This window comes from Buttiauxella noackiae ATCC 51607, assembly GCF_001654865.1.
In the GTDB taxonomy this organism is placed as follows: Bacteria; Pseudomonadota; Gammaproteobacteria; order Enterobacterales; family Enterobacteriaceae; genus Buttiauxella; species Buttiauxella noackiae.
In genome coordinates, this window is sequence record NZ_LXEO01000046.1 from 1 (window position 1) to 57,671 (window position 57,671).

General features: G+C 50.5%; 54 protein-coding genes, 1 pseudogene and 1 other annotated feature (1 of these 56 running past the window's edge). Of the genes and pseudogenes, 19 read left to right on the plus strand and 36 right to left on the minus strand.

The genetic code is table 11. From position 1 onward, the window contains the following. Positions 1-24: 24 nt before the first annotated feature. On the minus strand, positions 25-504 hold the full coding sequence (folA, locus tag M979_RS14200; protein ID WP_034459339.1) for a type 3 dihydrofolate reductase: 480 nt from the start codon (positions 502-504) through the stop codon (positions 25-27). 271 nt (positions 505-775) lie between these two features. Here folA and M979_RS14205 point away from each other — a divergent pair, with 271 nt between their 5' ends. Next, complete coding sequence (locus M979_RS14205) at positions 776-1,390, plus strand: LysE family translocator (RefSeq protein WP_034459342.1); 615 nt, start codon at positions 776-778, stop codon at positions 1,388-1,390. Positions 1,391-1,485: 95 nt separating this feature from the next. Here the strand turns inward: M979_RS14205 and kefC are convergent, their stop codons facing one another. The 8 genes from kefC to M979_RS14245 form a co-directional block, all read right to left on the minus strand. Further along, positions 1,486-3,342, minus strand: a complete 1,857-nt coding sequence (gene kefC, locus M979_RS14210) for a glutathione-regulated potassium-efflux system protein KefC (protein WP_034459344.1) — start codon at positions 3,340-3,342, stop codon at positions 1,486-1,488. Further along, positions 3,335-3,865 carry a glutathione-regulated potassium-efflux system oxidoreductase KefF gene (gene kefF / locus M979_RS14215; RefSeq protein WP_064555323.1) on the minus strand — a complete coding sequence of 177 codons (531 nt, stop codon included), beginning with the start codon at positions 3,863-3,865 and terminating at the stop codon, positions 3,335-3,337. Before kefF ends, kefC begins: the two co-directional genes overlap by 8 nt. Positions 3,866-3,969: 104 nt before the next feature. Further along, positions 3,970-4,203 (minus strand): YgdI/YgdR family lipoprotein, encoded by a 234-nt coding sequence (locus tag M979_RS14220; protein ID WP_064513757.1) that lies wholly within the window; start codon positions 4,201-4,203, stop codon positions 3,970-3,972. Positions 4,204-4,326: 123 nt separating this feature from the next. Next, on the minus strand, positions 4,327-4,815 hold the full coding sequence (locus tag M979_RS14225) for a toxin-antitoxin system YwqK family antitoxin (RefSeq protein ID WP_245164755.1): 489 nt from the start codon (positions 4,813-4,815) through the stop codon (positions 4,327-4,329). Between the two features lie 124 nt (positions 4,816-4,939). After that, positions 4,940-8,164 carry a carbamoyl-phosphate synthase large subunit gene (gene carB, locus M979_RS14230; RefSeq protein ID WP_034459350.1) on the minus strand — a complete coding sequence of 1,075 codons (3,225 nt, stop codon included), beginning with the start codon at positions 8,162-8,164 and terminating at the stop codon, positions 4,940-4,942. Between the two features lie 15 nt (positions 8,165-8,179). Beyond that, positions 8,180-9,328, minus strand: coding sequence for a glutamine-hydrolyzing carbamoyl-phosphate synthase small subunit (gene carA / locus M979_RS14235; RefSeq protein ID WP_034459352.1), 1,149 nt, complete (start codon positions 9,326-9,328; stop codon positions 8,180-8,182). 466 nt (positions 9,329-9,794) lie between these two features. Beyond that, entirely contained in the window at positions 9,795-10,616 is an 822-nt protein-coding gene (gene dapB, locus M979_RS14240) for a 4-hydroxy-tetrahydrodipicolinate reductase (RefSeq protein WP_034459353.1), read from the minus strand. Between the two features lie 169 nt (positions 10,617-10,785). Then, positions 10,786-11,793, minus strand: coding sequence for a LacI family DNA-binding transcriptional regulator (locus M979_RS14245; protein WP_064555324.1), 1,008 nt, complete (start codon positions 11,791-11,793; stop codon positions 10,786-10,788). A 198-nt stretch (positions 11,794-11,991) separates the two neighbouring features. On the opposite strand from M979_RS14245, the gene M979_RS14250 reads away from it, so the two are divergent. From M979_RS14250 to M979_RS14270, 5 genes are read left to right on the plus strand one after another with little or no spacing between them, the layout of a single operon-like run. Then, positions 11,992-13,737: a class I mannose-6-phosphate isomerase gene (locus tag M979_RS14250; protein WP_064555325.1), complete on the plus strand. Its 1,746-nt coding sequence runs from the start codon at positions 11,992-11,994 to the stop codon at positions 13,735-13,737. Positions 13,738-13,741: 4 nt separating this feature from the next. After that, entirely contained in the window at positions 13,742-14,170 is a 429-nt protein-coding gene (locus tag M979_RS14255; protein ID WP_064555326.1) for a PTS sugar transporter subunit IIA, read from the plus strand. A gap of 9 nt (positions 14,171-14,179) precedes the next feature. Beyond that, positions 14,180-14,674, plus strand: a complete 495-nt coding sequence (locus tag M979_RS14260) for a PTS sugar transporter subunit IIB (protein WP_064555327.1) — start codon at positions 14,180-14,182, stop codon at positions 14,672-14,674. A gap of 11 nt (positions 14,675-14,685) precedes the next feature. After that, on the plus strand, positions 14,686-15,483 hold the full coding sequence (locus M979_RS14265; RefSeq protein WP_034459362.1) for a PTS mannose/fructose/sorbose/N-acetylgalactosamine transporter subunit IIC: 798 nt from the start codon (positions 14,686-14,688) through the stop codon (positions 15,481-15,483). Continuing rightward, on the plus strand, positions 15,483-16,298 hold the full coding sequence (locus tag M979_RS14270) for a PTS system mannose/fructose/sorbose family transporter subunit IID (protein ID WP_034459364.1): 816 nt from the start codon (positions 15,483-15,485) through the stop codon (positions 16,296-16,298). Before M979_RS14265 ends, M979_RS14270 begins: the two co-directional genes overlap by 1 nt. A gap of 77 nt (positions 16,299-16,375) precedes the next feature. On the opposite strand, the gene M979_RS14275 is transcribed toward M979_RS14270, so the two are convergent. From M979_RS14275 to rihC, 3 genes are all read right to left on the minus strand, one after another. Next, on the minus strand, positions 16,376-17,158 hold the full coding sequence (locus tag M979_RS14275; RefSeq protein WP_064555328.1) for a glucose-6-phosphate isomerase family protein: 783 nt from the start codon (positions 17,156-17,158) through the stop codon (positions 16,376-16,378). After that, positions 17,151-17,714: a glucose-6-phosphate isomerase family protein gene (locus M979_RS14280; protein WP_064555329.1), complete on the minus strand. Its 564-nt coding sequence runs from the start codon at positions 17,712-17,714 to the stop codon at positions 17,151-17,153. The genes M979_RS14275 and M979_RS14280 overlap by 8 nt, the downstream gene beginning before the upstream one ends. Before the next feature lie 103 nt (positions 17,715-17,817). Next, complete coding sequence (gene rihC, locus M979_RS14285) at positions 17,818-18,735, minus strand: ribonucleoside hydrolase RihC (RefSeq protein ID WP_064555330.1); 918 nt, start codon at positions 18,733-18,735, stop codon at positions 17,818-17,820. Positions 18,736-18,835: 100 nt separating this feature from the next. On the opposite strand from rihC, the gene M979_RS14290 reads away from it, so the two are divergent. The 6 genes from M979_RS14290 (at position 18,836) to M979_RS14315 (ending at position 25,300) form a co-directional block, all read left to right on the plus strand. Next, positions 18,836-19,567, plus strand: coding sequence for a FadR/GntR family transcriptional regulator (locus tag M979_RS14290; protein ID WP_064555331.1), 732 nt, complete (start codon positions 18,836-18,838; stop codon positions 19,565-19,567). 97 nt (positions 19,568-19,664) lie between these two features. After that, entirely contained in the window at positions 19,665-20,567 is a 903-nt protein-coding gene (locus M979_RS14295; protein ID WP_064555332.1) for a 2-dehydro-3-deoxygalactonokinase, read from the plus strand. Further along, entirely contained in the window at positions 20,564-21,205 is a 642-nt protein-coding gene (locus M979_RS14300; protein WP_064555333.1) for a 2-dehydro-3-deoxy-6-phosphogalactonate aldolase, read from the plus strand. The genes M979_RS14295 and M979_RS14300 overlap by 4 nt, the downstream gene beginning before the upstream one ends. Positions 21,206-21,266: 61 nt before the next feature. After that, positions 21,267-22,667: an MFS transporter gene (locus M979_RS14305; protein WP_064555334.1), complete on the plus strand. Its 1,401-nt coding sequence runs from the start codon at positions 21,267-21,269 to the stop codon at positions 22,665-22,667. 21 nt (positions 22,668-22,688) lie between these two features. Next, positions 22,689-24,395, plus strand: a complete 1,707-nt coding sequence (gene ilvD, locus M979_RS14310; RefSeq protein ID WP_064555335.1) for a dihydroxy-acid dehydratase — start codon at positions 22,689-22,691, stop codon at positions 24,393-24,395. Next, positions 24,395-25,300: a dihydrodipicolinate synthase family protein gene (locus M979_RS14315; RefSeq protein ID WP_064555336.1), complete on the plus strand. Its 906-nt coding sequence runs from the start codon at positions 24,395-24,397 to the stop codon at positions 25,298-25,300. The genes ilvD and M979_RS14315 overlap by 1 nt, the downstream gene beginning before the upstream one ends. 71 nt (positions 25,301-25,371) lie before the next feature. Here the strand turns inward: M979_RS14315 and ispH are convergent, their stop codons facing one another. From ispH to ribF, 5 genes are read right to left on the minus strand one after another with little or no spacing between them, the layout of a single operon-like run. Continuing rightward, the gene (ispH, locus tag M979_RS14320; protein WP_034459385.1) at positions 25,372-26,322 is read right to left on the minus strand and encodes a 4-hydroxy-3-methylbut-2-enyl diphosphate reductase; all 951 of its coding nucleotides are present in this window, start codon (positions 26,320-26,322) and stop codon (positions 25,372-25,374) included. Then, positions 26,303-26,773, minus strand: coding sequence for an FKBP-type peptidyl-prolyl cis-trans isomerase (gene fkpB / locus M979_RS14325; RefSeq protein ID WP_034459386.1), 471 nt, complete (start codon positions 26,771-26,773; stop codon positions 26,303-26,305). Before fkpB ends, ispH begins: the two co-directional genes overlap by 20 nt. Positions 26,774-26,776: 3 nt before the next feature. Continuing rightward, entirely contained in the window at positions 26,777-27,283 is a 507-nt protein-coding gene (lspA, locus tag M979_RS14330; protein WP_064555337.1) for a signal peptidase II, read from the minus strand. Next, positions 27,283-30,099 (minus strand): isoleucine--tRNA ligase, encoded by a 2,817-nt coding sequence (gene ileS, locus M979_RS14335; RefSeq protein ID WP_064555338.1) that lies wholly within the window; start codon positions 30,097-30,099, stop codon positions 27,283-27,285. The genes lspA and ileS overlap by 1 nt, the downstream gene beginning before the upstream one ends. A 28-nt stretch (positions 30,100-30,127) precedes the next feature. Continuing rightward, positions 30,128-31,060, minus strand: a complete 933-nt coding sequence (gene ribF, locus M979_RS14340) for a bifunctional riboflavin kinase/FAD synthetase (RefSeq protein ID WP_034459389.1) — start codon at positions 31,058-31,060, stop codon at positions 30,128-30,130. A gap of 326 nt (positions 31,061-31,386) precedes the next feature. On the opposite strand from ribF, the gene rpsT reads away from it, so the two are divergent. Then, on the plus strand, positions 31,387-31,650 hold the full coding sequence (gene rpsT / locus M979_RS14345) for a 30S ribosomal protein S20 (RefSeq protein WP_034459390.1): 264 nt from the start codon (positions 31,387-31,389) through the stop codon (positions 31,648-31,650). A 73-nt stretch (positions 31,651-31,723) separates the two neighbouring features. Here rpsT and nhaR read toward each other — a convergent pair whose 3' ends face one another. From nhaR to M979_RS23370, 5 genes are all read right to left on the minus strand, one after another. Beyond that, the gene (gene nhaR / locus M979_RS14350; RefSeq protein WP_034459392.1) at positions 31,724-32,617 is read right to left on the minus strand and encodes a transcriptional activator NhaR; all 894 of its coding nucleotides are present in this window, start codon (positions 32,615-32,617) and stop codon (positions 31,724-31,726) included. A 67-nt stretch (positions 32,618-32,684) separates the two neighbouring features. Next, the gene (nhaA, locus tag M979_RS14355) at positions 32,685-33,863 is read right to left on the minus strand and encodes a Na+/H+ antiporter NhaA (protein ID WP_064555339.1); all 1,179 of its coding nucleotides are present in this window, start codon (positions 33,861-33,863) and stop codon (positions 32,685-32,687) included. A 221-nt stretch (positions 33,864-34,084) separates the two neighbouring features. Continuing rightward, complete coding sequence (dnaJ, locus tag M979_RS14360) at positions 34,085-35,224, minus strand: molecular chaperone DnaJ (RefSeq protein ID WP_034459395.1); 1,140 nt, start codon at positions 35,222-35,224, stop codon at positions 34,085-34,087. A gap of 86 nt (positions 35,225-35,310) precedes the next feature. Further along, positions 35,311-37,230, minus strand: coding sequence for a molecular chaperone DnaK (dnaK, locus tag M979_RS14365; protein WP_034459397.1), 1,920 nt, complete (start codon positions 37,228-37,230; stop codon positions 35,311-35,313). Continuing rightward, a complete protein-coding gene (locus tag M979_RS23370; protein ID WP_154150710.1) occupies positions 37,231-37,404 on the minus strand; it encodes a hypothetical protein in 174 nt (57 codons plus the stop codon). A gap of 123 nt (positions 37,405-37,527) precedes the next feature. On the opposite strand from M979_RS23370, the gene satP reads away from it, so the two are divergent. After that, positions 37,528-38,097: an acetate uptake transporter gene (gene satP, locus M979_RS14370; protein ID WP_064555340.1), complete on the plus strand. Its 570-nt coding sequence runs from the start codon at positions 37,528-37,530 to the stop codon at positions 38,095-38,097. 55 nt (positions 38,098-38,152) lie between these two features. Here satP and M979_RS14375 read toward each other — a convergent pair whose 3' ends face one another. The 3 genes from M979_RS14375 to tal all read right to left on the minus strand — a co-directional run bounded on the left by M979_RS14375 (position 38,153) and on the right by tal (position 41,255). Then, on the minus strand, positions 38,153-39,478 hold the full coding sequence (locus M979_RS14375) for an MFS transporter (RefSeq protein WP_034459401.1): 1,326 nt from the start codon (positions 39,476-39,478) through the stop codon (positions 38,153-38,155). Positions 39,479-39,602: 124 nt separating this feature from the next. Then, positions 39,603-40,190 carry a molybdopterin adenylyltransferase gene (gene mog / locus M979_RS14380; protein ID WP_034459404.1) on the minus strand — a complete coding sequence of 196 codons (588 nt, stop codon included), beginning with the start codon at positions 40,188-40,190 and terminating at the stop codon, positions 39,603-39,605. 111 nt (positions 40,191-40,301) lie between these two features. After that, positions 40,302-41,255, minus strand: coding sequence for a transaldolase (tal, locus tag M979_RS14385; RefSeq protein ID WP_034459407.1), 954 nt, complete (start codon positions 41,253-41,255; stop codon positions 40,302-40,304). Positions 41,256-41,471: 216 nt separating this feature from the next. On the opposite strand from tal, the gene M979_RS14390 reads away from it, so the two are divergent. After that, complete coding sequence (locus M979_RS14390; RefSeq protein ID WP_064555341.1) at positions 41,472-42,917, plus strand: alanine/glycine:cation symporter family protein; 1,446 nt, start codon at positions 41,472-41,474, stop codon at positions 42,915-42,917. A 69-nt stretch (positions 42,918-42,986) separates the two neighbouring features. Continuing rightward, on the plus strand, positions 42,987-43,760 hold the full coding sequence (gene yaaA, locus M979_RS14395; RefSeq protein ID WP_034459423.1) for a peroxide stress protein YaaA: 774 nt from the start codon (positions 42,987-42,989) through the stop codon (positions 43,758-43,760). A gap of 32 nt (positions 43,761-43,792) precedes the next feature. Here the strand turns inward: yaaA and M979_RS14400 are convergent, their stop codons facing one another. Beyond that, positions 43,793-44,083, minus strand: a complete 291-nt coding sequence (locus M979_RS14400; RefSeq protein WP_064555342.1) for a DUF2502 domain-containing protein — start codon at positions 44,081-44,083, stop codon at positions 43,793-43,795. Positions 44,084-44,373: 290 nt separating this feature from the next. On the opposite strand from M979_RS14400, the gene M979_RS14405 reads away from it, so the two are divergent. Beyond that, positions 44,374-45,714 carry an AppA family phytase/histidine-type acid phosphatase gene (locus tag M979_RS14405; protein ID WP_064555343.1) on the plus strand — a complete coding sequence of 447 codons (1,341 nt, stop codon included), beginning with the start codon at positions 44,374-44,376 and terminating at the stop codon, positions 45,712-45,714. 76 nt (positions 45,715-45,790) lie between these two features. Here M979_RS14405 and thrC read toward each other — a convergent pair whose 3' ends face one another. From thrC to yjjY, 6 genes and pseudogenes are all read right to left on the minus strand, one after another. After that, positions 45,791-47,077, minus strand: coding sequence for a threonine synthase (gene thrC / locus M979_RS14410; protein ID WP_064555344.1), 1,287 nt, complete (start codon positions 47,075-47,077; stop codon positions 45,791-45,793). 3 nt (positions 47,078-47,080) lie between these two features. Next, positions 47,081-48,010 carry a homoserine kinase gene (gene thrB / locus M979_RS14415; protein ID WP_034459432.1) on the minus strand — a complete coding sequence of 310 codons (930 nt, stop codon included), beginning with the start codon at positions 48,008-48,010 and terminating at the stop codon, positions 47,081-47,083. 1 nt (position 48,011) lies between these two features. Next, the gene (gene thrA, locus M979_RS14420) at positions 48,012-50,474 is read right to left on the minus strand and encodes a bifunctional aspartate kinase/homoserine dehydrogenase I (protein ID WP_064555345.1); all 2,463 of its coding nucleotides are present in this window, start codon (positions 50,472-50,474) and stop codon (positions 48,012-48,014) included. Between the two features lie 26 nt (positions 50,475-50,500). Then, positions 50,501-50,618, minus strand: a sequence feature (Thr leader region). Next, a complete protein-coding gene (gene thrL / locus M979_RS22605; protein ID WP_072009468.1) occupies positions 50,557-50,625 on the minus strand; it encodes a thr operon leader peptide in 69 nt (22 codons plus the stop codon). It overlaps the preceding feature by 62 nt. A gap of 157 nt (positions 50,626-50,782) precedes the next feature. Further along, positions 50,783-51,511: a tRNA/rRNA methyltransferase gene (locus M979_RS14425; protein ID WP_064555346.1), complete on the minus strand. Its 729-nt coding sequence runs from the start codon at positions 51,509-51,511 to the stop codon at positions 50,783-50,785. 404 nt (positions 51,512-51,915) lie between these two features. Then, positions 51,916-52,058: pseudogene (gene yjjY, locus M979_RS23375) on the minus strand (YjjY family protein). Positions 52,059-52,154: 96 nt separating this feature from the next. Between yjjY and arcA the strand changes: the two are divergent. Then, the gene (gene arcA / locus M979_RS14430) at positions 52,155-52,871 is read left to right on the plus strand and encodes a two-component system response regulator ArcA (protein WP_034459438.1); all 717 of its coding nucleotides are present in this window, start codon (positions 52,155-52,157) and stop codon (positions 52,869-52,871) included. 71 nt (positions 52,872-52,942) lie between these two features. Here the strand turns inward: arcA and creD are convergent, their stop codons facing one another. The 4 genes from creD to creA all read right to left on the minus strand — a co-directional run bounded on the left by creD (position 52,943) and on the right by creA (position 56,995). After that, positions 52,943-54,301 carry a cell envelope integrity protein CreD gene (gene creD, locus M979_RS14435; RefSeq protein WP_064555347.1) on the minus strand — a complete coding sequence of 453 codons (1,359 nt, stop codon included), beginning with the start codon at positions 54,299-54,301 and terminating at the stop codon, positions 52,943-52,945. A gap of 87 nt (positions 54,302-54,388) precedes the next feature. Then, entirely contained in the window at positions 54,389-55,816 is a 1,428-nt protein-coding gene (gene creC, locus M979_RS14440; protein ID WP_064555348.1) for a two-component system sensor histidine kinase CreC, read from the minus strand. After that, positions 55,816-56,511 (minus strand): two-component system response regulator CreB, encoded by a 696-nt coding sequence (gene creB / locus M979_RS14445; protein ID WP_064555349.1) that lies wholly within the window; start codon positions 56,509-56,511, stop codon positions 55,816-55,818. The genes creC and creB overlap by 1 nt, the downstream gene beginning before the upstream one ends. 13 nt (positions 56,512-56,524) lie before the next feature. After that, a complete protein-coding gene (gene creA / locus M979_RS14450; protein ID WP_034459446.1) occupies positions 56,525-56,995 on the minus strand; it encodes a protein CreA in 471 nt (156 codons plus the stop codon). A gap of 208 nt (positions 56,996-57,203) precedes the next feature. Here creA and robA point away from each other — a divergent pair, with 208 nt between their 5' ends. Then, positions 57,204-57,671 carry the 5' portion of an MDR efflux pump AcrAB transcriptional activator RobA gene (robA, locus tag M979_RS14455; RefSeq protein ID WP_034459448.1) on the plus strand. The gene runs 402 nt beyond the window's last position, so 468 of the gene's 870 nt are visible here — the first part of the coding sequence; it begins with the start codon at positions 57,204-57,206; its stop codon lies beyond the right edge, outside the window.

A 57,671-nucleotide genomic window follows, 5' to 3' on the forward strand; every position in this document is an offset into this window, starting at 1 on the left:
GGGTTAAATAACCGGGTTTTTTATTTAACGGCGTTCCAGAACTTCGAAGCAGTAACTATGTGAGTTACTCTCATCCGCGTCATGGAATTCGCTAAAAGTAGACTGCCACTCGTCCGGTTCGTAATCCGGGAAGTGCGTGTCACCTTCTACTTCCGCATCGATATGCGTCAGATACAGGCGCTGTGCTTTCGGCAGGAACTGTTCGTACACACGCCCACCACCAATCACCATAATCTCTTCGGCGTCGCCACAAGCCTTAATGGCATCCTCAACAGATGAAACCCACTCCACGCGGTCATCGGTACCGGGCTTACTGCTAATGACGATGTTCTTACGTCCAGGAAGCGGGCGACCGATAGATTCCCAGGTTAAACGGCCCATAACGACAGGTTTATTCAGTGTATTACGTTTAAACCAGGCCAGATCGGCTGGTAAGTCCCAGGGCATGGCGTTTTCCATGCCAATTACACGATCTACCGCTAATGCAGCAATCAGACTGATCATTCTATTAACCCAAGGGTGGTGAAAAAATTGCCGCCACTATACGGAAAGCGCATTCTTTCGTCGACTATCCGCGAGCATGTCCGTAAGAATTTTTTTGTTCTGCGACTGTAAACCCGTAACGTATTGCTTCCTGTTATAACAGGAACAATGAGTTAGCGTAAAAGCGTCAGAAATAACGTAAAAGATTCTTAACTGCTCTTCGCCATATACTATAAGTTTATACAATAGCTGCGGTATAGTTCACATTTCTACGTCTTTGCAGGATACAACCATGCTGGAAACCACACTTTTTGTCGCCACCATTGCCACTTTGGGGATGTTATCTCCCGGGCCTGATTTCTTTCTGGTGATAAAGAACGCAGCGCGCTATTCACGTACTGCGGCAATGATGACTTCGCTGGGTGTCATCAGCGGCGTGGCAACGCACATGACTTATTGTGTTGCGGGTTTAGCGGTGGTGATTACCACCACGCCATGGTTATTCGACCTACTGAAATATGCCGGGGCCGCATATCTGATCTGGATTGGTTTCCATGCATTACTCGCACGCGGCAGCAGTAAAATGGATGTCAGCAACGTTGAGCGCCAACAAACGACACTTAAGAAAGCATTTCTACAGGGCTATTTGTGCAACCTGCTGAACCCCAAAGCGACCCTGTTCTTCCTTTCCGTTTTCACCCAGGTATTGAGCGTGAATTCAGGGACCATGGAAAAACTTTGGTACGCCGGAGTTATCCTGATGCTGTCCGTGGTCTGGTGGCCACTGTTGGTGGTGTTAATTCAAAGCGAGCCTGTTCGTCGCGGCCTGGCTAAGGCACAGAAAATTGTCGATAAACTGCTGGGCGGCATGTTGATTGCGCTGGGGATAAAAGTCGCCTTGAGTTGAGAACGAATCGGTGGATGGCGCGCAAGCGCTTATCCACCCTACAACAGCGTTCCGTAGGTCGGATAAGCGTTAGCGTCATCCGACACCACTTTTCGTTATTCCGGTTTCACTGGCGGCTCATCGGCCAATTTCCCCGAATGAAGCCCTTCTTCCGTCCCCTGCCAGCCGTGACGCTGAATCACATTCAGATGGATACGATCTTCGTTAATCACCTCAGTCAGCATGGCACTGGTGCGTTTGAGCACATCGGCTCGCGCTGACCAGTCTGGAGCCGGAACCATCTCTTCAACCATCTGCGTATTAAAACGTCGGAAGTGATCGGCTCGCTCACGTGCTTCATAGCTGCCAACGCCCAGACCTTCCAGTGCCCGGCGCCCCACTTTTAATGCGCCTTCAAATGTTTCACGCTCTGGTTGTTCAACACCCAACTGCCGCAGGCGAATGAAGTGGTCAAGATCGCGTGCTCGCGCAATCACTTTCAAATGAGGGAAATGTTCCTGCACCAGCTCTGCCAGCTGCATATTGGCATCAGGATCGTCGATAGCATTGATCAGCACTTCAGCTTTTGCGGCCCCGGCGGACTCCAGTAAATCCACGCGTGTTGCATCGCCGTAAAAAACTTTGGTACCAAATTTACGCAGTGTTTCAATATGGTCTGGGTCATGATCGAGAACCACCATTTTTACCCCACTGGTGAGTAACAAACGGCCGGCAATCTGCCCGAAACGACCGAAGCCTGCGATAATCACTCGCGGCTGTTCTTCATCGATTTCGTCCGCTTCTCGCGCCTGTTCTTTACCCGATTTCTCCAGGCGATTGAGTATTACCAGCAGCAGTGGCGTTGCCGCCATTGATAGTGCAACAGCAAGGGTCAGCGATTTCGCCCAACTGTCATCTAACACCTCAGCCATTCTTGCTGTACCAAAAATCACGAACGCAAATTCACTACCTTGCCCCAGCAAAACAGCAAACCAGCGCCGTTGTTTTCGTGGCACATTCAGCGGCTTCGCCACAATCCAAAGCGTTATGATTTTAATCGCCAGGAAGCCGAACAGCAGTGCGATGATTCGCAGAGGATTTTCAAGCAACGTACCAAAATCTATCGACATGCCCACACCGATAAAGAACAGCCCGAGCAGCAAACCTTTGAACGGTTCAATATCACTTTCCAGCGCATGGCGATACTCGGAGCTTGCCAGTAACACACCGGCAAGAAACGCGCCCATCGCCATCGAAAGCCCGGCCTCTTCAAGCAATAAGCCAAAGCCAAACACCATAAACAGTGCCATAGCGCTGAAGACTTCACGCAGGCCGGAACGCGCAACGAACCGCAGCAACGGGCGCGTCACATAACGGCCTAGCAACACAACGATGGCCAATGCACCGACCACTTTCAGAGCCGAAATGGAAAAAGCAGCCAGGGTCGTAGTCGCACCGCTACTGGCTAATAACGGGATCATGGCCACGAGCGGGATCGCAGCGATATCCTGGAATAACAGCACGGCAAAGGCACTACGCCCCATTTGTGAAACAGTGAGATTGCGTTCGTTCATCGCCTGCATGGCTATCGCGGTTGAAGAGAGCGCCAGCGTCAAGCCGATTAACACCGCCACCTGCCAACGCAGCCCTAAGAACATGCAAAACAAACCGAGCAGCAAACCACACGCCACCATTTGCAAAGCACCGCCACCAAACACAGAGGCGCGTAGCGTCCACAAGCGACGGGGGTCAAGCTCCAGACCAATCACAAATAACATCAACACCACGCCGATTTCCGCAAAATGCAGAATAGTTTCGGCATCGGTAACCAGACGTAACCCCCACGGGCCAATAATGCACCCGGCAATCAGGTAGCCAAGCACCGAACCTAATCCAAGGCGCACGGCAATGGGCACAATGATCGCAGCGGAGCCAAGATAAATCAGCGCCTGAATCATGCTGTGACTATCCATGGTTCGCCTCCCGCCACTCGAGTAATCGTTGTTTATATTGCTCGGCCTGAACTTCGAGCGTGTTCTCATCACAAACGAAAGTGAAATGAACGGTGAAATGCGGCAGCCAGTTCATGCCGCAGTAAAGCGCGGTCGCCTGCAATGGTTGTCCAAGTACATCAAAGCCGGGATGGTCACCCAGATTAAAATGGTTATCGCCACCGCCAGTTGTAACCGCCCACATGACATTTTTACCGTGTAGTGCCTTACCGCCACGCCCGTAGGCCCAGCCGTGAGCGAGTACTTTGTCGATCCACAGTTTCATCAATGGCGGAGTGCTGTACCACTGCATCGGGTGCTGCCAGATAACCAAATCTGCGCGGCTTAATGCTTCCTGCTCGGCGGCAATATCAATGTTGAAATCGGGGTATAACTCATAGAGGGAGCGCACTTCTACATCTGGCAAAAGCGAGGCTTGCTCAAGCATTTTTCGGTTTGTGTGGGAGTGTTGCGGGTAAGGATGTGCATAAATAATTAAAATCATCAATTAGCCTGTTGTTTTACCGCATTCTTTTCTCAAAGAGTGTAGTCAGTAATTCAACAGGCTAATAGTCATAATTCCAGGCGAGCTAAGTGGGAAGACCTGAATTAATTATCAAGTTCGCCCATCGATTTAACCTGATCGCGGTTGATCTGCTCAGTCTTGCCAGATTCCGCATTTTTGTAAGAGACCAGGCCAGTCTCGTCATCAACCTGCGGCTTACCGTCTGTGACAATGGTTTTGCCATCTGTGGTTTTTACCGCCTGGTTAGACGAACAGCCCGCGACGGTCAGCAACGTTGCGGTAGCGAATAAGGACGCCAGTAGAATTTTGTTTTTCATGTTGTTCTCCCTGTATGTAGTCATTTCTCATCTTCAGACTAAAAACATTAGCAGGAATTTCCGGCTTCGCTGGAAAATACAGAACACTCTGAAAGCAGACAGTTGTAAACCAGCCTGAGTGATTTAACTCTTTTGCGGAAAACCGTCTTTATAAATGATGGTTTGCAAGACGTTGCCCTGGGCATCAAAGGTTTTCGCTTCGCCATTTGCCACGCTATCTTTGTAGGTGATGGTGGTGCGTAACTTGCCGTCCTGCGTATAACCTTGTGATAGTCCTTCGGCCTTACAGTTAATCAGCGGGGTATGGGTTCTTAGCGTGCCGTTTGGGTAATAAATATCCAGATATTCATTGAAACAACGGTTCTTAACAACCGTCTCGAACTTCTTCGCACCGTTATCGTATTTTTCAACTAGCTTACCGTCAGGTACTTTATCCGTCACACTTACAACAGGCACGGTCAGCTTTTTTTGCGGCTCAAGGTCGTCTGTTAATCCTTTTGCATAATCTGGCGTCATGCCCATTGCATCAATAGTTTTAGTGACTGAAGAGGAAAATTCTGCACAGCCAGATAGCATTATGGCTAGCGTTATCAGAGGAATTGAACGTTGCACGGCGAGCTCCTTTTTAAGTATTTCCGTAAAATGAAACTAACGACGCACGTAGACAACCCCCAAAAAAGGTAGGAAAGGCATTAAAAAACCCGCCGAAGCGGGTTTTGGGAGGAATCCGAAGAGACTACTTCGTAATTTGCGCGTGCATTTCCTGCACTGAAATCACTTTTTCTGTCGCGTCAGAGTTCAGCGCCATCGCGGTGGCAAAGCCGCCGTTCAGCGTGGTGTCGTAATGCACTTTGTATTGCAGTGCGCTGCGGCGAATGAGTTTAGAATCCTCAATCGCCTGGCGGCCCGCCGTGGTGTTGATGATGTAGGTATATTCGCCATTCTTAATACGGTCCTGAATGTGCGGACGACCTTCATGCACCTTGTTCACCAGGCGCGGGTTAATACCTGCTTCACCCAACACCACCGCAGTACCGTGAGTCGCATCCAGTTCGAAGCCCTGCTTCAGCAATTTAGCGGCCAGGTCTACCACACGTTTTTTGTCGCCTTCGCGAACAGACAGCAGTGCGCGGCCTGGTTTACGCATGGTGGACTGGCTGCCCAGCATCGCTTTGGAGAACGCTTCTGCAAAGGTGCGGCCGACGCCCATCACTTCACCGGTAGAGCGCATTTCTGGCCCTAACAGTGGGTCAACGCCCGGGAACTTGTTGAACGGCAATACCACTTCTTTCACAGAGTAGTAAGGTGGGATGATCTCTTTGGTCATGCCCTGCTGAACCAGCGTTTGCCCAACCATTACACGCGCCGCCACTTTAGCCAGCGCCATGCCGGTTGCTTTAGAGACAAACGGTACGGTACGCGCAGCACGTGGGTTAACTTCAATCAGGTAGACTTCGTTATCTTTCACCGCAAACTGCACGTTCATCAAACCGCGAACTTGCAGTTCGAAAGCCAGTTTCTGCACCTGCTGGCGCATCACGTCCTGGATTTCCTGGCTCAGCGTGTAAGCTGGCAGAGAACACGCGGAGTCACCGGAGTGAACGCCAGCTTGTTCAATGTGCTCCATGATGCCGCCAATCAGCACGGTTTCACCGTCGCAAATCGCATCGACATCCACTTCTACCGCATCGTCGAGGAAGCGGTCGAGCAGCACAGGTGCATCGTTAGATACACTTACTGCAGTCTGGAAGTAACGACGTAAATCCACTTCGTCGTACACGATTTCCATCGCGCGGCCACCCAGTACGTAGGATGGGCGTACAACCAGCGGGTAACCAATGTGTGCCGCTTTTTCTACCGCCATTTCGATGGTGGTAACGGTGGCGTTGGCAGGCTGTTTCAGCTTCAGGCGGTCAACTGCGTGCTGGAAACGCTCGCGGTCTTCTGCACGGTCAATAGCGTCAGGGCTGGTGCCGATAATTGGTACGCCAGCAGCTTCCAGTTCACGAGCCAGTTTCAGCGGAGTCTGGCCACCGTACTGCACGATAACGCCTTTTGGTTTCTCAACGCGGACAATTTCCAGTACGTCTTCGAAGGTTACTGGCTCGAAGTACAGGCGGTCAGAGGTGTCATAGTCGGTAGAAACCGTTTCAGGGTTACAGTTAACCATGATGGTTTCATAACCATCTTCACGCAGCGCCAGAGAGGCGTGTACGCAGCAGTAGTCAAACTCGATGCCCTGGCCGATACGGTTTGGACCACCGCCCAGCACCATGATTTTGTCACGGTCGTTGTTCGGGTTAGCTTCGCACTCATCTTCATAAGTGGAGTACATGTACGCAGTATCGGTAGAGAATTCCGCCGCACAGGTATCAACACGCTTATAAACCGGATGCAGTTTGTATTGCTCACGCAGTTTGCGGATTTCAGACTCGCGAACGCCAGCCAGTTTAGCCAGGCGTGCATCGGCAAAACCTTTGCGCTTGAGCATACGCAGGAAGTCATAGTCCAGACCGGTGATGCCAATCTCTTCGACTTTCTCTTCCAGGCGCACCAGCTCTTCAATCTGCACCAGGAACCAGCGGTCGATGTTGGTCAGGTTGAATACGCCATCGACAGACAAACCTGCGCGGAAGGCGTCAGCCACGTACCAGATACGCTCAGCGCCAGCATCTTTCAGCTCGCGACGGATTTTGGTCAGCGCTTCCGGGTCATCCAGATTCACTTTCGGGTCAAAACCGGTCGCGCCCACTTCCAGGCCGCGCAAGGCTTTTTGCAATGATTCCTGTTGTGTGCGGCCAATCGCCATCACTTCACCCACAGATTTCATCTGTGTGGTCAGACGGTCGTTAGCGCCGACGAATTTTTCGAAGTTGAAGCGAGGAATTTTCGTCACAACGTAGTCGATGGATGGCTCGAACGACGCAGGCGTTTTGCCGCCGGTGATATCGTTCATCAGCTCGTCGAGGGTGTAACCCACCGCAAGTTTTGCGGCCACTTTCGCAATCGGGAAGCCGGTTGCTTTTGATGCTAAGGCTGAAGAGCGCGATACGCGCGGGTTCATCTCGATAACAATCAGACGGCCAGTTTTCGGGTTAACCGAGAACTGTACGTTGGAACCGCCAGTTTCTACACCGATTTCACGCAGTACCGCCATCGAGGCGTTACGCATGATTTGGTACTCTTTGTCGGTCAGCGTTTGCGCTGGCGCAACAGTGATGGAGTCACCGGTGTGAATACCCATCGGGTCAAGGTTTTCGATAGAGCAGACGATAATGCAGTTGTCGTTTTTATCACGCACAACTTCCATTTCGTACTCTTTCCAGCCGATCAGGGATTCATCAATCAGCAGCTCTTTGGTTGGCGAAAGATCCAGACCACGCTCGCAGATTTCTTCGAACTCTTCACGGTTGTACGCAATACCGCCGCCGGTGCCACCCATGGTGAATGAAGGGCGGATGATGCACGGATAACCCACGTCAGCCGCAACAGCCAGCGCTTCTTCCATGTTGTGAGCAATACCAGAACGCGCAGTATCAAGGCCGATTTTTTTCATCGCCACGTCGAAACGGCGGCGATCTTCGGCTTTATCAATGGCGTCTGCGGTGGCACCAATCATGGTGACGCCGAATTCTGCCAGTACGCCCTGGCGTTCCAGTTCCAGTGCACAGTTCAGTGCCGTCTGGCCGCCCATGGTTGGCAGAACCGCATCCGGGCGCTCTTTCTCAATGATTTTGCGCACCACTTCCCAGTGAATCGGCTCGATGTAAGTCGCATCGGCCATTTCCGGGTCGGTCATAATTGTTGCCGGGTTGGAGTTCACCAGAATGACACGGTAACCCTCTTCACGCAGCGCTTTACACGCCTGAGCACCGGAGTAGTCGAACTCACACGCCTGGCCGATAACAATTGGGCCTGCGCCGAGGATCAGGATGCTTTTTATATCTGTACGTTTTGGCATTTTCTTAGCTCCTGATTATTTAGCAGTAGTGCGGTAGTGCTTAATCAATTCGACAAAGTGGTCAAACAGCGGTGCCGCATCGTGTGGACCCGGGCTTGCTTCAGGGTGGCCCTGGAAGCTGAATGCCGCTTTATCTGTACGGTGGATGCCTTGCAGCGTGCCATCGAACAGTGACTTATGGGTCACGCGCAGGTTCGCCGGAAGTGTTGATTCCTCTACAGCAAAACCGTGGTTCTGGGCAGTAATCATCACGCAGTCGCGATCCAAATCTTTAACCGGATGGTTACCGCCGTGGTGACCAAACTTCATCTTCACGGTTTTCGCACCGCTTGCCAGAGCCAGCAACTGGTGGCCTAAGCAGATACCGAATACCGGCACGTCGGTTTCCAGGAAGGATTTGATGGCGCTGATTGCGTAATCACACGGTGCCGGGTCGCCTGGGCCGTTAGAAAGGAAGATCCCGTCCGGGTTCATCTTCAGCACTTCTTCTGCTGGCGTCTGCGCCGGAACCACCGTCAGGCGGCAACCGCGGTCAACCAACATGCGCAGAATGTTGCGCTTCACGCCGTAATCGTAAGCCACGACGTGGAAGGGTAAGTCTTCTTCTTTAGCCGCTTCAGGTAATTCACCTTCCAGCGTCCAGCTGCCTTGCTGCCAGGCATAAGATTCCTGAGTGGTCACTTCTTTCGCCAGATCCATGCCGTTAAGGCCGGGGAAGGCTTTCGCTTTCTCAAGAGCCAGAGAGGCGTCCAGGTTATCACCGGCAATAATGCAGCCATTCTGTGCACCTTTCTCACGCAGAATTCGGGTCAGCTTACGAGTATCGATATCGGCGATTGCCACAATGTTATGGCGCTTCAGGTAGGAAGAAAGGTCTTCGGTATTGCGGTAGTTGCTGGCAATCAGTGGTAGGTCACGGATAACGAGGCCTTGCGCATGTACCTGGGAGGATTCTTCGTCAGCAGCATTGGTGCCGACATTGCCGATATGAGGATAAGTAAGAGTGACAATCTGGCGGGAGTAGGAAGGATCAGTGAGGATTTCTTGATAACCGGTCAAAGAGGTGTTGAAAACGACTTCCCCAATGGCCGAACCCGATGCCCCAATGGCCCGACCGTGGAATTGGGTTCCGTCTTCCAGAACCAATATTGCTGACTTAATCAAAACGCCCTCCAGGGAATAAACAGTCAATTTATTTGCATATTAATTCAAAACGAATTCAGGAATCAATGCAAAACAGCCTGTCATTTGGATTTTTGACAAACGGCGGCATTCTAGTGAGAGGCCGGGGAAAAGTCTACCATAAGCGCAACTTTTTATGTGTTTTTTAGCGATCTGATGTAAAAAAGAGGAATTGACCGGTGAAATCAACAGCTAACTTACGATGCGTAATCGGTTGCGGACCTGGATGAATGGGAATCTGATGGTAATCATGAAAAAAGTGGACCAAATGGTCAAAAATGATAAGAAAACAACAGATAAATGGCGGTAAAGATAAAATTATAAGAATTTCAAACAAAATAAATAGAGAAACAACCAAAATAACATTAAATAAAAAGGGCAATAAAATATTGCCCTATCAATCAAGTAATTACGATTGAAATAACCACATCACGATGGGTAATAATGATTACAAATTATTAAGATCAAGGACATCACGCATGTCATAAAGACCACTTTTCATAGCACTCAACCATAATGCAGACTTAACCGCGCCATTTGCAAAAGTCATACGACTGGATGCTTTATGGCTGATTTCAATACGCTCGCCGATGTCCGCAAACATCGCCGTATGTTCACCAATAATGTCACCTGCACGCACCGTGGCAAAACCAATAGTGCCTGGAACGCGCTCGCCGGTGTACCCTTCACGGGAATAGACCGCACACTCTTTTAAGTCCTTATCCATCGCATGGGCAATGGCTTCGCCCATCGCCAGAGCGGTACCCGATGGCGCATCAACTTTATGACGATGATGTGCTTCAATGATTTCGATATCGGTATAGTCACCCATCACTTTGGCCGCTTTCTCCAGCAGCTTGAGCATCACATTCACGCCGACGCTAAAGTTGGCGGCAAAAACAATCGGTACTTCGCTCGACGCATCTGTAATCGCCTGCTTACCCGCGTCATCAAAACCCGTCGTCCCAATCACCATGCCCTTGCCATGTTGGCGGCAGAAAGCCAGATGGTTCAGCGTGCCTTCAGGACGAGTGAAATCGATAAACACATCGAAATCGTTGACCACGGCATCCAGGCTATCGCTCACGATAACGCCCGTTTTCGCCACACCGGCTAATTCACCGGCGTCACTACCAACCAGGGATGACCCTGTACGTTCAAGTGCTGCACCGAGTTTGATGCCATCCAGCTGTAATGCAGCCTGAATCAGTTGTCGCCCCATGCGACCACCCGCACCCGCGATTGCTACACGGACTTGTGACTCATCCATATTCATTCTCTTTTCTATATTAATCTGCATATATAACATTCTCAGGTTAACCAGCCTGCTCACAAGCCGCCACTCGAAAACACCGATAATAAGAAATTTATGACAAAACGCTGAAGTTATCAGTAAAACCCATTATTCACCTGATAATCAAAAGGTTTTAAATCACCTATTATGCAAACCCACATGACTCCCGCACCACCAGTGTGGGCGGGAGAATAATGCGCTTCGGCGGCTCATCATTGCCCTGAATGCGGGTGAACAACAGCTCTCCGGCTTTACGGCCAATCTCTTTGGCGGCAACTGAAACGGTGGTCAGCGCAGGCTGTACCAGCGATGCTTCGGTAATATCGTCAAAACCTACCAACGCAAAATCGATACCTGGCTGGCGTCCCATTTTACGCAGTGTCTGCATGACGCCGAGTGCCACAATATCCTGATAACAGACAGCGGCTGTTATTTCCGGATACTGCCGGAATAGCTCCTCAGCCACGCGCGCACCATCACTTTGGCTGGCGAGGGACGAAACGACCCATTCACTTTTCGGCTGGATACGATGCTCTAGCAGTTTGCTGCTGTAGCCACCGATACGCTGCGCTCGGCTAATAGAATTTTCACTGCCGCCGATAAATGCAATGTTGCGATGCCCGAGACGCAACAGATGTTGTGTCGCCAATTGAGTGCCCAAAAAGTTATCGGTGCCGACAAAATCGAAGGCCACATCGTCCATGGGGCGCACCACCATAATCGCCGGAATATTGCGGCGCTTCAGGGTTTCAAAAAACAGCGGCGGCGTTTCGCGTGCTGCGCACAGCACCATGCCGCAGGCATTATTACGCATCAGAGAATCGACAAATTTTTGCTGACGCTCGCCGGACTCTTCACTGTTTGCCAAAAATAGCAGCAAATCGTGGCGCTCCATTTCCTGGCTAAGCCCGGCGGTCATTTCACCGTAAAAAGGGTTGGTAATGTCGTGCAGCAAGAGTCCGACCTGATTACTGGTGCGATTACGTAAATTGGCTGCCGTTTGGTTATACACGTACCCCAGATCATCCAGTGCTTTCAGCACACGGGTTCGAGTAGCGTCAGAAATTCTGCCCCGGTTACGCAACACCATTGAAACGGTAGCAGTGGAAACTCCGGCCTGCTTTGCGACTTGGGCAAGGGTTACGGTGCTCATTGGCACTCCTTGGTATTTAGCAATTATTCTCAGATTAATCGAATAACCAAAAAATTGCATATCTCCATGTGAAAGCCATCACAGATAACACACCTTCAGGCGACATCTTGCTAAAAGTGGTGGGTTAATCGCGTTTACCACCCTGCTCAAAGTCGGTTAATCGATTAATCTTAATTTATCAAGAACAGGGAGAAGACTATGCATTCGGCATCATACGATAAGTATCCCGAAGTCAGCGTTTCGGGGTTTGACCATCACGCATGGCAGGGTTGGCCCGCTATCCAACAAGCCGTCAGCAAGCAACTTGCTCGCTCGGGAAAAACCGTGTTGGTTATTGATTGCTACCCAGGCGTTCAGCTCGAAGAACTTCATGCGCAACTCATTGCACAACTCAACCCAACTCTCACCATTAACGCCGAATCCGCACGCTTAAGTGAACAACATCTGCATGATTTGCTGGCACGCAACCTGACGGATGACCGGGTGTTTGGCGTACTGTCTTGCCATGAATTAAATGAGTTTTTCTGCCCGGAAAAACTCGCCGTCGCACAGCAAGAGGTCGCTGAAATAACCGAAGGATTGGTCGTGGTCTTCGGCCCAGGAGCAGCACTTATTCATTCAGGTGATGTTCTGGTGTATGCGGATCTGGCGCGCTGGGAAATCCAGCAACGTTTTCGTCGTGGTGAACTCGGCAACTGGGGCGCGAATAACACAGATGAAGATATTCTGCGCCGCTACAAACGCGCATTTTTCATTGAGTGGCGTGTGTTTGATCGCCATAAAACGCCGCTTCTGAAACGTGCCGATTTCCTACTCGATACCAATGCCGAACAGCCAGCGATGGTCAGTGGTGAAGCGCTGCGAAGCGCGCTGCAACAAACCACGCAACAACCATTCCGCGTAGTGCCATTCTTCGACCCAGGAGTCTGGGGCGGCCAATGGATGAAAGACAAATTCGATCTCGATCCCTCAAAGCCAAATTACGCATGGTGTTTTGACTGTGTGCCCGAGGAGAACAGCCTGTTACTGCGTTTTGGTGATGTGCGGATCGAGATCCCCTCTCAGGATCTGGTTTTGCTCTACCCTCGCCCGCTGCTTGGCGAGCGTGTTCATGCTCGTTTTGGTGCGGAATTCCCGATCCGCTTCGACTTCCTCGATACCATCGGCGGGCAGAATTTAAGCTTCCAGGTTCACCCAATAACCGAGTACATCCAGCAGCATTTCGGTATGCATTACACCCAGGATGAGAGCTATTACATGCTGGAAGCCGAGCCAGGAGCGGAAGTGTATCTGGGGACCAAAACCGGCATAGATCCACAGGAAATGCTCGACGATCTTGCGAGTGCGCAGCGGGGCGAAAAAGCGTTTGATGATGAGAAATTCGTTAACCGCTTTCCGGCACATAAACACGATCACTTCCTGATCCCGGCAGGTACCGTGCACTGCTCTGGTTCAGGTGCAATGGTGCTGGAAATCAGCGCCACACCTTATATTTTCACCTTCAAGTTGTGGGACTGGGGCCGCCTCGGCCTGGATGGTTTACCGCGTCCGGTGCATCTGGAGCATGGTGCGCAGGTCATTGACTGGCAACGTGATACTCAATGGGTTACCGAGCATCTGGTGAATCATTTTGAGCCTATCGCGGAAGGTGATGGCTGGCGCGAAGAACGTACTGGTCTCCATGAACGTGAGTTTATCGAAACCCGCCGCCACTGGTTTACGCAGCCAGTCACGCACCACACTCATGGTGGCGTGAACGTGCTGAATCTGGTGGAAGGCAGTGAAGCGCTGGTTGAAAGCCCGACCGGCGCTTTCGAACCCTTTGTGGTGCATTACGCCGAAACCTTCATTGTTCCGGCGGCAGTCGGCGAATATCGCATTTCTCCATACGGCAGCGGTGTAGGCCATCAGCTTGCCACCATGAAAGCCTGGGTAAGAGGATAACAAGATGATCAACGTAATTCTGGCAACACATGGCTCGCTTGCCGAAGCACTACTGGCCGGTAGCAAAATGGTTTATGGCGAATTACCACATGTATTCCCGGTGATGCTAACGGAAAACAAGGGCATCAATAGTTTTGGCGATGAGTTTGCCGCGGTACTGAAACAGGCCGCCAAAGGCGCTGATGGCGTGCTGGTGCTGTGCGATTTGCAAAGCGGCACACCGTGGAATATCGCCTGCCATCATGCCTTCGATCCGCAAACGCAGCCACCAATGGCGGTGTTGGGAGGCGTGAATTTCCCGATGTTATTGCTAAGCGATGAAATAAAAGATCTGACCGACGTCGCGCAAGCGGCGGCAGTTTTACTGGAAGAATCGCGCGACTCGCTGGTTCAGGCCCAACTGGCTGAAACCACACAATCTGATGATTTCTAAGGGGCAACGATGAGTATTTCTTTTGTACGCATTGACGATCGGGTGATCCACGGCCAGTTGATCACCCGCTGGGCAAAAGAGTTGCCGTGCGATGGGATCATCGCCATTGATGATGCTGTCGCCGCCGATCCGTTGTTGTCTTCGGTGATGAAAGGTGCGGTGCAGGACACCAAAGTCTGGTTGTTTGATACCGCCACCGCGATTGAAAAACTACCGAAGATCATCGCCAGCGAGAAGCGCTATTTCGTGATTGGTAAATCGCCCGTAACTCTAAAATGCATTGAAGAAGCGGGTATCAGCCTGCAAAACAGCAATAAGAAAATTAACGTTGGCCCGATGAGCGCACGAGCCACCACCACCACCATTGGCCCAAATCAATCTGTGAATCCGGAAGAGATAGCAGCGTTCGACTATCTCTCGCTGCGCGGGCACCAGATTGAATTTCAACTGGTACCCGATGCCAGCAGTTACAGCTGGCAGGATGCTCGACAAAAACTCAAATAAAGGAGTGCATTATGGCTTTCGAAGCAGCTCTAATCGGCATTCTCTGTTACCTCGGTGCGCTTAGTAGCCCATGGCTACTGGGGTTGACCGGGGGCTGGTATCTGATTACCCGCCCACTGGTTTCAGGGATGCTGGTAGGTTTTATTCTCGGCGATGTGCAAACCGGGATTATCATCGGCGTAGCGGTTCAGGCCGTGTATATCGCAATGGTAACCCCCGGTGGTTCTATGCCTGCGGATCTCAACTTTGTGGCCTTCCCGGCCATTGCTCTGGGCATTCTTTCCAATAAAGGCCCGGAAGTGGCCGTGGCGCTGGCTGCTACTATCGGCATTGCGGGCACCGTGTTATTCAACGCCATGATGGTGCTCAATTCCTGGTGGAACCACCGTGCGGATGTCGCGCTGGAAAAAGGCGACGAACGAGGCGTGTATCTCAACAGCGCTATCTGGCCGCAAGCGACTAACTTCCTGATGCGCTTTATTCCGACATTTATCGCGGTCTATTTCGGCGCTCAGTACATCAATGCCTTTATGGATAGCCTGCCGCACATCGTTCTTTCCACCATGAACGTGCTGGGCGGAATTCTGCCAGCTGTCGGTATCGCCATTCTGCTTAAACAAATCATCAAGAATTACAGCATGTTGATTTATTTCCTGGTGGGGTTTATCTGCATTGTTTTCCTGAAGCTAAACATGGTGGCGCTGGTGATTGTCGGCGCGTTACTGGCGCTGATTCACTACAACTACAAACCTGAGCCACAGGCTGAACGTGCAGCCTCTAAGCCCGCTGATGATGAGGATGAATTCTGATGGAAGAACGTAAACTCACTCGCCAGGATCTGCGCCGTTGCTGGCGCAGTTGGATGATGTATAACCTCTCGTCAATGAGCTTTGAGCGCCTGGAGTCATTCGGCTTTTGTTTGAGTATGCTGCCGGTGGCGAAAAAGCTTTATCCCGATGATGAACAACGCAAAGAGATGCTCAAACGCCACGCATCTTTCTATAACACCGAGCCGCAGTTGGGTGCGATAGTCAACGGTATGGTGCTGGGTCTTGAGGAGAAACGCGCCAACGGTGAGCCAATCGACGGCGAAACTATCAATACCCTCAAAGTTGGCCTGATGGGGCCAGTGGCTGGGATTGGCGATTCAATGATTCCGGGGATGTTAATCCCGATTCTGCTCAGTATCGGTATGGCGCTAGCGGCGGGCGGGAACATCCTCGGACCACTGTTTTACTGCGTGGCGTGGCTGGCGATTATCATCCCAGGCTCATGGTTCCTGTTCCTCAAAGGCTACCGAATGGGATCGACTTCCGTTGAAATGCTGGTGAGCAGCAAATCGACTCGCCTTCGTGAAGCGCTATCGTTATTAGGCGTATTCGTGATGGGTGGCGTGGCAGCAAGCTACGTGAAGCTCGGCACCGGACTTGAGTTTGTCACCAAAGATGGCGTGAATATCCATGTGCAGCAGATGCTGGATGGAATTTTCCCAAACCTGTTGCCGCTTTTAGTGGTGATTGGCACCTGGTATTTGATGGCGAAACGCGGTGTATCACCGGTGAAAGCAATGTTGTTATTGCTGGTATTGGCGGCAGTCGGTGTGGCCGTGGGGTTGTTCTCGTAAAAAGCGCTGGATGACGCTTCGCTTATCCCCTACAACACTAACCGTAGGTCGGGTAAGCGCAGCGTCACCCAACATGATTAAGGGTGGAAACCCACCCACTTCTGACTCACCATTCCTGGTTTTGAAATAAACTGAAAACGCGCAGGATCATCAATAAATTGTTGATATAGCGGCTCATCGGTAATCCCAAATTCGGTATAGCTGCGTGGTGAAGTCACCTGCAAACGCCCCGGCATATAACGGCGGTTATGCTGCCAGGCAATATGCTCATCCTGCAATAACGGATACCACGCCAGCCCTTTGTATGCCCGCACGGCTTCGTATTCAAATCCATATTCCCGGTCACACCAGGCACCAAATGTCAGCGGTTCATCCGGGGAAGCAGAGATCGTGGCATGCGCCCAGCCCGGCGGCACCAACACTTTTTCACCAGGCCCGGCCACGATCGCAAAGCAGCGGCCAGGATCGTCGGCAACATATTCCTGCATATAAATAATCGCTTTACCCTGCCAGATTTCGTATAGCTCTGGCGGCGACCAGCCACTGTGCGCACTAATTCGGTGAATATGCCCCTGGCTGCGGATCGGTTCATCGCCCAACCGCCCGGAAGCGTAAGTCACCACGCCAAACAGTAACATCCGTTTTTTAAGCTCTTCTCTGTCCTGCAAGCGCGCAACATCCATGACGATCGCATAAACATCCTCCGGCCCCTGGCAAAGCGGATCACGTAACGATGCACGGATCTGATCGAGTTTACGGATCTCCGGCACAGGCCCGATCACCTCTTCGCCGTAGCTAAAACCCATTGGCTGCTGATGGACCTGCATATCCAACCCAAAATTGAGGAGCGGCTCAGCCATTTTGCACCTCTTTGGCCTGAATTTTTCCGTCATGCAAAACAACGCGTAAGGCAAAACCCTGCGCCAGCGCGGCATAATCATGCCCGGCAATACTCGGCCAGACGGCAAGCGCGGAGAGAACTTCCGTTCCGGTGTTAATCAAACGATGGGCGGTTAACCCTGGAATAATATGCACTGAACCTGGCGAGACTTCTTCAAGCCGCGCTTCGCCCTGCTCGTTTTGCAGCAATAACAATCCGCTGCCGCGCAAGCCGAAATAGACTTCGCCCTGTTCACGACGCTGATGGAAATGCCCGCGAGTCATATAAAACTCATCGCCAACACGCCCCGGATTCAGATGCGTAGTACCCACATAAAGCTCGCCCTCACCCTGCGCTGAACTCAGCATTTCAACCTGGTAAATTGGCGTTTCTGAAGGGATCGCTCGCCAGGCAGTTTGATCGTGGAATATGCCAGCCAGATCCCCGCTGTGCGTGACCTTAGTAATGATATTTTCAGCCGTGAAATGGCCGTTAGTGAACGCCACGCCAGGTGGCATAAAGAAAGGAAAAGTCATGTTGTTTCTCCGGCCCAAGGAGAACTGCAAAATAAGCATAGCAGGTTAATCGATTAACCCTATAGGCAGGCCGAAGAAACTCGATCTACGTCGCGTTAAATATTTAAGGTGCGAGTTCCAGGACTTCGGCAACCCATGTCTGAAAACCGGCAACATCGAGATCCAACGCCACATGGGCGTTTGGCTCGCGCTGATAGCGCCCTTCAATATCCACAACCGTCGTGCCAGAAGTAAATTCTCCGTGGGTTTCAACCGCCACAAAACACGGTTGAGTCTGGAATAGTTCCGGTTTAACCAGCCAGGCAATGGCGCATAAATCATGCATCCGTAAACCTGTCACCATGCTGCCGCTGCGGTAATGACTAAATAGCGCATGTAGCATTTTTCCGGTTTGGTTGAGAGATGGGAGCTGCGCTAAATACGCCGGGCTTAACATCGCCTGGTTGGTGACATCCAGGCCGCACATCACAATTTCCAGCCCGCTTTCGAACACCCGTGCGGCAGCTTCTGGATCGATGGCAATATTAAACTCGGCATTTGGCGTGAAGTTGCCGCGCCCCGCCGATCCGCCCATGATCACCAGCCGTTTGATCTTCGCTTTGCATTTCGGGTATTGAGTGAGCAGCAGCGCAATATTGGTCAACGGCCCAATAGCCACCAGCGTGATAGGTTCAGGGCTTGCATTCAGGCATTCATAAATAGCCTGAAAAGCGGGTTTTTCCAGCGGCTGGCGTAGGTGATCGACAAATGCATAACCTTCCATGCCCGACTCGCCATGCACATAGGCCGCATCGCGCAATTTACGCACCAGCGGCGTGGCAGCCCCTTGAGCAACAGGAATATCTTTGTGCCAGAAGTGCATCAGTTGCAGCGCGTTGCGGGTAGTTTTCTCGACGCTGACATTCCCGGCGACTGTGGTCAGCAACTTCAAATCAAGTTGCGGGGCAAAAAGTGCAGCGGCAATGGCTACGGCATCGTCAATGCCCGGATCGGTGTCGAGAATAATGGGCGTTCTGTTCATACGTTGCTCTCTTATCTTTTAAGTACATACGGTGCGAATACGGCTCGTTTAGCTTACTATGTAGCTCATTTCCATGTTCAGACACGGCCGAGAAAGTGTAATGAAAGTCCCACAGACAAATATTTCAGAATCTGTCACCCAGCATCTTGCACGCCGTATTATGCATGGCGATCTCGCGCCGGGGCTTTCTTTACCAGGTGAAAACGAGCTGGCCGTGGAATATGAAGTTTCCCGCACGTCGGTGCGCAACGCCCTTCAGGTTCTTGCCGCAAAAGGGCTTATTTCAATTCAGGCCAAAAAACGCAGCACGGTGAATAGCCGCGAGCAGTGGAGCCTGTTGGATATTGATGTGCTCGGCTGGCTGTCTGAAGGTGAAGTTGACCTAAAACTAGTTGAACAACTGATTGTGACACGCCTGATTTTCGAGCCAAATGTGGCAACACTCGCGGCATTAAACGCCAACGGACATGATTTGGCAGCGATGGAAGACGCGCTCCAGTTGATGCGTAAAGGCCAGGTTGAAGCGCAAAGAGCCTTATTTGAAGAAGGCGATCTGGCATTTCACCATGCGCTGCTGCGTGCTACACATAATCCTTTCTTACTGGCACTCGGTAATGCACTTTCCGCAGCCATGGAACTCTCTTTCAAACAAACAATTGAGAAAGATGTTCGCCAAACCAAAGCCGCCGTCGATGATCACTTTCAATTGTTTGATGCTATTCGCCTGAAACAAGTCGAAACTGCCCGCCAGCAAATGCGCACCATCTTATTAAATGCTGCCAAAAAACGTATCTGGCAAGATCGCCCGGAAATGTTCGACCACATTATTTGATCCTCGTCTGACGTAATTTCGATCTCCCTCACACACTGTGATGTTTTTTTGCTCTAGCATTCTTGTATTACAAGATTGAATGGTTTGTATTACTTGAATGAAAACTCACTGGATTGCCATCGACTGGGGAACGACCAACTTCCGTGCATTTTTGATGCAGGGTTCAAAGCAGGTTTCCAGAATTAGCCAGCCTTGCGGATTGTTATCCGTCGAGAAGGATCAATTTGCACCTACGCTGCAAAACTTGCTGCAAACGTGGCTTGAGCAATATGGCAATTTGCCGATTGTGATGGCGGGAATGGTCGGTTCGCAGCAGGGTTGGCATGAAGTACCTTATGCGCCGCTACCGTGCAATGCGCAGGATTTGGCATCGCGCACGCTGGCGTTTACCACACCCTGGGGCAGCCAGGCATGGCTGATTCCCGGCGCTAACGGCACCAGTCAGTTTGGCCAGCCAGACGTGATGCGCGGTGAAGAAGTGCAGCTTTTCGGCTTGAGCGCTTTACATCCCGCCGATGAACATTTCGTTTTACTGCCGGGCACACACAGCAAACATGCGCAACTGCGCCTGGGCGAAATAACGGCTTCCTCCACGTTTATGACTGGCGAAATCTTCTCGCTGTTATCCCAGCATTCCATTCTTGGCCGCGCATTGCCGGAGCAGCAGGAAGATAACGAAGCCTTCCTTCTGGGCGTGAGAACAGCCATACAAGGTGCGCCATTCACCCATTTGATCTTCTCAGCACGCACTCGCCGCCTGGCCGGTGAAATAAAAGAAGCCAGCGTTCATAGCTATCTGTCTGGTTTAACCATCGGTTATGAATTGCAGGCGCTACCCGCAGCGCTTCACGCATGGTTAGTCGGCAGCCCGTCGTTGACCGCCCGCTATGAGCTTGCGGCAAGTCTGATGGATCTCAATTTCTCCCCGGCCAACGGCGATGACTGCTTCATTCATGGCCTGTGGCACCTCTTCACCCAACTCCAAGGAAACCGATCATGAGCCCGGAAAGTTTCATTGCCCAATGGCAACAAGAGCCGTTACCGCTGGTCGCTATTTTGCGTGGCATCACGCCTGCCGAGGCTGTTGAAGCGGCAGAAATTCTGCTGGAATGCGGCTTCCGCTATCTGGAAGTGCCCCTTAATAGCCCCTCGGCACTGAAATCAATTCACCTGATGAGAGATACCGTAGGCAACCGTGGCTATGTCGGTGCGGGCACAGTGTTAAATGTGGAACAGGTGGATAGCGTTGCTGAATGCGGCGGGCAATTGATCATCTCCCCAAACTGTAATCCCGATGTGATTCGCCATTCGGTGAAACGCGGCTTGATAAGTCTCCCTGGCGTCATGACACCAAGCGAGGCTTTTAGCGCGATAGATGCCGGGGCGAGCGCTCTGAAATTATTCCCGGCTGAACATATCACCCCAGTAATAACCAAAGCGTTCCGCGCAATTATCCCACGTGAAGTGGCCTGTTTACCCGTCGGTGGTATCCAACCTGATGCCGCGCAAATGCGTAGCTATATTCAGGCAGGAGCCAATGGTTTTGGCTTGGGCGGCGGGTTGTATCAGGCAGGTATGAGCATGGTTTTATTACGTGAACGAGCACAGGCGTATCAGCAAGCCTGGCTTAAGCAATAGAACATTAAATTCCCTACACAATAAAAAAACCTCTTACCCTGAATTTTCTGGAGATAGAACAATGAGCAAAACTCTGGACAACAAACCCACAGCTTCGGTAGCGGAGTCAAAGGTTTATAGCAAGATTACACGACGCCTGATCCCGTTTTTAATCGTATGCTATTTCTTCGCTTATCTTGACCGCGTTAACGTCGGGTTCGCCAAACTGCATATGCAGGATGCGCTGAACTTCAGCGATACGGTTTACGGGTTGGGCGCAGGCATCTTCTTTATCGGCTACTTCCTGTTTGAGATGCCGAGCAACCTGCTGATGCAACGCTTTGGGCCACGCTTCTGGATTGCCCGCATCATGGTGACCTGGGCGGTGCTTTCGGCAGGCATGATGTTTGTCACCACGCCGACGCAGTTTTATGTAGTGCGTTTCTTACTGGGCGTGGCGGAAGCCGGTTTCTTCCCTGGCATCGTGTTCTATCTCACGCTTTGGTTCCCTTCGTGGCGCTCCGCCCGCACCCTCGGGCTATTTATTCTGGTGACGCCGCTTTCAACAATTATTGGCAGCCCGCTTTCCGGCCTGATCCTTAAGCTTTTCGAGGGCGTAGGTAGCCTGCACAACTGGCAGTGGCTGTTCCTGGTTGAAGCCATTCCCTCTTTCCTGCTCGCTTTTGTGGTGCTGCGTTATCTTGATAACGATGTGAAGTCGGCGAAGTGGCTGAGCGATGCTGAAAAACAGGTCGTCATTAACGATCTGGCAAAAGATGCAGCCAACCGCGAGCGCGCCAATAAAGGGAAAGTAGACAGCAGCCTGAAAGGCATGCTGAAAAATGGCTACGTCTGGCTGCTGGCGGTAGTGTTCTTTAGCTTCAATATCGGCTACTACGGCATCAATTTCTGGCTGCCCTCGATAATCAAATCTTCCGGAGTCAGCGACGATTTCCATATCGGCCTACTCGCCGCACTGCCGTATGTCTTCGGTGCCTGCTTTATGGTGTGGAACAGTCGCCATTCTGACCTGAAACAAGAACGCCGTTGGCACATTGCTATTCCAGCCATGATTGGTTGCGTGGGGCTTGCGCTGAGCGCTTATTGCAGCGGTTCCACCTTCTGGATGATGGCGTGGATCTGCGTGGCGATGTCTGGCACCCTGGCATTGATTCCAACCTATATCAGCCTGCCTGGTGCCCTGCTTTCCGGTACCGCTGCCGCTGCGGGTATCGCCTTCGTTAACTCCATCGGCAACCTGGCGGGTTTCTTTGGCCCGACAGTGCTCGGCTGGCTGAAAGACACGACCGGACGCACCGACACTGGTTTATATATTCTGGCCGCCTTCTTGCTGCTGTGTGCCCCGTTAATTCTGACTCTGCCGGCTCGCCTGGCAAACCCCAAAAAAGTGATAACTGCCCCCGAACAGACAACTGAGCGGCCTGACGCTGTGCAGCCTTTCAACGCGACTATCGATCGCTAACGTATAGAAGAGATGAAAACTATGAGTGGATGTGGCGGATGTGCCAGCTGTGGCACGCATTTCAACCCAATCCTTGAAGGTGATGACGGCGCGCTGAAACGGGCGCTGTATAAATCAATGGGTCATACCGATGAACAACTACGCAAACCTGTTATTGCGGTGGTGAACAGCTACACCAACGCGACGGCAGGTCATGCCAATCTCAATGAGCTAACAGCCAAAGTGCTGGAAGGCATTGAAGAAGCCGGAGGCGTGGGCATGGTGTTTGGCACCATTGCCCCTTGCGACGGTATCGCCGAAGGGCATTTAGGGATGCGCTATATCCTCGCCGCCCGCGAAGTGATTACGGCCTCAATTGAAGTGATGATGCGCGCCCACCGTTTTGACGGCATGGTTCTGCTCGGTTCGTGCGACAAAATCGTTCCGGCGATGTTGATGGCAGCAGCGCGATTAGACATCCCGGCGATTATGGTCAACGGCGGCCCAATGTACCCGGCTGAATACAAAGGCAAACACTGGGACGGCAATATCGTTACCGAAGCCATTGGCTGGAAAAAGCGTGGTGAAATCAGTGAAGAAGAGTTCGCTCATATCGAGAATATCGCCGAACCAGGGCCTGGCTCCTGCACCATGTACGGCACCGCGAACACCATGTGCTGTATCGGTGAAGTGTTGGGTATGAGTTTGCCGGGTAGCAGCACGCTACCTGCAGTGTCGCAGGAACGCCGCGACTGCGCCGTTGAAACTGGCCGCCATGCAGTGGAGCTGGTGCTCAATGGCGTGAACGCGCGCCAGATTATTACCGCCGAATCCATTCACAACGCGATGGTTTATCTGCTGGCTACGGGCGGTTCCACCAACGCGATTTTGCATCTTCAGGCTATTTACTACGAAGCGGAGTTGGGTCACCTGCCGCTGTCTGCTTTCGATGAGTTAAGCCACCGTGTCCCGCTGGTCGCCTCACTTTATCCGGCGTCCGAGCACGATATGATCGACTTCTGGGAAGCGGGTGGCGTGCAAGCGGTGGAGTATGAAATCAGCAAACTGATGCATATGGATGCGCTGACCGTCGCGGGTAAAACCAAAGCTGAATTGCACGCCGTTGGTAAACGCAGTTGTCGCCCGGAAGTCATTCATACGCTCGCGATTCCAGTGCGTAATGAAGCGGGTGTGGCGGTGTTGCACGGTAATTTATCTCCGCTGGGTTGCGTGGTGAAACCTGCTGCGGTGCCGGAAAACCTGATGGTATTCCGTGGCCCGGCGGTGGTGTTCAACAGCGAGCAGGAATCCGTGGAAGCGATTATGTCCGGTCAAATTCAGCCGGGCAGCGTGCTGGTTCTGCGCTACGAAGGCCCGAAAGGTGGCCCTGGCATGCCAGAAATGTATAAGCCGATGAAATCGCTGGAAGGTATGGGCCTTTCTGACACCTGCGCACTGATTACCGACGGGCGCTTCTCCGGCTCCAACCGTGGTCTGTTCGTTGGACATATTTCCCCGGAAGCCGTTGATGGCGGCGAGTTAGGGCTGGTGGAAAACGGCGATGAAATCTCGATTGATATTCCAGCCCGTAGCCTGACTTTACACGTAGCCGAGACCGAACTGGCTACGCGCCGCGAAAACTGGAAACCAGTTAATAAAGAAGTCCCACGCGGATTCCTGCGTTTGTATCGCCGCTGGGCGTTGCCTGCCGCGCAAGGTGCCGTGCTGGCAGACAGGGAGGATGACTGATGAATAAGCATTTCACAGCTCAGGAAATTGTTGGCGTAAACCCGATCGTCGCCATGCCGTTTACCGCCAGCGGCGAAATCGACGAAGCGAGTTTTGTGCGCCTGCTTGAGCATATCGGCAATACCGGCGCGCAAGGCACCACGCTGTTCGGCATCGCCAGCGAGTTTCCAAAACTCACCGATCCGGAGCGTGACCGCCTGGCGCAGATGTTCGTCTCAACGCTCGCGGGCAGTTCGCTGTACCGGGCGATGTCGGTGACAGATCACAGCACGGAAGTGGCGGTAAAACGCGCCCGTTTCTATGCAAGCCTTGGTGCGGATGCGCTGATGCTGCTGCCGCCGTTTTTCCTGCAACCGAGTCCACAGGCTATTCAGGAGCATATTTTTGCCGTGCTGGAAGCGGTGGATATTCCGGTGATGGTGCAATACGCGCCGGGTGAAACAGGCCTGGCGATTACTCCAGAACAGTTGGCGGTGGTCGCCGCTCTTTACCCGCATGCGGTATTTAAAATCGAATGTAATCCGCCAGTGGATTACACCCGCGAGTTTCTCCAGAAGGCTCCACAGGCCAGCGTGCTTAACGGCTATGCTGGATTGTATATGCTGCAAATGTTGGCGGCTGGCGGCAAGGGCGTGATGCCGGGCTGTTCTTTTACTGAAGTGTATGTGCGGATTTATCAGCACTGGCAGAGGGGCGAAACGGCACAAGCCGAGGCACTACATCAGGCGTTGTTACCTTATATCCAACGCTGGATGACGCATTGCGAATACATCATTCAGGTTGAGAAAACGATTTTGATGAAGCGTGGAATTATCGCAACAGACTATTGCCGCAAGCCTGGCTGGCAACTTTCCAGTGAAGACCATCAGATCATTGATCGCTTCCTGACTGACTTCCAGCTGTGAGGAGTGACACTTGATCAAAAAAGGGGAGCATAAGCTCCCCTTTTGAATTTGGTGTTTGCGATGGATGCCGATTACTCGACTTCTTTCACATCCATACGCAATTCACGCGGCACTTCGAAAATAATATTTTCTTCACGCCCCACCAGCTCACGGGTTTCGCTGCCGCCTAATTCACGCAGGCGAGCCAGAACGTTTTGCACCAGAATATCTGGCGCAGACGCCCCTGCCGTAACACCGACGCAAACCGCATCTTTAACCCATGATTCCTGGATATCAGTCGCATCGTCAATCAGATATGCGGCCTTGCCCATGCGTTGTGCAAGCTCTGCCAGACGGTTGGAGTTGGAGGAATTTTTCGAGCCAACAACCAACACCACATCTGCTTCATCAGCCAGCGCACGCACAGCTTCCTGGCGATTGGTGGTGGCATAGCAAATATCGTCTTTACGTGGACCGATGATTTTCGGGAAGCGTTTACGCAGCGCATCAATCACGTCAGAGGTGTCATCAACAGAGAGCGTGGTCTGCGTCATAAACGACAGTTTGGCTTCGTTTTTCACATCCAGTTTGCTGACATCTTCCGGTGATTCAACCAGGTACATGCCACCTTTCGGGTTGCTGTACTGGCCCATGGTGCCTTCCACTTCCGGGTGACCAGCATGGCCAATCAGAATGGACTCTTCACCACGACGGCTGGCGCGAGCGACTTCCATATGCACTTTAGTCACCAGCGGACAGGTCGCATCAAACACCGTTAAATCACGGCCTTTAGCTTCGTTGCGAACCGCTTGGGAAACACCGTGTGCTGAAAAAATCAGGATTGCGCCATCAGGCACTTCACTGATTTGCTCGATGAAAATCGCCCCGCGTTCCCGCAGGCTATCAACCACGTAGCGGTTGTGCACCACTTCGTGACGGACATAAATCGGCGCACCGTAGATGGCCAGCGCGTTTTCAACAATGCTGATAGCGCGGTCTACCCCGGCACAAAAGCCGCGAGGGTTAGCCAACAGGATCTGCATTCAACGCCTCCAGTACCGGGTCGATTTCCAGTACTTCGATATCAAAATGAATGGTTTGCCCGGCGAGTGGGTGGTTAAAGTCAACGGTGATGGAATCGCCGTTGACTTCACGCACTACACCTGGCATCTCGCTGCCATCCATTGCGGTGAACAGCATAATCGCCCCTGGCACCGGCTCACCCGCATCAATAAATTCACGACGCGAGAAATACTGAATCATGTCCGGGCTTGGAATACCAAACGCCGATTCAGGTGCCAGAGAGAATGCTTTTTTATCCCCTGCTTTCAGGCCGACAAGCTGATCTTCCATGCCCGGTGACAGCGTTTCGTCACCCAGCGTAAAGAGTGCCGGTTTGCCGTTATTGCGGGTCGACTCGGCGGTGGAGCCATCTTCGAGTTTCAGCGTGAAATGCACTAATACTCTGCTATTGGCCTGGATAGACTCAGCCATGGGTTACCCTTTTTGCTTTGCGGGCTTGTCGGAGGAGACAAAGAAGCCCTCCAGCACAATCAGCGCCGCACCGATACAGATTGCCGTATCAGCTAAGTTAAACGTGGCGAAGTGCCAGTCGCCGACATAGAAATCAATCATGTCGACCACAAAACCGTGCCATAACCGGTCAAACAAGTTACCAAGTGCACCGCCAATGATTAAAGCATAGGCGATGTTATGCAGCTTCTGGCTTGCTTTTGCACGGTACATCAGCACCGCCAGAATCACGCAGATACCAATAGCGATACCAGCGAAGAACCAGCGCTGCCAGCCGCCTTTATCCGCAAGGAAACTAAATGCGGCACCGTAATTGCGGGCATAGTGCAGATTCATCGACGGAAACAGCGATACGGTGTCCCCCAGCATGAAATGCTGGAGGATAAGGTATTTGCTGCCCAGATCGACGATCAGTACCACGACCACCAGCCACAGCCAGCTCAGTCCGGTAGAACAAATCGATTTACTCATCAGGCAAATTTACGCTTTTCGCCGTCACCGGCTACGTTGGTTACACAGCGGCCACAGATTTCTGCGTGTTCCGCTACCTGACCGACGTCGGTGGTGTAATGCCAGCAACGCGGGCATTTCTCACCGTCGGCTTTACGCAGAGCAACTTTCAATCCTTTCAGGATCTCGCTTTGCTGTGCGTCTTCAGTTGCCTGCGCATAATCGACAACTTCAGCGCCGGAGGTCAACAGGACAAATCGCAATTCCTCGCCCAGGCTGTTTAGCTTCGCAGCCAATTCGTTGTCAGCATACAGAGTGACATCCGCTTCCAAAGAGCCGCCCACACGCTTATCAGCACGCGCTTGCTCGATAACTTTGTTCACTTCGCCACGCACGGTTAGCAGCGTGTCCCAGTATTCATTGTTCATCGTTTCGCTGTCAGCCAGGCCGAACAGACCTTCATACCACTCGCCAGTGAAGACGTATTTCTCACGGTTGCCAGGCAGGAATGCCCAGATTTCGTCAGCGGTAAAGGACATGATTGGCGCCATCCAGCGAACCAGCGCTTCTGCAATGTGGAACAGAGCAGTCTGGCAGCTACGACGTGCAACACTATCGGATTTCGCGGTGTACTGGCGGTCTTTGATGATATCGAGATAGAACGAGCCCATTTCGATGGAGCAGAAACGCATCAGGCGTTGCACCACTTCGTGGAAGTCGTAGTTTTCGTACGCGGCGAGGATATCGGTTTGGGCATCCTGCGCACAGCTCACTGCCCAGCGGTCCAGTACCACCATCTCTTCCGGTTTCACCATATCGGTTTCTGGATTGAAACCGTTAAGGTTCGCCAACAGGAAACGTGCGGTGTTACGGATACGACGATAAGAGTCAGCAGCGCGTTTCAGGATCTCATCGGACACAGCGATTTCACCGGTGTAATCCGTTGACGCCACCCAAAGACGCAGAATATCCGCGCCCAGTTTGTTCATCACGTCCTGCGGAGAAACGGTGTTACCGATGGATTTGGACATTTTGCGGCCCTGACCATCCACGGTGAAACCGTGAGTCAGTACCTGGCGATAAGGCGCTTTGCCTTTCATCGCAGTAGAAATCATCAGTGAAGACATGAACCAGCCGCGGTGCTGATCCGAGCCTTCCAGATACATGTCTGCCGCATGGCCGTTGAATTCAGGGCGCACATCAACCACCGATGAGTGCGTTGAGCCGGAGTCGAACCACACGTCCAGGGTGTCTGGCACTTTGGTGTAGTTGTCAGCGTCGTCACCCATGATGTCACGCGGGTCGAGATCCCACCACGCCTGGATACCGTCTTGTTCAACACGTTTAGCGACTTCTTCCATCAGCTCCAGCGTGCGCGGGTGCAGCTCTTCAGTGTCTTTGTGTACGAACAGAGACATTGGCACGCCCCAGGTACGCTGACGAGAGATACACCAGTCCGGGCGGTTAGCAACCATGGATTCGATACGCGCCTGGCCCCAGTCCGGGATCCACTGCACACCTTTGATCTCTTTCAGCGACTGCTCACGCAGGCCTTTTTGATCCATGCTGATAAACCACTGCGGCGTGGCACGGAAGATGATCGGCGTTTTGTGGCGCCAGCAGTGCGGGTAGCTGTGCAGCAGTTTTTCAACGTGCAGCAGAGCGCCTTTATCACGCAGAATGTTAACGATCAGGTCGTTAGCTTTGAACACCTGAACGCCGTCCAGACCTTCATAAGTACCAGCCAGGTAGCAACCGTCCGGGCCAACCGGGTTTGCGATTTCCAGGTTGTATTTCTGGCTGATCACGTAGTCGTCAGGACCGTGGCCGCCGGCGGTGTGAACCGCACCGGTACCCGCTTCCAGCGTAACGTGGTCGCCCAGAATCGCAGGAACATCGAAATCTAAGAACGGGTGTTTATAACGGGTTAATTCCAGATCCGCACCTTTGGCAGTACCCAGAACCGTCCACTCGGCGATAGCTGCGCTTTTCATTACGCTTTCGAGCAAATCTTTGGCAACGATCAGCGCCTGACCATCAACTTGCACCAGAACATATTCGAACTCAGCATTCAGGGAGACTGCACGGTTAGCAGGCAGTGTCCACGGCGTCGTAGTCCAGATAACCATAGAAACTGGGCCATCAACCTGCGCTACACCAAATTTAGCTTTTACCGCATCTGCATCAACGGCCTGGAAGCTAACAAAGATTGATGGGGAGGTTTTGTCATAGTACTCAACTTCCGCTTCAGCCAGGGCTGAACGGCAGTCGACGCACCAGTGCACAGGTTTAGCGCCTTTATGCAGGTGGCCATTACCGACAATTTTACCGAGCGCACGAATGATGTTCGCTTCGGTGTTGAAGTCCATAGTCAGATACGGACGTGACCAGTCGCCCAACACACCCAGACGGATGAAATCGGCACGCTGCCCATCTACCTGCTCAGCCGCATATTTACGGCACGCAGCACGGAATTCAGCCGCAGAAACTTTCTCACCAGGTTTACCGATCAACTGTTCTACTTTCAGCTCAATTGGCAGACCGTGACAGTCCCAGCCAGGAACATACGGAGAGTCAAAACCGGAAAGCCCTTTGGACTTTACGATAATGTCTTTCAGAATCTTGTTAACTGAGTGACCAATGTGAATGCTGCCGTTCGCGTATGGAGGGCCATCATGCAGAATGAAGGATTTTTTGCCTTTCTTTGCATTACGGATGATGCCGTACAGGTCATCATCATTCCAGCGAGCCAGCATGCCCGGTTCGCGTTTAGCGAGATCGCCACGCATCGGGAACCCTGTTTCCGGTAAATTCAGGGTAGATTTAAAGTCACTCATTAGATTCTCGGTTCCGTTGTTAGCTTGCTCAGGTATTAGGCCCAAAAAATTCGCGGGCGGTTACCACATCTTTGGCGATTTGCGCTTTCAGTTCATCAAGCGAAGCAAACCGTTGTTCATTTCGTATTTTTTTACGCAGCACCACATCAATATGGTGCCCATACAAGTCCATTGCAACGTCCAGCAAATGGACTTCCAGCTGTTGGCGCAGGCCCGCTACCGTTGGCCGTGTACCAATGTTGGCAACGCCCGGCAGCAGTTTATCGCCAAGGCCTGCGACTTCTACCGCAAACACCCCTTTGACAGGGGAAACCTGACGACGCAACGGTAAGTTAGCCGTTGGGAAACCAATGGTTCTCCCCAGTTCATCACCATGGACAACACGCCCTGAGATGATAAACGGATGACCCAGTAAACTTTCGGCAAGCGTTAAATCGTCATCAGCCAGTGCCTGGCGAACAGCCGTACTGCTGATTCGTACTCCACCTTCGCAGAAAGTCTGCGTACTGGTGACGTCAAAACCATATTCGAGGCCAGCCTTCTGTAATAACAAGAAATCCCCCTGGCGACCAGCACCAAAGCGGAAATCATCACCTACGGCGAGGAATTTTACCCCGAGGCGGTCGACCAAAAGTTCGCTGACAAAGTTTTGCGCCGTGAGCGCAGCAAAGCGCCTGTCAAATCGCACACACAGCACGTAGTCCACACCACACTCAGCCAGATAACGCAGCTTTTCGCGCAGGCGTGTGAGGCGCGCTGGGGCTTTATCGCCCGCGAACAGCTCAAGCGGTTGCGGTTCAAAGATCATGACCATCACCGGCAGATTTCGCGCACGCCCTTGTGCACACAACCCTTTTAGCAGGGACTTGTGGCCTCGATGCACGCCATCGAAATTCCCAATGGTGAGGACACACCCGTGGTGGTTCTGGCGTAAATTATGTATGCCGCGTATCAGCTTCATGGCTGGCTCAAAACAGTGGAAATCGGCGGATTATATCAATTACCACGGTGAAGGTTAACCGGCGATTGTACCCTTTGGCATAAAGCATTAAGGATTTCATCGAACTGGCACCTGGTTTCTACGTAGATGCGCATCACTGGACGATTTTTGTTGCTTAAAGCTGTATTCATGACCGTTATGCTGGTAGAATCCGCGCCATCACAACGTAAGAGGCTCCGTAAATTTAACGGCGCTTATTTGCACAAATCCATTGACAAAAGAAGGCTAAGAGGGCATATTCCTCGGCCTTTGAATTGTCTACATAGATCATATTTGGGAGTTGGACCTTGGCTAATATCAAATCAGCTAAGAAACGTGCTGTACAGTCTGAAAAGGCTCGTAAGCACAACGCAAGCCGTCGCTCTATGATGCGTACTTTCATCAAGAAAGTATACGCAGCGATTGAAACTGGCGACAAAGCTGCTGCACAGAAAGCATTTAACGAAATGCAACCAATCGTGGATCGTCAGGCTAGCAAAGGTCTGATCCACAAAAACAAAGCTGCGCGTCATAAGGCTAACCTTGTAGCGCAAATCAACAAACTGGCTTAATCACCAACTTGTTGTTAGCTTGAAAAAAACCGGCTTACGCCGGTTTTTTTATATCTGAAATTTGAGTCCAGATTTAAGCCTCTTTGAATAACGCTGAGTAATCCCGGTTACACACACGCTGTACCGCCGGATGTTGAATCATGCGTTCTGCAAATATCGCGTGGTACTCTTCCATCACGTTCTCAATGCGCCCAATCTCGACAATGTTCTCATCGTTGTAGATATCCTGCCCATAGAGCGTTGGCGCTACAAAAATTGCATTGTGTGCAGCACCAAAGGCTTTCATCAGGGCGGCATCATCAAACTCACCGAGAATTTCCACCTTCAACCCCTGAGTGTTAATCCAGTTCAAAATCTTACGCCCTAACATCGAACGGCGGCCTGGAATCAACAAACGTCGGGTTTCAAGACAGGCAGGGAAAGGTAAATCTGGCAACGGATTTTGGCTCCAGAAGCTAATCCCACATTCGCCGATTTTCACCGAGAATAGCCCTTCCTGCTGAGTTGAATCTATCGGGCAGTCAGAGATAATCATATCCAGTTTATGTTGGCTTAATTGCTCAAGCAGCATTTCGTGAGTCGATTCAAAACAGCGCAGGTGGATTTGCTCATCTTCAACAACAGCCGCATCAAGCACGCCGCTCACCAGACGTTTTGATAATGCGTCTGCAATACCAACGTCAAACAACAGGCTGGATTCTTTGCGGTAGTTCACGATATCCAGCATTTCCTGGCTCAAGGTAAACATACGGTCTGCATAGCGGAAAACAAGCTGGCCTAATTCAGAAGGAACCAGACCACGCCCCTGGCGGCGGAAAAGTTTACCTTGCAGGCGTTCTTCCAGCGCTTTGATCTGGCCGGTGATTGTTTGTGGTGTTAAATAGAGCGCTTCAGCAGCACCTACCACTGACCCTTCTTTGCAGACATGCCAGAAGTAATAGAGATGGTTGTAATTTATGTGTGACATATGTTTTTCACTCCCTGATAAACAATCCATTAGCTAACGGCTCCCGAGGAGCCGTTAGTAGATAAAATTAATGATGCGGTAACGGCGAGCTGAAGCGGCTTCTCAACATGCAGTAACCGACGACAGCTGAGAACAGTGACCCCAATAGAATGCCCAGCTTAGCCCAGGTAATCAGCGCAGGGTCTGCACCGTCAAATGCCAGCGATGCAATAAAGATAGACATTGTGAAGCCAATCCCGCACAGCACGCCGACCGCCATGATTTCCTTGCAGGTCGTCCCTTCAGGCAACGTTGCCAGCTTCAGTTTCAGTGCAGCCCAGCAGAACAGGCTAATACCCAGTGGCTTGCCGATAAACAGACCTGCCATAATCCCCATCGGTAACAACGAGGTCAACCCGGAAAAAGTCACACCGCTTAATGAAACGCCCGCATTGGCAAAAGCAAACAACGGCAGGATCAAGAATGCGACCCAGGGATGCAGCACATGCTCCAATTCTTTCGCCGGAGAACGCCCATCTTTTTCTTTCAATGGGATAAGGAAACCAATGATTACCCCAGCAAGCGTTGCGTGTACGCCCGATTTCAATACTGCGGTCCACAGCACCACACCAACCAGAATATACAAACCAGTACGGCGCACATTGCAGATATTCAGTAATGCCAGTACAGCGATAGCACCTGCAGCAACAGCCAGCGAAAGGATTGAAAGATCGCTGGTGTAGAACAGAGCAATAATCACGATTGCGCCCAGGTCGTCAATAATGGCCAAAGCCATCAGGAACACTTTAAGCGCGACAGGTACGCGGTTGCCCAGCAATGCCAGAATACCCAGCGCGAAAGCGATATCAGTTGCCGCCGGAATCGCCCAACCTTCACGCGTGATTGGGTCCTGGAAGTTAAACAGCAAATAGATTGCCGCCGGGACAACCATGCCACCTAATGCCGCGATAACCGGGAACGACGCCTGACGCATACTGGCAAGCGAGCCGCTAACCATTTCGCGTTTTACTTCAAGGCCAATCATCAGGAAGAAGATTGCCATCAATGCATCGTTGACCCACAGCAGTAGATTTTTACTGATATCCAGCGAACCAATACGCACCTCTACCGGTGTATTTAAAAACGACTGGTACAGCTCACTGGTGGAACTCAGGTTGGCAAGAACCATTGCCAGTACAGCGGCAAGGATTAAAAAGATGCCGCTGGAGGCATCATTATTGAAAAAGTATTTTAGTTTTTTTGTCATCTTTTCATCCCGATTTTCAAACTGCCTTAAATCATTTAGGGCATTAATATGTATTAAGCATAGCCTGTCTAACACATCGATAAAAGTAGATTATATTGCAACAAATGATCGGAAATAACGAATCGAATCAAATAAAAAACTAATGAATAACACGCGCATAAAAAAAGCCTGAATCAAAAATATTCGATTCAGGCTTTTTACAACCAAGAAGGAAGTTAAGTTTAGCGGGTTAGATCGTCAAAGAATTTCTTCACGCCATCAAAGAAGCTCTTTGAACGCGGACTGTTCTTTTCACCACTTGGCCCACCAAAACTTTCCGCCAGATCGCGCAGCAATTGTTTTTGCTTTTCATTCAGGCTAACCGGGGTTTCTACAACAACGCGGCATAACAGGTCACCCTGAGCTCCGCCACGTACAGATTTCACCCCTTTACCACGCATTCTGAACAATTTGCCAGTTTGCGTTTCACCAGGCACTTTCAGGTTTACACGACCATCCAGTGTAGGGACTTCAATCTCGCCACCCAATGCGGCCATCGCAAAGTTAATAGGCACTTCGCAATACAGGTTATTACCTTCACGCTCAAAGATTGGGTGCTGTTTAACCTGAACCTGGACGTATAAATCACCTGATGGCGCACCATGCTCACCTGCTTCGCCTTCACCTGCCAGACGAATACGGTCACCGGTATCAACGCCAGCCGGGATTTTCACCGACAGGGTCTTAGTTTTCTCTACACGGCCATGCCCATGACAGGTATTGCACGGATCTTTAATAATTGAACCGCGACCCTGACAGTGCGGACAGCTTTGCTGCACGGTAAAGAAGCCCTGACGCATTTGTACCTGGCCTTGTCCATGACAAGTCGGGCAAGTCTGTGGCTTAGAGCCCGCTTTCGCGCCGCTACCGTGGCAAACACCACACTCTTCGAGCGTTGGAATGCGGATCTCTTTAGTCACGCCACGGACGGCTTCTTCCAGCGTTAAGTCCATGTTGTAGCGTAAATCGGCACCGCGGGATGCACGCTGACGACGGCCACCACCGAAGATGTCACCGAATACGTCGCCAAAGATATCACCAAAGTCAGCACCGCCACCGCCAAATCCGCCGTGACCACCACCGCCCATACCGCCTTGCTCAAACGCTGCATGACCATACTGGTCATAGGCCGCACGTTTTTGCTCGTCGGTCAGGATTTCGTAGGCTTCTTTGATTTCTTTAAATTTGCCTTCGGACTCTTTGTCACCCTGATTACGATCCGGGTGGAACTTCATTGCCAGGCGTTTGTAGGCTTTCTTGATTTCACGCTCTTCCGCGTTTTTCGGAACGCCTAAAACCTCGTAATAGTCTCTCTTCGCCATCTTTTTTGTCTGCCCCTAACATGCGTGCACGGGCGCAGAGGAAAACCTCGACGCCCGTGCCAGTGAATCAACCGCTCAAAGGGCGATTATTTTTTGTCTTTAACTTCTTCGAACTCAGCATCAACAACATCGTCGTCTTTGCTTGCAGAGTTACCAGCGTCAGTAGCGTTACCTGCTTGCTGTTCTGCATGCTGTGCCTGAGCCAGCTCCATCAGTTTCTGAGAAACTTCCGCCAGCGCCTGCATTTTCGCTTCGATGTCAGCTTTGTCTTCACCTTTCAGAGAAGATTCCAGCGCACTCAGTGCAGATTCGATTGCAGTTTTGTCGTCAGCTGGCAGTTTATCGCCTGCTTCTTCAACCTGCTTACGAGTGCTGTGCATCAGGTGGTCACCCTGGTTGCGAGTCTGTACCAGTTCTTCGAACTTACGGTCAGCCTCGGCGTTAGCTTCCGCATCGCGCACCATTTTCTGGATTTCTTCTTCATTCAGACCAGAAGAAGCCTTGATGGTGATTTTCTGCTCTTTACCGCTGTTTTTGTCTTTCGCGGAAACGTGCAGGATACCATCAGCATCGATATCGAAAGTGACTTCGATTTGTGGCATACCACGTGGTGCCGGGCTGATACCATCCAGGTTGAACTGACCCAGAGATTTGTTATCGGCCGCACGTTTACGTTCACCCTGAATCACATGGATGGTCACCGCAGACTGGTTATCTTCAGCTGTGGAGAACACCTGGCTGTGTTTAGTCGGGATAGTGGTGTTTTTATTGATCAGTGAAGTCATCACACCGCCCATGGTTTCGATACCCAGAGACAGCGGGGTAACGTCCAGCAGCAGTACGTCAGTCACGTCACCAGCAAGCACACCACCCTGAACAGCTGCACCGATTGCAACAGCTTCGTCCGGGTTAACGTCTTTACGTGGTTCTTTACCAAAGAACTCAGTAACTTTCTTCTGCACCATTGGCATACGAGTCTGACCACCAACCAGGATGACGTCCTGGATATCGGATACAGACAGGCCAGCATCTTGCAGTGCAACTTTCAGCGGCTCGATAGAACGGTTTACCAGGTCTTCGACTAGGGATTCCAGTTTCGCACGAGTCACTTTGATGTTCATGTGTTTTGGACCAGTCGCGTCTGCTGTGATGTACGGCAGGTTCACGTCGGTCTGTTGAGCAGAAGACAGCTCAATTTTCGCTTTTTCAGCAGCTTCTTTCAGACGCTGCATAGCCAGTGGATCGTTACGCAGATCGATACCTTGATCTTTCTTGAACTCTTCCACTAAGTAGTTGATCAGACGGCTATCGAAGTCTTCACCACCCAGGTGGGTATCACCATTGGTTGCCAGAACTTCGAAGGTTTTCTCGCCATCAACTTCATCAATTTCGATGATAGAGATATCGAAAGTACCACCACCCAAGTCGTATACCGCGATAGTACGGTTACCAACTTCTTTATCCAGACCGTAGGCCAGAGCCGCTGCGGTTGGTTCGTTGATGATACGTTTCACTTCCAGACCTGCGATACGGCCAGCATCTTTAGTAGCCTGACGCTGAGCATCGTTGAAGTATGCAGGAACGGTGATAACAGCTTCAGTTACCGGTTCGCCCAGGTAATCTTCAGCAGTTTTCTTCATTTTCTTCAGCACTTCAGCAGAGATCTGCGGAGGTGCCATTTTTTGGCCTTTAACGTCGATCCATGCATCACCGTTATCAGCGCCAATAATTTTGTACGGCATGATAGCTTCATCACGCTGCACTTCTTCATCCTGGAAGCGACGGCCAATCAGGCGTTTGATCGCGAACAGTGTGTTCTGCGGGTTAGTCACTGCCTGACGTTTAGCCGGCTGACCAACCAGAATCTCACCATCTTGCGTATAAGCAATGATAGAAGGAGTGGTGCGGTCGCCCTCGGCGTTTTCCAGAACGCGAGCAGTAGTACCATCCATAATCGCTACACAAGAGTTGGTAGTACCCAAGTCGATGCCAATAATTTTACCCATCTAAACGTCTCCACTTAAAATTTGTTCGTCATATGGTCGTGAACCTGTTATGCGGGCAAACAAGAGTCTTTCAACTGCCCAAACATGATTTTTTACAGGTCCATCAACTGCGGTTGCATACAAGATGGGGTCACTCGGCTCGCCATCAAGGGGCAAGGCAAAAAAAATTTTCATCTTCACACCTGTTTAGATCATGGACTCAGGCTCTCGACCTGATTATGATGCCGCGCCCCGCTGCCCTTTAGCAGTTGTGTGGCGACTACATATAATCATTTTCAGACGAATTTTAGAGGAACTATGGGCAACACTAAGTTGGCTAATCCAGCTCCCCTGGGCTTGATGGGCTTCGGCATGACTACCATTCTGCTCAACCTGCATAACACCGGCATCTTCCCTTTTGATGTCAACATCCTTGCAATGGGCATTTTCTACGGTGGTATCGCACAAATTTTTGCCGGCCTGTTGGAATTCAAGAAAGGTAATACTTTCGGCCTGACAGCTTTCACTTCTTATGGCTCTTTCTGGCTGACTCTGGTCGCCATTTTGATCATGCCTAAGATGGGTCTTGCAGATGCTGCGAACGCACACTTCCTCGGTGCATATCTCGGTCTGTGGGGCATCTTCACCCTGTTCATGTTCTTCGGCACCCTGGCTTCTGCGCCACGTATGCTGCAGTTCGTGTTTGGTAGCCTGACCGTACTGTTTGCCCTGCTGGCTATTGGCCACCTGGTAGATAACGAAAGCATCGTTCGCGTTGCGGGTTGGATTGGCCTGGTATGTGGTGCAAGCGCCATTTATCTGGCAATGGGCGAAGTGCTCAATGAGCAGTTTGGCCGTACCGTGCTGCCAATTGGTGAAAAACACTAATTTCTGCACTCACGTGTAAGAAAACAAAAACGCGGAGGCTAGCCTCCGCGTTTTTTTATGAATGTTGCAGCGGCCTTTCCACCACCTTATCTTCATGCGTTAAATCTTTGCGTAACCAAATCCCCAATCCCAGCCCAACCATTGCCAGCGCCAGTACATACCAGGCTGGTCCCATTGGTGATATGGCAGATAACATCGTGACAAAGATTGGCGTCAGGCCACCAAAAATGGCATACGACATATTGTAAGAGAACGAAATACCGCTAAAACGCACTTCCGCCGGGAATGCTCGCACCATCACAAACGGCACTGCCCCCACAACACCAACGCTCAAACCAGCAAGCCCATAGAATAAGAAAAGATATTCAGGATAAATTGCCGTCAGGTGATAGAACATCCAACTGCACACGGCCAATAACAAGCTGCCGAAAGTAAAGGTCTTGCTGGCACCTATACGGTCAATAATCAGCCCAGCCAGAATACAACCGATGCACAACATCACGATGGCGATACTGTTCGCCTGAAGCGTCAATGCTGGCGCAATACCCAACTGTTTTTGCAACCAGGTTGGTGCCATCAAAATGACCACCACAATACCCGCCGACAACAACCAGGTTAGCAGCATCGAAATCACCACCGCTTTTTTATGGTTTGCGATGACCGATTTCAACGGCAACTCTTCTGCCAGCGCTTTGCGTTGCTGCATCTCAAGGAAAATTGGGGTTTCTTGCAACCAACGGCGCAGATACATCGCCACCAGGCCGAAAATCCCACCGAGGAAGAACGGTATACGCCAGCCGCCATCATGGATTGCCTGCTGGGTCATCGAGGTATTAATAATGGTCGCGACCACGGAACCCAACAAAATACCGGCAGTTAAACCAGCAGTTAAGGTGCCACATGCAATACCAATACGTTTATAGGGAACGTGTTCTGCGACAAATACCCATGCTCCTGGCACTTCACCACCGATTGCCGCCCCCTGAAGCACGCGCATCAGAAGTAGCAATATAGGTGCCGCGATACCGAGTGTTTCATAGGTTGGCAACATCCCTATCGCAAGCGTTGGCAGCGCCATCAGTAAAATGCTCAGGGTGAACATTTTTTTACGACCAACCAGGTCGCCAAAGTGCGCCATGATGATCCCACCCAGCGGACGAGCCAGATAACCTGCGGCAAAGATGCCAAAAGTTTGTAACTGACGAAGCCACTCAGGAATATCGGCCGGGAAGAAAAGCGCACCAACGACGGTGGCAAAAAAGACGAAAATAATAAAGTCGTAGAATTCGAGCGCACCACCCAAAGCGGCAAGGGTCAGGGTTTTGTAATCCTGACGATTCAGAGGTCTGGTGCGATGTGTTGAATTGAGTTGTTGTGCCATAAGAGCCTGCTTCCAGAGTAGAGTGTGGTTATTAGCTTCCATTTTGCTGTAAAGCAATTTCACTATAACGAACCACACTCCACATGCCAGAGTGACTACATCTTATACCGCAAACAACTTGGTTTTAGGAGTTTGTATCGCGAATGGCACTTTTAGGGCGAAAAGCTGCTACTACAGAGCTATCCGTTTCAATATATGGACCATCTAATAACTGTATACAATACGGTACACTTGCAAAAATCCCCGGCACTACAACCTTGTTATTAGCATCTTTTACGCCTTCCAGGGTTTCCTGGATAGACTTCGGCTGCCCAGGTAAATTCAGAATGAGTGCCTGTTTGCGAATTACGCCAACCTGACGTGAAAGAATGGCCGTCGGTACAAAGTGCAGGCTTATCTGGCGCATCTGCTCGCCAAAGCCAGGCATTACACGATCGGCAACCGCAAGCGTTGCATCAGGCGTGACATCACGACGCGCCGGGCCTGTACCGCCAGTGGTTAACACCAAATGACACGCCATTTCATCCACCAGCTCACACAGCGCCTGTTCAATAAGCGGTTGCTCATCGGGGATTAAGCGCGTTTCAATCTGGAATGGAGTCGTTAAGGTGCGCTCCAGCCAGTCAACAAGCGCCGGAATGCCTTTATCTTGATATACACCGCTCGAGGCGCGGTCAGAGATGGAAACTAAGCCAATGCGTAAGGTATTCATATCATTCCCGGGAAATCATCAAACTTAACGGAATGATACACGGTGGAGGGCGTTGCAGACAGGGTGAAACACTAAAAAGCGTGGCTGGACGAAGCCAGCCACGCATAATGATTACAGCAGGTCGCCGATCATTTTTTCCAGTTTTTCCTGGTCGATAGCAAACTTACGGATGCCATCAGCCAGTTTATCAACTGCCATTGGATCCTGGTTGTGGCTCCACAGGAACTGAGATTCAGTCATACGCTCTGGGCGTGCTTTCACATCACCAGTGTAAGACAGTTTGCGTTCAACCGCGCCTTCGCTTTCAGCCAGCTCTTTGAGCAGAGCAGGTGCGATGGTCAGACGGTCACAGCCAGCCAGTTCGATGATTTCGCCCAGGTTACGGAAGCTTGCGCCCATAACCACAGTCTCGTAACCATGCTGTTTGTAGTACTGGTAGATTTCAGAAACAGAAACCACACCTGGATCTTCATGCGGTGCGTACTCTTTCTTATCGGTGTTCGCTTTGTACCAATCGAGGATACGACCTACGAATGGAGAGATCAGGAACACACCGGCTTCTGCACAAGCACGTGCCTGAGCGAAGGAGAACAACAGAGTCAGGTTACAGTTGATGCCATCTTTTTCCAGCTGCTCAGCAGCACGGATGCCTTGCCAGGTAGAAGCCAGTTTGATCAGGATACGATCATTGCTGATACCCGCATCGTTGTACATTTTGATCAGACGTTTTGCTTTAGTGATGCTGGCATCGGTGTCATAAGACAGACGCGCATCAACTTCAGTAGAAATACGACCTGGGATCAGTTTCAGGATTTCCAGACCAATATTCACCGCCAGCTTGTCAGTCGCATCCACAACCTGTTGTGCATGATCACTGCTCTGCTCACGCGCCCATGCAATCGCATCATCAATCAGTTTGCGATATTCAGGAATTTGCGCCGCGTTCAGGATCAGAGATGGGTTAGTGGTGGCATCTTGCGGTTGATACAGCTTCATTGCCGCAATATCCCCGGTGTCCGCAACTACTGTGGTTAGCTGACGCAGGGAGGTCAATTTATCCGTCATGATAGTGTTTCTCATTAGATGTAACTTGTTAGGGGGATGTAACCGGTCTGGCTTGATGATATCACGACGCAATTCAGGTGCAACCGCAGCAACACATCGGCAGGAACTGAACGCGAAACTGATAAATACCGTGTATTATTTGCCTGCAATCTAAAGGATCATGCGCGGCCACCGCGCATTAGCTGTGCTCACAACGCATGCAAACGAGGGATGTTAATGGCGGATTTTTTCCTTTTTATCAATGAGATACTATGGGGTTCCATCCTCATTTATTTGTTAGTCGGCGCAGGCCTTTGGTTTACCTGGCGCTGTGGTTTTGTACAATTCCGCTATTTGACCCAGTTTCGAAGCATAATTCTGGCGAATAAAAATAAAGATTCTTCCGGAATATCCTCATTTCAGGCGCTTTGCACAAGCCTCGCTGCCCGTGTAGGTAGTGGTAATCTTTCTGGCGTGGCGCTGGCTCTTACACTCGGTGGTCCGGGTGCTATTTTCTGGATGTGGGTCGTAGCCATGCTCGGAATGGCAACTTCTTTTGTCGAATGCACCCTTGCCCAGCTTTATAAAACACGTGATAGCGAAGGCAATTATCGCGGTGGCCCGGCGTGGTATATGGAACGTGGGCTGGGAATGCGCTGGATGGGCGTGATGTTCTCCATCTTCCTGATGATAGCCTTTGGTTTGATTTTTAACGCTGTGCAGGCGAATTCAATCGCAAATGCCGTTAACAACGCTTTCGGCATTCCCAAAACCTGGGTTGGCATTGCACTCGTTGTCTTAACTGCGGGCGTGATTTGGGGCGGGATGCGCGGCACTGCACGCATATCTCAATGGTTGGTTCCGTTTATGGCGCTTATCTGGGTGTTGATGAGCCTGGTTGTGATGGCGCTGAATATCGAGCGTTTACCCGAAGTGGTTTCGCTAGTGTTCAAAAGCGCGTTTGGCTGGCAAGAAGCGGCATCAGGCGCCCTGGGGTTTACTATTAGTCAGGCAATCACCACGGGTTTTCAGCGCGGCATGTTTTCTAACGAAGCTGGCATGGGCTCTTCACCTAACGCTGCCGCGGCTGCTGCAACATGGCCACCACATCCCGCATCACAAGGGTTGGTGCAGATGTTTGGTGTGTTGATCGATACAATAATCATCTGTTCAGCCACCGCTGGGATTATCTTGTTTTCAGGCATCCTGGATACGGCAAGCCCTGACTTGAACGGCATAAGGCTGGTACAACAAGCGCTTAGTAGTGTAGTGGGGTCGTGGGGAACCGGATTCATCGCACTCATTGTTATGCTATTTGCGTTCACATCGATTGTCGCCAACTACGCCTATGCAGAAAACAACCTTCTGTTTTTACAACAAAAAAGTCCTTTCGCTACTGTACTATTCCGTTGCCTGGCACTGGTAATGGTAATGTTTGGCACCCTTTCTCCATTGCCATTAGTCTGGCAAATGGCAGACGTAGCAATGGCGTTTATGGCTGTCACTAACCTCACGGCAATTCTGCTGCTTTCGCCTGTCGCCCGCGATCTCAGTATCGATTACCTGCGGCAGTTAAAGTTAGGTAAAACACCCGTTTTCGACCCGAATCGTTTTCCGGAAATTAAAAGCCAACTGGCACCGGGCATCTGGGACAATCCGGAGCCCCCTGAAACCAGGCGCTAATCGCAACCATCGGCTAATACTTTCAGGAAATTTGCTACCATACCCAAAATAATTCGGCCAGGAACAAACATGCTAATTTTAATTTCACCTGCAAAAACCCTGGATTATCAAAGCGATCTTCCGACCGATCGCTATACGCAACCTGAGCTTCTGGACTATTCCCAGCAGTTGATTGCCGTGGCTCGTAAACTTAGCGCCCCGCAAATCTCCTCACTGATGCATATCAGCGACAAACTGGCTTCACTCAACGAAACACGTTTTCACGAGTGGCACCCGGAATTCACCCCACAAAATGCGCGTCAGGCCATTCTGGCGTTTAAAGGTGATGTGTATACAGGGTTGCAGGCTGAAGGATTTAGCGATGCAGATTTCGATTTCGCCCAGCAGCATTTAAGGATGCTATCCGGGTTGTACGGCGTATTGCGCCCACTTGATCTGATGCAGCCATATCGTCTGGAGATGGGCATTAAGCTTGAGAACCCCCAGGGTAAAGATCTGTATCATTTCTGGGGTGACACCATTACCGAGAAACTGAACCAGGCGCTGGAAGCTCAAGGTGACAATGTTGTGATTAACCTGGCTTCAGATGAGTACTACAAATCGGTAAAACCGAAAAAACTCAATGCAGAAATCTTCAAGCCGGTGTTCCTTGATGAGAAGAATGGCAAATTTAAAGTCATTAGTTTCTATGCCAAGAAAGCCCGCGGCCTGATGAGCCGCTACATCATTGAAAACCGACTCACTAAACCTGAGCAACTAACGGGTTTTAATACTGACGGCTACTTCTTTGATGAAGCGGCTTCCGGTAAACATGAATTAGTATTCAAGCGCCACGAGCAGTAAAACAAAACGCCAGCACAATGCTGGCGTTTTGCTTAGTGATGCTTGTATTGGCCATAGTGATTACCGTTATCGTGATGGTCCTTATCATGGTGGTCATGGCGATCGTCATGATGGTCATGCGGATGCCATCTGTTATCACGCCATTCATAGTGGTCGTTCCACCAGCCACGGTCCCGCCAGTGGCCGCCGTCCCAATAATTACCACCCCGGTCCTGATCGCCAATTTGCAGTTTCACCGCTGGAATTAGCGTAATTTCTGAAGCCTGCGCAGCCAGCGGAGCGACTACCAGAATCGATAATGCGAGAACAATTGATTTCAACATAAGCTACTCCTTACTGCATTCATGCCCATAATGGGTCGTTGAAGAGAGCATATGCCTGACAGCATGGGGTTGTTATTCTCCGCAATCCTAATCTCTAACGGCCCGCATTTAATGGGAATTCCTACATTTTCCCTCCTTGTTTCCTGCACAATTCCTCCATCATTCAGGCGTAAAAAAACGAATATGCGTGCATTCTAACGAGACGAACTCGACGTTACTTTTTTTCGTCTGGAGTATATTTGTCGGACTGAAGATCCAGCTTTAACACACCAAATATAAAGAGGCTGTAGATGACAATATCTGCGTTTAAACGCCAAAAACTCACGCTTCGCAATGGTCTGCTCGTCGCAATAGGCACCGCATGTTCATTAAGTTCTACGGTGTATGCCAGCGAAACTCCCGCTTCAGGTTATCAGGTTGAAAAAGTGGTCATACTCAGCCGCCACGGAGTGAGAGCCCCAACCAAAATGACGCAAACCATGCGTGACGTAACCCCAAATACCTGGCCTGAATGGCCGGTAAAACTGGGTTACATCACGCCCCGCGGTGAACATCTGATTAAGCTGATGGGCGGGTTTTATCGCGAGAAGTTTCAACAGCAGGGGATTTTATCGCAGGAAAATTGCCCTGCTCCCAACTCAGTTTACGTCTGGGCAGACGTCGATCAGCGTACGCTTAAAACGGGCGAAGCTTTCCTGGCAGGACTTGCCCCGCAATGTGGTTTGACTATTCACCACCAGCAGAATCTTGAAAAGGCCGATCCTTTGTTTCATCCGGTGAAAGCGGGTATCTGCTCAATGGAGAAAAATCAGATTCAACAGGCCGTTGAAAAGGAGGCTCAAACCCCTATTGATAATCTGAACCAACACTATCTCCCTTCCCTTGCCTTGATGAACACTACCCTCAACTTTGCAAATTCTGCCTGGTGTCAAAAACATAGTGTGGATAAAAGCTGTGATTTAGGGCAATCCATGCCGAGCAAGCTGTCGATTCAAGAGAACGGCAACAAAATCACCCTCGATGGGGCCATCGGCCTTTCGTCTACGCTTGCTGAGATTTTCCTGCTGGAATATGCGCAAGGGATGCCAAAAGCGGCGTGGGGTAACATTCATTCAGAGCAAGAGTGGGCGGCGTTGCTGAAACTGCATAACACCCAATTTGATTTGATGGCTCGCACGCCTTATATCGCCAGACATAACGGAACGCCTTTATTGCAGGCCATCAGCAATGCACTGGACCCGAACGCCACCGCAAGCAAGCTGCCTGATATCTCGCCGGACAATAAGATCCTGTTTATTGCCGGGCACGATACCAATATCGCCAACATCTCAGGCATGCTCAACATAAGCTGGACGCTGCCAGGACAACCAGATAACACCCCTCCAGGTGGCGCTTTGGTCTTTGAGCGCCTGGCTGATAAAGCGGGCAAACAATATGTTAGCGTGAGCATGGTGTATCAGACACTCGAGCAGTTGCACGCTCAAACACCACTTAGCCTTAAGGAACCCGCAGGAAGTGTGCAGCTAAAAATTCCTGGCTGTAGCGACCAGACGGCTGAAGGATATTGCCCGCTGCCAACGTTCACACGCGTGGTTAGCCAAAGCGTGGAACCGGGTTGCCAGCTACAGTAACGATCCAAAAAAAATGCCGCTCGCGGTTAAGCGAACGGCATTACTCAATGGGATGGTTTTAGAAAAACGTAAAAACTTACGCTTTGCCCATCATCAGTTCACGCAGCGCGGCATAATCTGCTGGCAGATTATGGGAGAGCAACGATAAGTCAGCACGCTCAGCAAGTTCCGCAGGCAGTGGCAAAGTTTCGCCCAGGATCTCTTCTACGCTCTCTTTAAATTTCGCTGGGTGTGCAGTTCCGAGGAACAGGCCATATTCGCCAGGCTGGAGCTGGTCACGCAGCGCGCGGTAAGCGATAGCAGCGTGTGGTTCAGAAACATAACCCACCGCTTTCAGCTCTTGCATGGTGGCTTTGGTGGTTTCGTCAGTCACGGTCGCATAACCCAGATCGGTCAAACGCCAGGTTTTACGGCGGAACAACTCTTCTACGCGCGGCCAGTTGTTTGGCTGACTGACATCCATGGCGTTAGAAAGCGTCGCCACAGTCGTTTTCGGAGTCCATTCGCCGTTAGCTAAGAAGCGTGGAACGGTATCGTTCGCATTGGTCGCCGCAATAAAGCGCTTGATTGGCAGGCCGAGTGATTTTGCCAGCAGGCCCGCAGTCAAATCACCAAAGTTGCCGCTTGGTACGGAAACCACCAGCTGGTTACGCGCTTCCTGGGGCAGTTGAGCAACCGCTTCAAAGTAGTAGCAAATCTGCGCCAGCAAACGACTGATGTTGATGGAGTTGGCAGAGTTTAACCCCAGCGCCACTTTCAGCTCTTCATCATCAAAAGCTTGTTTGACCAGCGCCTGGCAGGCATCAAAATCACCATCAATCGCAACGGTTTCAATATTGCCGCCCAGCGTACAGAACAGTTTTTCCTGCAATGGGCTGATTTTCCCGCGCGGATACAGGATCACGACGCGCACGTTTTTCAGACCATAAAATGCATGGGCAACCGCAGCACCCGTATCACCAGAAGTCGCAGTCAGGATCGTAACTGGTTTATCACCACTGATATGCGTCAGCATCTGCGCCATAAAGCGCCCGCCAAAATCTTTAAATGCCAGCGTTGGGCCATGGAACAGTTCAAGACAGCCAATGTCTGGCTCAACGCTTTTAACAGGTGCAGGGAAAGCGAAGGCCGCACGCACGCGCTCTTCAAGAATTTCCTGCGGAATTTCATCACCGAGGAAAGCAGACAAAACTTTGCTACTGCGGGAGACGAAATCCATCTTCAGCATTTCGTCGATTTCGGTCAGTTCAAATTCCGGCAAATCATGTGGAAAAAACAGCCCCTGCTGTTTACCCAACCCCTGCACAATCGCCTGGGCAAAATTGACCTGCTCGTTATGATCTTTAAGGTTATACAGTTTCATGCGTTATCCCAGAACTCGTGCGCCCGCCGTATCCAGACGGCAAATATGTACAAAACCTTCCTGGTTCTGCAAATAGTGTTGGCTGAGCCAGTCAGCTACGCGTTGTGCGGTATCAGTGTTATCGCACAGCGCAAATAGAGTTGGGCCAGAGCCCGAAATACCACTCGCCAGCGCGCCGATATCTGCAGCGGCCTGGCGTGCCTCGTTAAAGCGCGGCAGCAATTTAGCGCGATATGGCTCGGCAATCACATCACGCATCAGTTTTGCCGCAAGCTGTGGCTGGCGGGTATGGCATGCGTGAATAAAGCCCGCCAGATGGCGACCATGGCTAATGCAATCCTGGCGGCGATAAAGCGCCGGCAGAATGGCTCGAGCTTCGGCGGTAGAGACTTTAATCCCCGGATATGCCAGCACCCAAAGCCATTCATCAAAACCCGGTACAGACTGGCTGATGATGCCATTTTCTTCAATCATCAGCTGCATGCCACCGAGGAAACATGGAGCAACGTTATCATAATGAACGCTGCCTGAAATGCGCCCTTCCAGTTCACCCATCAAGCTCAATAAACGCGTGTCGCTCAATGGCTTGCCACAGTATTCGTTCATCGCCATCAGGCCTGCGACCACTGAACACGCGCTGGAACCGAGACCGGAACCAATCGGCATGCTCTTTTCAAGCGTCATCTTCACAGGAATATTTTTGCCGATTTCCTGACAGAAGCGCTCCCAGCACTGATAAACGATGTTTTCACGCGGCTCGTCCGGCAATTTGCTGGCGAAGCGGCCAATGTTGCTCAAACTAAACGTGTCTGCCGCTTCAACAGTCACGTAATCCCCAAGCAGCGAGCCATCAATCGGCGATACGGCTGCGCCCAGAACATCAAACCCGACGCTCATATTGGCACTGGAAGCCGGGGCGTATACTTTAACCATCTTAAACTCCTAACTTCCATGACAAAGTGCGCAATAAGTCGGCGAAAACACCGGCAGCAGTAACATCATTTCCTGCTCCGTAGCCACGCAGGACTAACGGCAAAGGCTGGTAATAATGGCTGTAGAAGGCCAACGCATTTTCGCCATTTTTAACTTTATACAATGGGTCGTTGCCATCCACCGCATCAATTTTAACTTTACAGCTACCGTCTTCTTCAATCACGCCGACATAACGCAGCACTTTTCCTTCATCACGGGCTTTTGCAACTCGCGCAGAGAACTCATCATCCAACTGCGGTAAACGGGACATAAATGACTCAACATCACCTGTAGAATCGAACGATTCAGGTAATACTGGTTCAATGATGATGTCCGAAAGCTCAAAATTACTACCGGTTTCACGTGCCAGAATAAGCAGCTTACGCGCCACATCCATGCCAGAAAGATCATCACGTGGATCGGGTTCGGTATAACCCATCTCACGGGCAACTTTGGTTGCTTCTGAAAGACTCATCCCCTCATCGAGCTTGCCAAAAATAAACGACAGAGAACCCGAAAGTACGCCGGAGAAACGTTGTAACTCATCACCTGCATTGAGCAAATTTTGCAGATTTTCTATAACCGGCAGACCGGCCCCTACGTTGGTGTCGTAAAGGAATTTACGACGAGATTTTGCCGCCGCATTACGCATCTGGTGGTAGTAATTCATGGTGGAGGTGTTCGCCTTCTTATTCGGCGTCACCACGTGGAAACCTTCACCCAGGAAATCGGCATATTGGTCAGCCACCGCCTGGCTTGAAGTACAGTCAACAATGACCGGGTTCAGCAAGTGATACTCTTTCACCAGGCGAATCAGGCGCCCAAGATTGAACGGCTCTTTTGCCTGGGTCAGTTCTTCCTGCCAGTTGTCCAGATTCAGGCCATGAATATTGGTCAACAGCGCTTTCGAGTTCGCAATACCACATACACGCAGATCGATATGCTTTTGCTTCAACCACGCCTGCTGGCGTTTCACTTGTTCAACTAATGCCGCACCGACGCCGCCCACACCAATCAGGAAGACTTCGATTACCTGGTCGGTATTGAATAGCATCTGGTGCGTCACGCGCACACCTGTTGTCGCATCATCGTTGCTAACCACAACGGAAATTGAACGCTCGGAAGAACCCTGCGCGATAGCGACGATGTTGATATTGGCGCGGGCAAGGGCTGCGAAGAACTTCGCAGAAATACCGCGCAGGGTACGCATACCATCCCCGACAACAGAGATAATTGCCAGATGCTCCATGATCGCCAGTGGCTCAAGTAGGCCTTCTTTGAGTTCGAGATAAAACTCGTCATCCATCGCACGACGCGCACGTATACAATCCGCCTGCGGCACACAGAAGCTGATGCTGTATTCAGAGGAAGACTGAGTAATCAGTACCACCGAAATTCCAGCGCGGGACATAGCAGCAAAGACGCGTGCCGCCATACCCACCATGCCTTTCATTCCTGGACCTGAAACGTTAAACATCGCCATGTTATTCAGGTTAGTGATGCCTTTCACCGGCAGGTCATCTTCATCGTTTTTCGCCCCAATGAGAGTGCCTGGCGCTTGCGGATTTCCGGTATTTTTAATCAGACAAGGGATTTGGAACTGAGCGATAGGGGAAATAGTGCGTGGATGAAGAACTTTTGCGCCGAAGTAAGAAAGCTCCATGGCCTCCTGATACGACATCGATTTCAGAAGCCTGGCATCTGGCACCTGTCGTGGGTCGCAAGTATAAACACCATCCACATCAGTCCAGATTTCACAACAATCTGCACGTAAACAAGCAGCCAGTACGGCGGCAGAATAGTCAGAGCCATTACGCCCTAACACCACTAATTCGCCTTTCTCATTCCCGGCAGTAAAGCCCGCCATCAGGATCATATGGTCAGCCGGGATACGGCTGGCTGCAATGCGACGAGTGGACTCAGTAATATCTACAGTAGACTCAAGGTAATGCCCAACAGCGAGAAGTTTCTCTACCGGATTGATAACCGTCACATTGTGACCGCGAGCTTTAAGCAATTCAGCCATGATAGCGATAGAGAGCTTTTCACCACGGCAGATGATGGCGGCGTTGATGCTGTCCGGGCATTGTCCCAACAGGCTAATACCGTGCAGGACATGCTTCAGCTGCGCAAACTCCTTCTCAACAAATGCCTTGAGCTGCAACAGTGGGAAACCCGGCTGTGTATCTGCGAGACCATTTAGAAGTTCGCTGAAAATGCGTTCGGCATCGCTGATATTCGGTAAGGCATCCTGGCCGCCGATTGTTTTTTCAATCATGGCAACGAGGTGATTGGTAATTTTCGCCGGGGCAGACAGCACGGTCGCAACCTGCCCCTGTTTGGCATTACTTTCCAGGATATCGGCAACACGCAGAAAACGCTCCGCATTTGCCACTGAAGTACCACCGAATTTCAACACTCGCATTTATTATTACCCTTGAGTTTTTAGTCCAAAAAAAAGCCCGCACTGTTTAGGTGCGGGCTTTTTTCGTTTTTCCTGGTATGCGTCAGCCCGCACCGTTACCTGTGGTAATGGTGGTTGTAATAATTGTTGTCATTGGGCTGATGCGAATCATGGATGTTGTGTGCTCTTAATATGATTTACCTATATTGACTAAAGTATCCGACGGCCTAAGTCAATTTATTTTTAATTTTACCGCTATTAGTGACACAACTTCTCAACGCTGAAAAAGCAGCAAAAACTGCACTTATTACGCTGAAAAAATGGGGGTATCACACCCCATCCTCACTGCCATTAGAGCCGTTACCAGCATTATTCTCTGGTAACTTTTTTTCAATATCATGGAGCAAACGGTGCAACATTGCCGTGTCGCGCTGGGCTAACAGACCAAGACGCTGTTGCAGCCAGTCCACCATTTTTTGGTCGCTGCTCACCTCAACACGTTCAAGCAAGACAGTGATACGGGAACGCAATGCATTTAGCTGTTTGGCATCTACCACATCATGTTCTGGCACAGGGAGCTGCATAAGCGCTGACAGTTGATAACAGTAGACCATCACAGCCTGGCCAAGGTTAAGCGACGGATAATCCGCAACCATCGGTACGCCGGTTAGAACATCTGCCAGTTCGAGTTCTTCATTGGTCAGCCCCGAATCTTCACGACCAAACACCAGTGCCGCAGTGCCTACCCAAGTACGCTTTTCTTCAAGTAATGGAACCAATTGTTGCGGTGTGGCGTAGTAATGAAATTTAGCGCGGCTGCGAGCAGTGGTTGCAATCGTAAAATCGACGTCATGCAAGGCTTCCGCCAGCGTATTAAAATGCTGTGCATTATCAAGAATATCACCAGAACCATGTGCAACCCAGCGCGCTTCAGGTTGCCGATCGGCTTCACTATCAACCACACGCAGTTCAGCAAATCCCATAGTCTTCATCGCTCGGGCTGCTGCACCAACATTTTCAGCTCTGGCTGGTGCGACCAAAATAATTAAAAAACGCATTAAAGTTCTCTTTAAAAAAAAGTGCCCGTTATTGGACATTCATAAGTTTCAAATGATAATACGCATCAAAAATTTACATTTGAGTAACATTAATATATAAAATGAATGTAATGCGAATCATAAGCACCTCGAATACATATTGGTGGTTTGACCAGCAAGCAGCGATACAATAAATACCATCATCCATTTGTTTTTTATGAAAAAAAATCCACATTAGCACTATCATCAATCTGATTTATGTTCTTTACTAATCAATTCATGTAATTATATATTTTATTAAAATATTGTGATGAAAGGTGGCAAAACGCTACGATGATTTCATCAAACTGTTAACGTGCTACAATTGAATTTGATATATGTCAACGAAGCGTAGTTTTATCAGATGTCTAAAGCGGTCCTGCCTGTTATGTTGCTGTTAAAATGGTATAGGATAACAACCGTTTTTGACACCGTCGGGTCCAGAGGGAAAAGTGCCCACGACCAAGCTAATGATGTTGTTGACGTTGATGGAAAGTGCATCAAGAACGCAATTACGTACTTTAGTCATGTTACGCCCAGCATGTTAATTTTTGGCATGTATTAGGCAGGTCAGGGACTTTTGTACTTCCTGTTTTGATTTAGTTGGCAATTTTAGGTAGCAAACATGCAGACCCCGCATATTCTTATCGTCGAAGACGAATTAGTAACACGCAACACGTTAAAGAGCATTTTTGAAGCTGAAGGTTATGATGTTTTTGAAGCGACAGATGGCGCTGAAATGCATCAAATCCTTTCCGATAATGACATCAACCTGGTCATTATGGACATCAATTTGCCTGGCAAAAATGGCCTGCTGCTCGCACGTGAATTGCGTGAGCAAGCCAATGTAGCATTGATGTTCCTGACTGGCCGCGACAACGAAGTGGATAAAATCCTTGGTCTTGAAATCGGTGCAGATGATTACATCACTAAACCATTCAACCCACGTGAATTAACCATCCGTGCGCGCAACTTGTTGTCTCGTACTATGAACCTGGGTGCAATCAGCGAAGAACGTCGTTCCGTTGAAAGCTACAAGTTCAATGGTTGGGAATTGGATATCAATAGCCGTTCATTGGTCAGCCCAAATGGTGAGCAGTACAAGTTGCCGCGTAGCGAATTCCGCGCCATGCTGCACTTCTGTGAAAACCCTGGGAAAATTCAGTCCCGTGCTGAATTGCTGAAGAAGATGACAGGTCGTGAACTGAAGCCACACGATCGTACCGTTGATGTCACAATTCGTCGTATTCGTAAGCATTTCGAATCGACCCCAGATACACCTGAAATCATCGCCACGATTCACGGCGAAGGTTATCGCTTCTGCGGCGATTTACAGGAATAAACCTGTAATCAAACATGAATATGAAAGGGCGGATTTTTAATCCGCCCTTTTCTTTGGTCTCGATTATCTCTCTATTTCCACAATCGGAACCGCTCAGGATCTTTCTGGATCTCGCCATTTGCCGGTACCTGCACTTTCCTTGTCATTCCGTACCAATCGATATTTCGTGTCAGTAACATAATGGCTGAGAGCGCAACAAAAAGGACGCCAGTTCCAAGCAGCAGAGCACTGTCTTCAGATTGCAAAAGCTGCCAGAGCACCGCATCCAGCATCAATAATCCCATGGTAAACATTGCACTCACTTTCCCGCTATTGAGGACAGCCTTAAGGTAAAAACCGTTAATTCCGGCACAAACCAGGCTCGCCAGCAGCCATGCTCCGTTAAATCCAATGTGCTCCGATACGGCCAGTAGAACGAGATAGAACATCACGAGCGAAAGCCCGACCAGCAAATACTGCATCGGGTGTACACGCAGTCCGGTCAATGTTTCCAACAAGAAGAAGCTCATAAATGTCAGACCAATCAGAAGGATGGCATATTTTACAGCGCGATCTGTCAGTTGATATTGGTCTACAGGATTCGTCACCGTGACGCTAAAAGCCGGAAGGTGGTCAACATCAATGATTCGGCCGTCATAGAAGCTGGTGTTCAAATTGTTAGCAAACCAGGTACTTTGCCAGCTGGCGCTAAAGCCACTATCAGTGACAGTGCGCTGCTGCGGCAAAAAATCGCCTATAAATCCAGGATGTGGCCAGTTGCTGGTTAAATTGAACTGGCTATTACGCCCAACAGGCACCACAGCAAGCTGTTTCGTTCCCATCAAATCCAGGTTAAAGCGCAGCGTAAGTTTCTCATCCTGGAGACGTTTTACAGGGAGAACGGCATGTAGACCCTGCCCTACTCCAGGCAGGTTGCTACCGGGTTCAATCGGATAAGACTCACCGTTGATATCCAGTTCGCCCACTTTGCCAATACCGCGTGAGTCGCCGACGGCCAGCACCACGTATGGCGTACCAATAAGAGTATCGGGACCCACATCGTTTGAGAGCAACTGGCGATTAAACGTAGCATTCAGCGTGATAGCCGTGCGCCAGATTTGCCCCTCATAAATACCGATATGACGTGGTTCAACGGTTTGCTTCCCCACAATACTCAAGTTCTCCGGCAGGTAGTAACGAATGAACCGGCGCTCTTTTTTAATCTCTTTATCGTCTTCTATAACGGTCGTCAGCTCCGTTATGGGGATTGCGATCAGCGGACCCGTAATGGTTTGCGGGCCACTGGCACTTTGGCGCAGCGACTGTTCAACATCATCCCGATAACTGCTGCGTTCATTAACTAACGAACTGAGCATATTTAGTGGAATCAACAACACCACCATACATCCCAACAAGGTCATGACTTTCCAGAACAACGCAGATTTAAACATAGTCCCCTCCATTTTTGATGGGCAGAGGATAGCGAGCGTTTGTGGGGGCTAAATGAAGTTATGTGAAGGGACGGTGAAGTGCTGGAGTTATTTTTCAGGCAGTGTCAATCGAGCTTGCACACCACCTTCAGAACGATTCTTCAGACTTATCGTTCCACGATGCAAACGTGCAACTTCATGAACAAATGCCAGCCCTAAGCCACTGCTTTTTTGTCCGTTACTGCGAGGTAATGAGTAAAAACGTTCGAATACGCGTTCTTTTGCATAATCAGGTATCCCGCTTCCGGTATCAGAAACCAGAATGGTGGTCTGCCCAATATGTTGTTCAACACTTAAAACCACCTCCCCATCAGGCGGAGTAAAATCGAGCGCATTATCCAGCAAATTACCAACAGCTTGCTCAAGCAAAGCTGGATCACCTTCCACGACAAGCTCTTCGGGAACGTTTTTATCGATTCTTAGCGAGATTTGTTTACTGCAGGCAAGCACTTCACGGCTATCGCATAATGAGGAAAATAGCGCTGGCAGATTTATCGGCTGAGCAGCAATTTCAACCCGGCTTTCCAGTTTTGCCTGGCGTAATAGATTATCGACCAGCTTCTGCATACGCAGATTTTGCTGAAGAATGTTCGCAGAGAACTTCTCCACAACTTCTGGCGGCGGACATTCTCGTAAAATTTCTGCCGCACCACGAATCGCCGCCATCGGGCTTTTCAACTCATGAGTCAGAGCATGAACATACTGTTCTATATACGTTTTCCCTTCGAGTTTCAGCCGCATACTTTCTAGCGCCAACGCCAACTTACGCAATTCGCTACTGGCCGGTTTAGGTAGCGGTAAAGGATGTTCAGTCGTGACCGAATCTGCATAGCGAACCAGTTTCCCGATGGCTCGGTTAATCCACAGCACAAATCCGAAACCTATCAGCAAAGCGATGCCCAGTAATGCAACACCCGCCCACAGAATGCGTCGCTCACTGCGGCGTATAACCGGGTCCATTGCGCTGTTTGGCTTACCGACACTCAATACACCAATGATATTTGGCCCATCGCGTACGGGTGCGGCCACATACATCACTGTGCTTTCAGGGTTATTAGCGTTTACTGGCGTGCTGCGTGCACCGTATTTACCCTGTAGCGTCAGCCAGACATCGTTCCAGCGCGAGTAATCCTCACCAGTTGCTTTGCCATTGGAATCAAATAAAACGATGCCTTTCGTATCCGTCAGATAAACACGGTATTCATTTTTTGATTTGGTAATGCCACTAATATTGGCCTTGAAGGAGTGTTGATTAAGTCGGGAAAACGCCTGAGCGAGCTGGCCATTTTGTGCATTTCCCGCCAGCATATCGGCTTTAGCAAATTCGGCCAGTAGCGTAGCGGTATCAATTAGCGTGCCTTCCGTTGCGCGTCGAACGCCTGGTTTCACTTCCTGTAAAAAGATCGACAGCACAAACCAGGCCGCAATCGCCACAATCAAAAAATAGCCCAGCAGCAGGCGCATCCCAATGCGCATTAATTCACACCAAGACTGTAGCCTAAGCCACGATGTGTGTTGATCGGTGAAAGATCGGGGTTGATCACCCGCAGTTTGGCACGCAACGTTTTAATATGCGTGTCGACCGTACGATCAAAACTTTCTTCGGCTGCACTCCATACCAGATCCATCAGTTGCTGGCGGGAAAATACGCGACCAGGCCACTGTAAAAAAGTCTTTAATAACAAGTATTCATAACGCGTCAGCTGCAATGGTTGCTGGCACCAGGAAATTTGCGCCGCCATTTCATTAAATTCAAATAGATCAATGCGCAGAGTATTGCCCGCCAGGCTTTGCCGCTGCTTTTGCAAACGGCGCAGTACCGTTCGCACCCTTGCACACACTTCCCGGGGGGAAAATGGTTTGGCGATGTAATCATCAGCGCCAATTTCAAGGCCAATCAGCCTGTCGACTTCTTCACTGCGCGCGGTAAGAAACAGCAGCGGCAGATCCGGGTAATCCGCCAGCAGGCGGCGACATAATTCAAAGCCGTTAATATCAGGCAGGCCAACATCCAGAATAGCCAGGTCCGGGCGTTCTTCATGCGCAGCGTCCAGCACAGGCAAACCGCGATCGAAGGCACGCACGGAAAACCCTTCTTGCTGTAACGTGTAGATCAGCGTATCGGCAATACTGGTTTCATCTTCAACTAACCAGATAGTGGCCTGGTTCATCGCATGCTCCCTGTTACTTCCATGGCATAATTGGCACCGCACTTAGCGCATTTTTTGGTGAACCTTCGACCACTTTGTCGGAATACGCCAGATAGGCCAGAGTGTTACGTTTAGCATCATAGAAACGCACGACTTGCAGTTTCTTGAACACCAAGGATGTCCGTTTCTGGAACACAACATCGCCCTGAGTTTTACCCGCTTTGATTTTTTCGCTTAGCTCTACTGGCCCAACTTGCTGGCAAGAGATCGCCGCATCTGAAGTATCTTCCGCGAGTCCTAACCCACCTTTAATGCCACCCGTTTTTGCACGGCTAATGTAACAAGTGACGTTTTTAACATCCGGATCGTCAAATGCCTCAACAACGATCTTATGGTCAGGGCCAAACACCTTGAAAACAGTATCAACTGAGCCGATTTCTTCCGCCTGAACTCCCAGTGAAATAAACAGCAATGAACTAAGCGCGACTAAAACTTTATATTTCATATTGTTACCATTAGTTAAGATTGCCTTAAGCGACTATTCACACCTTAGGCTAAAAAATCGTTAAATATCACGTTATTAATAAAATTGTTCGAATGAGTAACTGATTTTGGCACGTCTTGTTAAAAAAAAACTCTGAATGTTATGAGAACAAAAAGTGCTATCATCGCCCGCATTAACGGCACTCGCCGTGTCAGGATGAGGATATTATATGGATCAGACAGGGATCATTCGCGATCTATTAACCTGGCTTGAAGGACATCTGGATCAGTCACTGTCGCTTGATAATGTGGCGGCAAAAGCAGGTTATTCCAAGTGGCATCTACAACGGATGTTCAAAGATGTTACGGGTCATGCCATTGGTGCATATATCCGCGCGCGTCGTTTATCAAAGTCAGCTGTGGCCTTGCGTCTAACCGCTCGGCCTATCCTTGATATTGCTCTGCAGTATCGCTTTGATTCTCAACAGACATTTACTCGCGCCTTCAAAAAGCAATTTGCCCAAACACCAGCACTTTATCGTCGCTCACCTGACTGGAGCGCTTTCGGTATGCGTCCGCCGTTGCGTTTAGATGAGTTTACTCTTCCCCAAGCACAGTTTGTCACGCTGCCAAAAACCCACCTGGTAGGGGTCACGCAAAGTTACAGCTGTACGCTTGAGCAAATTTCTGATTTCCGT

What these genes read in the sequence shown, in the direction of transcription:
- folA (WP_034459339.1), bottom strand. Translation starts at nt 504, where the DNA reads ATGATCAGTCTGATTGCTGCATTAGCGGTAGATCGTGTAATTGGCATG.
- M979_RS14205 (WP_034459342.1), top strand. Translation starts at nt 776, where the DNA reads ATGCTGGAAACCACACTTTTTGTCGCCACCATTGCCACTTTGGGGATG.
- kefC (WP_034459344.1), bottom strand. Translation starts at nt 3,342, where the DNA reads ATGGATAGTCACAGCATGATTCAGGCGCTGATTTATCTTGGCTCCGCT.
- kefF (WP_064555323.1), bottom strand. Translation starts at nt 3,865, where the DNA reads ATGATTTTAATTATTTATGCACATCCTTACCCGCAACACTCCCACACA.
- M979_RS14220 (WP_064513757.1), bottom strand. Translation starts at nt 4,203, where the DNA reads ATGAAAAACAAAATTCTACTGGCGTCCTTATTCGCTACCGCAACGTTG.
- carB (WP_034459350.1), bottom strand. Translation starts at nt 8,164, where the DNA reads ATGCCAAAACGTACAGATATAAAAAGCATCCTGATCCTCGGCGCAGGC.
- dapB (WP_034459353.1), bottom strand. Translation starts at nt 10,616, where the DNA reads ATGGATGAGTCACAAGTCCGTGTAGCAATCGCGGGTGCGGGTGGTCGC.
- M979_RS14245 (WP_064555324.1), bottom strand. Translation starts at nt 11,793, where the DNA reads ATGAGCACCGTAACCCTTGCCCAAGTCGCAAAGCAGGCCGGAGTTTCC.
- M979_RS14250 (WP_064555325.1), top strand. Translation starts at nt 11,992, where the DNA reads ATGCATTCGGCATCATACGATAAGTATCCCGAAGTCAGCGTTTCGGGG.
- M979_RS14255 (WP_064555326.1), top strand. Translation starts at nt 13,742, where the DNA reads ATGATCAACGTAATTCTGGCAACACATGGCTCGCTTGCCGAAGCACTA.
- M979_RS14260 (WP_064555327.1), top strand. Translation starts at nt 14,180, where the DNA reads ATGAGTATTTCTTTTGTACGCATTGACGATCGGGTGATCCACGGCCAG.
- M979_RS14265 (WP_034459362.1), top strand. Translation starts at nt 14,686, where the DNA reads ATGGCTTTCGAAGCAGCTCTAATCGGCATTCTCTGTTACCTCGGTGCG.
- M979_RS14270 (WP_034459364.1), top strand. Translation starts at nt 15,483, where the DNA reads ATGGAAGAACGTAAACTCACTCGCCAGGATCTGCGCCGTTGCTGGCGC.
- M979_RS14275 (WP_064555328.1), bottom strand. Translation starts at nt 17,158, where the DNA reads ATGGCTGAGCCGCTCCTCAATTTTGGGTTGGATATGCAGGTCCATCAG.
- M979_RS14280 (WP_064555329.1), bottom strand. Translation starts at nt 17,714, where the DNA reads ATGACTTTTCCTTTCTTTATGCCACCTGGCGTGGCGTTCACTAACGGC.
- rihC (WP_064555330.1), bottom strand. Translation starts at nt 18,735, where the DNA reads ATGAACAGAACGCCCATTATTCTCGACACCGATCCGGGCATTGACGAT.
- M979_RS14290 (WP_064555331.1), top strand. Translation starts at nt 18,836, where the DNA reads ATGAAAGTCCCACAGACAAATATTTCAGAATCTGTCACCCAGCATCTT.
- M979_RS14295 (WP_064555332.1), top strand. Translation starts at nt 19,665, where the DNA reads ATGAAAACTCACTGGATTGCCATCGACTGGGGAACGACCAACTTCCGT.
- M979_RS14300 (WP_064555333.1), top strand. Translation starts at nt 20,564, where the DNA reads ATGAGCCCGGAAAGTTTCATTGCCCAATGGCAACAAGAGCCGTTACCG.
- M979_RS14305 (WP_064555334.1), top strand. Translation starts at nt 21,267, where the DNA reads ATGAGCAAAACTCTGGACAACAAACCCACAGCTTCGGTAGCGGAGTCA.
- ilvD (WP_064555335.1), top strand. Translation starts at nt 22,689, where the DNA reads ATGAGTGGATGTGGCGGATGTGCCAGCTGTGGCACGCATTTCAACCCA.
- M979_RS14315 (WP_064555336.1), top strand. Translation starts at nt 24,395, where the DNA reads ATGAATAAGCATTTCACAGCTCAGGAAATTGTTGGCGTAAACCCGATC.
- ispH (WP_034459385.1), bottom strand. Translation starts at nt 26,322, where the DNA reads ATGCAGATCCTGTTGGCTAACCCTCGCGGCTTTTGTGCCGGGGTAGAC.
- fkpB (WP_034459386.1), bottom strand. Translation starts at nt 26,773, where the DNA reads ATGGCTGAGTCTATCCAGGCCAATAGCAGAGTATTAGTGCATTTCACG.
- lspA (WP_064555337.1), bottom strand. Translation starts at nt 27,283, where the DNA reads ATGAGTAAATCGATTTGTTCTACCGGACTGAGCTGGCTGTGGCTGGTG.
- ileS (WP_064555338.1), bottom strand. Translation starts at nt 30,099, where the DNA reads ATGAGTGACTTTAAATCTACCCTGAATTTACCGGAAACAGGGTTCCCG.
- ribF (WP_034459389.1), bottom strand. Translation starts at nt 31,060, where the DNA reads ATGAAGCTGATACGCGGCATACATAATTTACGCCAGAACCACCACGGG.
- nhaR (WP_034459392.1), bottom strand. Translation starts at nt 32,617, where the DNA reads ATGTCACACATAAATTACAACCATCTCTATTACTTCTGGCATGTCTGC.
- nhaA (WP_064555339.1), bottom strand. Translation starts at nt 33,863, where the DNA reads ATGACAAAAAAACTAAAATACTTTTTCAATAATGATGCCTCCAGCGGC.
- dnaJ (WP_034459395.1), bottom strand. Translation starts at nt 35,224, where the DNA reads ATGGCGAAGAGAGACTATTACGAGGTTTTAGGCGTTCCGAAAAACGCG.
- dnaK (WP_034459397.1), bottom strand. Translation starts at nt 37,230, where the DNA reads ATGGGTAAAATTATTGGCATCGACTTGGGTACTACCAACTCTTGTGTA.
- M979_RS23370 (WP_154150710.1), bottom strand. Translation starts at nt 37,404, where the DNA reads ATGAAAATTTTTTTTGCCTTGCCCCTTGATGGCGAGCCGAGTGACCCC.
- satP (WP_064555340.1), top strand. Translation starts at nt 37,528, where the DNA reads ATGGGCAACACTAAGTTGGCTAATCCAGCTCCCCTGGGCTTGATGGGC.
- M979_RS14375 (WP_034459401.1), bottom strand. Translation starts at nt 39,478, where the DNA reads ATGGCACAACAACTCAATTCAACACATCGCACCAGACCTCTGAATCGT.
- mog (WP_034459404.1), bottom strand. Translation starts at nt 40,190, where the DNA reads ATGAATACCTTACGCATTGGCTTAGTTTCCATCTCTGACCGCGCCTCG.
- tal (WP_034459407.1), bottom strand. Translation starts at nt 41,255, where the DNA reads ATGACGGATAAATTGACCTCCCTGCGTCAGCTAACCACAGTAGTTGCG.
- M979_RS14390 (WP_064555341.1), top strand. Translation starts at nt 41,472, where the DNA reads ATGGCGGATTTTTTCCTTTTTATCAATGAGATACTATGGGGTTCCATC.
- yaaA (WP_034459423.1), top strand. Translation starts at nt 42,987, where the DNA reads ATGCTAATTTTAATTTCACCTGCAAAAACCCTGGATTATCAAAGCGAT.
- M979_RS14400 (WP_064555342.1), bottom strand. Translation starts at nt 44,083, where the DNA reads ATGTTGAAATCAATTGTTCTCGCATTATCGATTCTGGTAGTCGCTCCG.
- M979_RS14405 (WP_064555343.1), top strand. Translation starts at nt 44,374, where the DNA reads ATGACAATATCTGCGTTTAAACGCCAAAAACTCACGCTTCGCAATGGT.
- thrC (WP_064555344.1), bottom strand. Translation starts at nt 47,077, where the DNA reads ATGAAACTGTATAACCTTAAAGATCATAACGAGCAGGTCAATTTTGCC.
- thrB (WP_034459432.1), bottom strand. Translation starts at nt 48,010, where the DNA reads ATGGTTAAAGTATACGCCCCGGCTTCCAGTGCCAATATGAGCGTCGGG.
- thrA (WP_064555345.1), bottom strand. Translation starts at nt 50,474, where the DNA reads ATGCGAGTGTTGAAATTCGGTGGTACTTCAGTGGCAAATGCGGAGCGT.
- M979_RS14425 (WP_064555346.1), bottom strand. Translation starts at nt 51,511, where the DNA reads ATGCGTTTTTTAATTATTTTGGTCGCACCAGCCAGAGCTGAAAATGTT.
- arcA (WP_034459438.1), top strand. Translation starts at nt 52,155, where the DNA reads ATGCAGACCCCGCATATTCTTATCGTCGAAGACGAATTAGTAACACGC.
- creD (WP_064555347.1), bottom strand. Translation starts at nt 54,301, where the DNA reads ATGTTTAAATCTGCGTTGTTCTGGAAAGTCATGACCTTGTTGGGATGT.
- creC (WP_064555348.1), bottom strand. Translation starts at nt 55,816, where the DNA reads ATGCGCATTGGGATGCGCCTGCTGCTGGGCTATTTTTTGATTGTGGCG.
- creB (WP_064555349.1), bottom strand. Translation starts at nt 56,511, where the DNA reads ATGAACCAGGCCACTATCTGGTTAGTTGAAGATGAAACCAGTATTGCC.
- creA (WP_034459446.1), bottom strand. Translation starts at nt 56,995, where the DNA reads ATGAAATATAAAGTTTTAGTCGCGCTTAGTTCATTGCTGTTTATTTCA.